Source organism: Vibrio vulnificus NBRC 15645 = ATCC 27562, from assembly GCF_002224265.1.
In the GTDB taxonomy this organism is placed as follows: domain Bacteria; phylum Pseudomonadota; class Gammaproteobacteria; order Enterobacterales; family Vibrionaceae; genus Vibrio; species Vibrio vulnificus.
In genome coordinates, this window is sequence record NZ_CP012882.1 from 1,326,444 (window position 1) to 1,384,114 (window position 57,671).

The following is a 57,671-nucleotide window of genomic DNA, read 5'->3' on the forward strand; positions in this document are numbered from 1 at the left end:
GTAATTATCATTAGCATCCAATATTATGGCGACGATTATTCGCCTACTATGGATTTAAGGTAGTAAAAATGTACAACAGAACGTTCCTTTCAGCCTCAATACTATTCGCTCTCGCTGCACCAGTACAAGCTCAAGATGCTGGTTTATTTGATGAAGTTGTTGTTTCGGCAACGAGGACAGAACAAAGCAAGCAAGACGTATCTTCCTCTATAGAAACGGTTTCCTCTGACGATATCGACGCTCAGTTAGCCAAAAACCTACACGATGCCCTTATTTACACGCCCGGTGTCAATGTAACAACATCGAGTCGATTTGGCATTTCGGGGTTCAATATTCGTGGAATGGAAGGAAGCCGAGTCAAAGTAGTCGTGGATGGTGTATCACAAGTCACTCCTTTCAACCCAGGGGCAAATGTCCAAGCTATCTATCCAAATACTGTTGAATTAGATACGCTTACCTCAATTGAAATCAACAAAGGCGCGTCCTCTACCCTATATGGTTCTGATGCGCTCGGTGGTACTGTTGTACTCCGTACCAAGCAGCCTGCCGATGTATTAGACGAAGGCGATGGTACGCACTTCGGCATCAAATCCAGCTATTTCTCAGCCGATACACAATTTAAAAACACACTTACGTGGGCAATGAGAAAAGGTATATTCGAGACGATTGTGATAGGTACATACGCGGATGGTAATGAGCTGCAAACGTACTCAGATGATGCAGATATCGATGGTCCAATGCGTGGAACAGCAAACCCGGCGGATAAAAAGCTGTCTAACCTTTTGGCGAAAGCCTATCTCAATATTGGTGAGCACAATCGTGTAGGCGTAGTTTATGAACAATATAAACACGAATATGACGAAAATAACCGATACGGCAACTACACGCTGAACTTCGGTCCTACCCCTGGCATTACGTATTCAAATTCACGCAACAATGATGAAGCAACTCGCTATCGAGTAGGTTTAACTCATGATTTCAAAGGCAACGCTGTATTTTTTGATTCATCTAGTGCCGCACTTAATTTCCAGGTGAGTGAATCAATTAACGGTAACTTTGCTCATATCACTGATCATACGGGTAAAGTCGGTTACAGCGGAAATAGAACACGAGAACGAATCGCCAAAGAAGAAACGGTTCAGTTTGATGCTCAATTTGACAAACTCCTAGTGCTCGATGGTTCGACACATGAAATTACGTATGGTTTGAACTTTCAACACACTGACTTTTCGCTAAACAATGTTGACTATTTTCATGACAACAACACATCAAAACCTGCAAACACAACGGTTCCCAACGCGAAAACGGTAAAAAATGGACTGTTTATCCAAAACAATGCATTCTTGCTGGATGACTCTCTTGTGGTTAATGCTGGTGTGAGATACGACTCGTTTGAAACCACACCAGAGTATTCCGCTACTGCGACAACAAAGCGTGACAAAAATAGCAGTGATGCCTTTACTGGAAAGATCGGGGCCGTGTATCACTACAACTCCAACATCAGTAATTTCGCGCAAGTTAGTCAGGGATTTAAAGCCCCAACGGTTGAACAACTTTATTATGAGTACAATACAGGCGCGGACTTTGTACCAAATCCGGACTTAAAAGCGGAACGTAGTACCTCTTATGAAACTGGCTTGAGAGCAAAAAATAGTTGGGCTCGTATTGAGCTTGTTGGTTTTATTAACCAGTACAAAGATTTTATTGATGAACAAGATCTAGAACGTATCGATCCAAACAAAGAGCGTTTCACTATCGTGAACCGAGATCGCGTTGAGATTAGGGGCTTAGAGTTTAGCTCCGATATTTTGCTAGATGAAGCGATTAATGCACCAAAAGGCCTGTACAGTAAGCTGTCCATTGCGTATGCCAAAGGCAAAGATAAAGAGACGGGAAATGCGCTCGATTCCGTTGCGCCATTAACTACGGTGATAGGGCTTGGCTACGATAATCACAATCGAAGCTTTGGTGGTATAGCGAATGTAACGCTTGTGGATCGAAAGGACGATTGGTCTGACGAGGACACTTTCGATAGCGCTGGCTATGGTGTTATGGATATCGCTGCATATTATAAACCAATCGCCGATCTGACATTGCGTGCTGGTATTAACAACGTTTTCGATAAAGAGTATTGGACATACCAAGACGTTCGAGACATTACGTCTACTAACAACAAAGATATGTTCTCACAGCCTGGGCGAAATTGGGCTGTCAGCGTTGACTACAAGTTCTAACCTACAACAAAAACAAAAGCCAGCATTTGCTGGCTTTTTAAGTCTCATTCAAAAATGTACAAAGAGAAAAAGTTGATGAATGATAACTTATTGTTTTGACATTTCTTTTTTTACCATCACAACAGAAGCAACGATAAAAGCAACAATTAGAGCAAGTTCCATAGGATCCTCAAAGAGAAACAAATTTTTTATCACAAATTAAATTCCATCTGATTGTAACAGTTCATCAACAAGATGCGAGTAATTTGCGCAAAAGTTGCGGTATTTCCGATTTAGATCAAAGTTTATTCCGAAGTAACGTTGCTTAAACATGCCTCTCCGACTTCGGCTCCAATCAAAATCGCCTGCCCTTTGCCAGACTTCTTCGCCTTGTACATCGCGGTGTCAGCGCTTTTTAAGATCCTTTCCATATCCTTTTCTTGTGGACCGACCAATTTAACGCCAATGCTACAGCCAACTTGCATCGTTTGATTCAAATACTCTATGGGTTCACGCAAGCTTTCTAAAATACGTTCACTCAGTAAAGTGACGGAATGATTGTCTGCTCGCTTAATCAAAAGAACGAACTCATCGCCCGATAATCGCGCGACTAAATCACCACTACGAACTTCGTTAAGTAACCGTTCTGATACAACCTTTAACACATGATCGCCAGCGTCATGACCAAAGGTATCATTGATGAACTTAAATCCATCTAAGTCCATATAAAATAGAGCAAATTCGCTGTGGGTAAAGTTACACAACTTCAATTCATCTTCGAGCGTACGATGCAATTTGGCACGATTAGCAAGGCCCGTTAACGCATCATGGTGGGCTAAATACTCCAGTCTCTCCATTTCTTTTACGCCGGACAGATCCGAGAGGATAATCACCATGTCAAACACTTCTTGAACACCGACTTTTTTAGAAATTCGGCTCACTTTGGCGAACATTGGTATCAAATTGCCATTGTAGTGTTTTTCCAGAACCTCACCTTGCCACTGGCCATAATGCTCCAGCGATTCTTGGATGGTTGGCATAATGGTTTGGATTTGTTGCCAGTCAAACGCTTTTAATAATGATTTCCCAATGAGAATTTCCTGCGGATAGCCCAGCATTCGTGTCACTGCTGGGTTTGTCATGGTGATGAGTCCGTTATGATCAAGTACCACAAGTCCATCTTCACTGTTTTCAAATACACCAGCAGCGATTCGCTGGCGATTCAATGCGGTTTCAATTTCCGTTACATCTTGAATTGAAAATAGGGTCGCCCCTCTCTTGCTTAATATCCGTGTTGATATTTTCACAAGCAATTTGGAGCCTGTTGGCAGCCTGCATTCAACTAACCGTTCCTCTAATGGATTCTTACTGGTCAACGCATTGGTAACGAACGAAAGCTCTTTGCAAAGCATGAGTTCGGAAAGTTTGTGTTGCGCAATACGTTGTGCGTCTGCTTGAAATAGCGTCCGTGCAGCGGCATTGTGGTGCAATACATCGCCATGTTCATTGACAACCAACAACGCGGTTTGAACGGCTTCAATCACATCCGTTGCAAATGCTTTTTCGTGTTCCAATCGATCGAGCGTGTGATGCAGTTGGCTGTCACGAAGAGCCAGGCGCTGACTCATTGCATTAAAGGCGTTCACCAACTCTCCCATCTCATCGGTGGTATGAGATACTAGCGACCTACCCTTTATTCGTCCCTCAACCAAATCTTGCATTGACTCATTGAGTTTATACACAGGGTCAATCACTACTTTTTGAACAATCAAATAAAGCGTGCTGCCCGAAAGCAGTAATACGGCCAAAAATACCACGCTACTTTCAAGTAGGCGCGTGAGCATTTGTTCAAGCGTTTGAGTGGATGCAGAAATACTGAGAGTCGCTATCGCGTTTTGTTCAACGTCTATTCGTTGGCTATAGGTAATAAAAGTTTCGAAAGGATACGGAAGAGGCAAAACGTGGTTATCAGCGTTAACAGGCATGTCACGCTGATAACGAGAAAGGACGTTACCTTCTAAAGAACGAAGTTCAACAATCAATATGCTCGGATCGATAGAGAACGAATCTAGAATCTCTTGCATCACTTTTTGGTCGTTGAATAATACGGCAGCTTGTAAGTTTTGTGCGGCGCCATATGCAAGAATAGAGATTCTATGATTTTGTAACTGTTGGTCTTTTTCGTAACTCGCCCAAAAGTGAAAACCTTGCGCGATCAGAAAAATCAGCGTGCCGAACAGCAAAATGGGCAACAATAATTTATTTTTGATGGAAAGGCTTTTTAGCGAACACATCTTTCAGCCTCCTTTACATCCGCGATTCGCATGAGCGAAGCATCGAGCGTAAAATGTTTCTCCTGTAATGTCGTTTTGCATATTCCTATCGCGGCACGCCCCTGTGCTATTGTCAGTTCAACCACGCCACCAATCTTCAAAAAGTCTTTCTTGCCGCTTATCGTCACCGTGCTATTGGTCTGCGATTTCAATATCTGAAAACGCGTTTTTTCATCAAAGTAGATAAAATCACACTGTTTTAGGTTGTTGCTTATGAGGAACTGACGAGATGTGTTCTGCTTGTTTTCTAGGACCGTTTCTAATGCGTGTTGCACTTTCTTATCGCCTTTAATACAAAAACGTATCGGCTCGTCTGGTGATCTATCTGGCCAATGAACAAAGTGAGAGGTTTGATAAATTGCAGCTGCTTTGAGTTGTGATTCGGATGGAATTTCAGAAGCAAATACTTTTTGAAAACAGAGCAATAATGCTAGCGTGAGCAAAGCAACGTAAAAATGAAAAAATGAACGAGAAATCAACAAATAATGATACTTAGGATGGCGAGTAAGGTGATTAATCAATAAATTGGCTTTCATAGATATCTATCAACTTTTGCTCTATAGGTTACAAATAGGTGCGAAACGCTTCGACATCCCTCTAATACCACTGTTCAATTGATAAAGGATGAGGTTGATCATTGCCATTAAGCGCGTTTTCAGCCAACTTAAGTAAATTAATAGCAAGGATGGTTCAATTAATAGTGAATAAGCAAAGAGTAACGATAAATTGCGACATGGGCGAAAGCTTTGGAAATTGGAAGATGGGATCCGATGAATTAGTGATGCCTTGGGTTGACATGGCCAATATCGCTTGTGGGTTTCATGCTTCTGATCCGAGTGTGATGTCGAAAACCGTCGCATTGGCAAAACACTATAAGGTCAAAATAGGCGCTCATCCTGGATATCAAGATTTGGTTGGGTTTGGTCGACGCTCTATTCCACATACACCAGCTCAAATCAGCGAGATCGTGCTTTACCAAGTAGGAGCTTTAAAAGCGGTTTGCCAATACCACGATGTACCTCTTCATTACGTAAAACCACACGGGGCGCTTTACAACGATATGATGGAGAGTGAAACCATTTTTCGCGCGATTTGCGAAGCGGTATCGATCTTTGGCATCCCTCTGATGATTCTTGCCACGAGTGACAACCAGCGTTACCTCGATATCGCTGACATTTATGATGTGCCTTTGCTATTTGAAGCATTCGCCGATCGTCAGTATCAAGAGGATGGAAAACTCACGCCTCGAAGCCAAGCTAATGCGGTCTATCATCAACCCGAAGACATTTATAATCAGGCGCTACAAATCGCGACATACGGCAGTGTGAATACCGCCAATGGCACTCGATTGTCTTTGGAGGCCGATACCATTTGCGTGCATGGCGACAATCCAGAATCCATTGCCTTAGTGCAACGAGTTAGCCAAGCGATAGCCAAAATGTAAGGAGAAAATTTGAATAATAAATGGTTCACAATTTCCCCAGTTGCCGAATGTGCATTGATGCTTCATTTTGATGATGCGATTTCCGAGCAGCAAATAGGTTTCTATGCTGGAGCCATTGGCCAACACCTTCAAGTGGCAGTAATGAATGTTGTCCCAGCCTACCATACGATTCTGGTGGAATATTTGCCTTTTCGACTTGATGAAGTCTCCATCATTTTAGCGATAGAAACATTACTCAATGAGATGGCCGACAAGAAGGTTGCCACGTCTTCACAACACCATGTTATTCCCGTCCTTTATAGTGAAGAAACGGCGTTAGATCTGCCTCGGTTTGTCGAAAAAGGCGTTCACTTGGAACACCTAATTTCACTGCATACCGCTTCTTGTTATTCCGTCTCTGCAATTGGTTTTACTCCTGGGTTTGCATTCCTCTCGGATGTGGATGAGCGCATTTCACTTCCGCGCTTAAGCTCTCCACGCCTACAGGTGCCAAAAGGGAGCGTTGCCATTGCAGACAACAAAACCGCCATTTACCCAAGCGCGACGCCTGGTGGTTGGAACATCATTGGTCGAACGCCACTGGAAGTTTATCAACCTAACAACATTCCGATTACCCCTTTTAATATTGGTGACACTGTCGCGTTTAAAGCTATCTCTGAGAAAGAGTTTTTGAATTTAGGAGGGATGCTATGAGCGAAACAGGATTAAGAGTCATTAAAGCTGGCCCACTAAGTTTAATTCAAGACTTTGGCCGTTTTGGCTTAGCGCATTCTGGCGTGACACAAGGTGGACCGGTGGATGATTACGCTTACAGTTGGTCAAATTATTTGCTCGGTAACTCGGTCAATTGTAGCTCCGTCGAAATCACCTTTGGCCAGACTGCGTTTGAAGTGATGAGTGATTGCCATTTGGCAATTTGCGGAGGCGATTTGTCAGCCACGCTGAATGGCCAGCCGCTTAACAATTGGAGCGACTTTATTGCACGTAAAGGGGAAATTCTGACGTTTGGCTTACCCCAAAATGGCCTAAGAAGTTACCTTTCTGTCAAAGGAGGCTTTGATATTGCGCCCCATCTTGGCAGCAGCAGTACGGTCCTTCGCGATCACCTTGGTGGTTTGTCGGCCAATGGCGAAGTGCTCAAAGCGGACGATTACTTAACGTTCAATCCCCATGATCTGCCAACACAAAAATCTCGTGCACTCACCTTTCGTTTTAAACCGGATTACAACCTGCCCCTTAAGCTAAGAGTGATTGAAGGTTTCCAAGTGAATGATTTTGATGATCATGAGCGAGATCGTTTGTATCAAACCCGATTTGAAGTGGACACAAATTCCAACCGAATGGGCTACCGATTGGCTGACGGGAAAATTACGCCGCCCTACAGCGGGATTTTATCTGAAGGTATTACTCTGGGCTCGATTCAAGTTCCGCCCAATGGACATCCAATCATCTTGTTGAATGATCATCAAACCATTGGGGGCTATCCGAAAATTGGCTGTGTAGCTCGTATTGATCTTCCCCGTCTGGCTCAAGCCAAACCGGGCCAAGAAGTCCGTTTTATTAAAGGTGATCGTGAAGGATTACAAGACGTTTGGTGCCAATGGGCCAGATTTTTTGGCTATTAATCTGGCCTATAAGTTACAGGTTTTTATAAAGCGCTTCTCCCGTCGTTTTCGCAAGAGCGACGGGATAACCACGTAATTCAGCCAGTTCAATGGCTTTCTCTTCAATTTCTTGTGGACTCAGTGTCAGTGTCACTGGGTGTTGCCCCTCAATATCAAGTGACGGTGTTACACCAAACCAATGTTGGGCGGTTTTCTGCGCTGCCTGTAACGTTGACGATGCTTTCACTATCTCTATGCACGCATAGTTGTTCGCTGAAAACGAGACATCGGCTGCACGTAAAGTGACGTCATTTCCTGGTATTTGCTGAGCACCAAACAAGGCCTTGCCTGCAGCTTGTGCATCTGAAAATGTAGGTACAAATTGACTCATGTGTTCAATCGCGCCTTGGGTTCGTGAGATGAGAATCTCTTTCTTCCAACCTTGCTGAATTTTTTTCACATATGGCAGTGGCAAACGAGGTTGAGATGAGCCCTCTTCACTGCTGACTAAACCGTCTTTAAACAAAGTGATGTCTTGCGTCATGCCATGCAACTGAAAATAACCGTCGCCGTAAGGTGTCAATTGGGCCATCCCCTGTGGCGTGCCCCTTGGGCCATGAAAAATCACTTCTGGCCATTCTTCGTTGCACTTGGACCATTGGGTGACATAAGCCGCCTTAAATTCCACTAAGCGTTGTGTTTTCACGCCAATATGATCATCCAGCGTCCCGGTTTCAAATCCACAGGCATTCACCAAGTAGTCCACCGTGAGCGGCTGAGAGGTATTGGATAAAGTCAGTCGCCACTGTTTGCCGTTCCATTGACATGTTTGCAACTCGCTATTGCATCGCACCTCGGTTGCAGGAAACTTGTCGAGAGCTAGACTTGCAATGGCTGACAACCTAAAGACACTCCACCCGTACTCTTGCACCATAACCACGGGATACTTGAGGCTGTTTAAGTCTGCGTGTTTTGCAAACGGAATCATCCACTCATCCATCGAACGCGGATTCGTTGGTTGAGTCATTGACGCTAATGTTGTCAATTGTTCACGTGAGTAGAGTTTGTAATAGTCTTCAGGCTTACCGAGTACTTGGTTACGACGATCTTGTTCAACAAGTGCTTTGTATTCGGTGGCGACCGCTGCCAAACGAGGAAGAAGATCGTTTGGCTCGCCGTCATCAGAATGCGGAATCGCAATGACCGTAGGACGAATATTGATGCTATGAGGAAAAAGTCTTACGCTTTCAATGGACTGCCGGAGCAGTTCAATACATTGTTCGGTCGAAATTTCACGATACAAATTACCACCTGCGTGCAAATGGCAGATAGGAGGGCCATTAACCAACGATGGCCCTTTTTCGAGCAACGTGACTTTATAGCCGAGTTCAGAAAAGTGTATTGCCGCTGTAGCACCCGCTACACCACCACCGACGACTGCGATATGGGTATCGCAATTTGGCGTATTTAACTTATTCATTTATAAACTATCACTATGAATTCTGACGTCAGATTCTACCCCTGTTCGAGCGTGAATAAAATCACAAATTCCCTGAGGTTACTGGCGCTTGACGCTTTTTTGTTCGCTTTATTTTTTAGCGAAGAAGACAAAAGATTTTTCGCAAAAAAAGCTTGACGAGATTATGTTGATTCTTAAATAAATTTGATTTGTGAATAACCCCTCTTCGCTAACTCAGATGTCTCAACGATTCGGCAAAGATTGCACTATTTTGGGCATTCACTTATCCCAAAAGTTATCCACTGATTTTGTGGATAACTGGGATAAGTGAAGTGTGCAATTAGGCGTAACTGTTGTTAACAGGCGTCAATAACTGCTTGATTAAACTTAAGACAACCGCGAACAAAGTCAGTAATGCCAGTAGCGGTAGCATTACCCATAATTGCGGATGAATTTGGGTGGAGAGCTCGAAGCCAAAGTGCATAACACCTGCGACAGCTACCTCTGCTCCGAGCGTTGCCACCAAGCTTGCAATGATGGCCATCAAGCCAAACTCAGCCCAGATTGTCTGAGTCACCCGCTTTTTCGAGGCACCTAACGTACGATACAAACGAATTTCTTGTTGGCGCTGCGATAAACTCAACCTGAGTAAAGTAAAGATCAGCATAACGCCGGCAATAACACCCAAAATGGCGAGTATCGAGATAGACCAAACAATTTGCTCGATCAGGCTTTGAATTTTCGTCGCCATAGTCCGAATATCAAGCACGCTGACCGTCGGGTGCTGACGAGAGAGCTGGTTAAGAATCCCACCCTGATTTTCTTCAATTCGATAACTCACTAAGTATGAACCCGGTATGTTTGCCATCACATCATTTGAGAAGATGAAATAGAAGTTTGGCTTCATATCCCGCCATTCGACTTTCCGAATCGTATTGACGGTTGCCTTAATGGGCTGACTGTTGATCACAAACGTCAATACATCGCCGATTTTGATGCCCATCTCACTGGCGACTTCGGATTCTACTGAGACTGCATTTTTGGCTTGCCATTCACCTTGCAACACTTGGTTATAGTTTGGTAGTTGATCAGACCACGTCAGGTTTAGCTCACGGCTGATAGCATCGCTTCGCTCTTGGCGACCTTGTTGCTGCTCTTGTTTGACGTTTACACCGTTAATTTCAGTAAAACGACCACGAATAATGGGATACGCGTCAGAGCGTAACACTTGATTTTCATCCAGTGCGTTTAAGTAGCTCTCCTTTTCATAGTCAGCGATATTGAGAGCAAAGACGTTGGGCGCATCTGCAGGTAATGTACGTTGCCAATCAAGCAACAAATCAGTCCGTACTAGCCAAATGATCGCCAGCAACATCAAAGAAAGTGCAAATGCCCCCAATTGCAAGCCACTCGCCAATGCAGAGCGATTTATCCGGCTTAATGCGAGCTTAATCGGTGTGGCCAAAGGAAAACGCATCAGCCCCCGACTCACCAACAGTCCAAAGGCAGCGAGTACCACAAATAGGATCAAAATTGCCGCTAAAACAACCCATACCATTACGTTGTTGTAGTAATTGACGAACATCGGCACCACAGGAACCAAAACCAGCCACCCACTTTTACCTATATTTTGTTGCGAACCGTCATCGGGTTGCATCACGCTAACAGCCGAAGTTTTCAATAATGATGAAAGCGGGATCCCCAACGACGGTACAGCAATACAAAAAGCCGTTGCTAATGACACCAAGAACGGCTCAACACCAAAGCTAGGCAACGGTTCTGGGAGCAGGTCTTTGAGCGGAATTCTCAATAGCTGTTCGAGCCCCAGCCCGATGAGCAAACCAACCAATGCGGCAAAAAGAAACAGCAGTGAGAGTTGAATGACCAGCCAGCGAATAATCCAACCGCGTTGCGCGCCAATGCTTTTCAACATCGCGATGGTTTGCTTTCGCGTGACAACGTAATTTTGACAGGTCAGCACCAAAGTCGTGGCTGCCATAATGATGACAATCGCAACCGTTAGAGAGAGATATTGACTGGTGCGCTCAAACACTTCGCTGGAGCGATCCGCGTTTTCTTGGTCTCGCCAACGATCGCTCGGGCTGAGCTCTACAGCGGACTTAATCGTGGTTAACAGCGGCTTTTCACCAACCAGATAGACGCGATATTGAACTCGGCTGCCTACTTGAATCGCGCCTGTTTTATCCACGTCTGACTGATGAATATAAACCGCAGGCATCTGCTGAAACGGGTTAAAGCTTAATCCAGGTTCCGACTCTATCACGCCAGTGACCGGAAAATCGGCATCACCAATGGTGACAATGTCACCTACTTTAACCGACAATCTTTCCATAACTCGACCATCAAGCCAAAGTTCTCCTGGTTTGACGTGCTCTTGTTTCACGTCGCCTTGAGATAAAACCAACTCTCCGAGCAGTGGATAACTTTCTTCAACTGCTTTTACCGTGACTAACTGCATTTCGTTGTCACTAAACGCCATGGTCGCGAAACGAGTCATTTTCGAGGCTTGCACATCTTGCGCTGCAATGGCGAGATCGAGCGTTTGCGGTATTGGATTGGCAGAAACGAAAACGGTGTCCGCTGTTAGGGCATCTTTGCCCTGCTTAACAATCACTTGTTCCATGCGAGTAGCCAGCGCGGACAGCGCAAAAACGGACGAGATGATGAGAATCAACGCCACGCTTATTGGCCACAAATTACCGTGCCGAATCTCTTCGAGGCTCCAAAGGGTTAACCGACGATTGAGAGAGTACTTAGTCATATTACCCCTCTCCAACAAGATGGCCTGAATCCATTTTAATGACCTTCTGACAACGACTGGCCAGATTGTCGTCGTGCGTCACAAGCACTAACGTCGTACCATGTTGTTGATTCAGTTCAAATAACAGATCGATGATTTTTTCTGCTGTGTGTTGGTCTAAGTTGCCGGTTGGTTCATCTGCAAACAAGATTTTGGGTTGAGTCATGAATGCACGCGCTAGGGCAACGCGCTGTTGCTCGCCTCCCGACAGCTGGCTGGGGAGATGTTGAATGCGAGAAGCTAGACCTACCGAGGTCAACAGTGCTTTGGCCCGCTCGTGATCTTCTTCCTCACCTTTTAGCAAACACGGCAACGTGACATTTTGCAGTGCCGTTAAGCTAGGAATTAAGAGAAAACTCTGGAACACAAAACCGATATGCTCGCTACGGATTTGCGCTCGTTGCTCATCATCGAGCTGAGATAATGCTTGCCCTAACAGCGACACGTCACCTGAGGTTGCTACATCCAAACCAGCCAGAAGCGTCATGAGCGTAGACTTCCCGGCACCAGAGGTTCCGACAATCGCAACGCTTTCGCCTTCTTCAATGACAAGATTTACATTTTTAAGGATTGTTAACTGCTCATTATTAGTAGAGACTTGTTTACTAACGGATTCCGCTTTAATTACTGGAGATGGCATGGTCAGATTGTTTTCCTTACTTATAATGTTTTTCCTTTCTAACGTCGCACACGCAACCGAGAAAGTGTTAATTCTTGGCGACAGCCTAAGTGCAGGATACAACATGTCTGCAGAGCAGGCTTGGCCTAATTTGTTACCAGAAGCATTGAATACATACGGAAAAAACGTAGAAGTGATCAACGCCAGTATCTCTGGAGACACAACCGGCAATGGACTATCTCGTCTGCCTGAGTTGTTAAAAACGCACTCACCAGACTGGGTGCTTATTGAGTTGGGTGCCAATGATGGCTTGCGAGGTTTCCCGCATAAAGTGATCTCTTCAAACCTTTCGCGAATGATTCAACTCAGTAAAGCCTCAGACGCTAAAGTCGCATTGATGCAAATTCGTGTACCGCCTAACTATGGCAAGCGCTACACCGATGCATTTGTCGAACTCTACCCTACGCTTGCTGAACATCACCAAGTCCCGTTGCTCCCCTTTTTCTTAGAGGAAGTGATCGTGAAACCGGAATGGATGATGCCTGATGGCTTACACCCAATGCCCGAAGCTCAGCCTTGGATCGCTCAATTTGTTGCAAAAACGTTTTACAAACATCTCTGATTTTAATGGTCTAGCTCAAATCATTTTACGTTTCTTTACGTTAGCCTAATGCAATTCTCCCCGAATCAGGAATAGTGCATGCGTATAGAACCGATTATTCAAGGCGTTGTTGCTCGTTCTGCCCATCCTTTTGGTTGTGAAGCAGCAATAAAAAAACAGATAGCATTTGTTAAAAAAGCACCACAGATCTCAAAAGGGCCTAAACGTGTCCTTATTCTCGGTGCGTCTTCTGGTTTTGGCCTTGCCGCTCGGATAGCCCTCGCTTTTGGTGGTGCACAAGCAGACACCATCGGTGTTTCATTTGAACGAGGCCCCTCTGAAAAAGGAACTGGCAGCGCGGGCTGGTACAACAATGTCTTTTTCAAACGTGAAGCTGAAAAAGAAGGTCGCATTGCAATTAATATTGTTGGCGATGCCTTTGCTTCCGAAACTCGTACCCAAGTGATTGAGGCGATAGAAACCTATTTCGAAGGTGAAGTCGATCTCGTGATCTACAGCCTTGCAACAGGCATGCGGCCGATACCAAATCAACCGGGTGAATTTTGGCGAAGTGTGATTAAACCTTTTGGCCAAACAGTGACGGGAGCATCGCTCGATTTAGAGCATGATCGCTGGATTGACACCACGCTCGAATCGGCTACAGAAGAAGAAGCATTGCACACCATTAAAGTCATGGGCGGTGAAGATTGGGAAAGCTGGATTGATACTTTGATCAACGCAGAATCGATTGCAGATGGTTGCCAAACCGTCGCTTTTTCTTATGTCGGACCAGAAACGACCCACCCGATCTATCGCGATGGCACTTTAGGTAGAGCAAAGATTGATCTTCACCAAACCAGTCACTCTCTTAATCTCAAACTCGCCAATTTCAATGGTGGTGCTTACGCCACAGTTTGTAAGGCATTGGTGACGAAAGCCAGCGTATTTATTCCTGCCCTCTCGCCATATCTACTTGCGCTCTACCGCGTGATGAAAGACGAAAAATGTCACGAAGGATGCATTGAGCAAATGCAGCGCTTATTCGCAACGAAACTTTACGGACATGACCACGTCAGTGTTGATGGCGAACGATTGATTCGGATGGATGATTGGGAACTGGCGCCTCATATTCAAAATAAAGTGAACCAGATTCTAGAAGAAATGGATGCCAATAATTTCCAAGTAATCGGTGATTACCAAGGGTTTAAAAACGAGTTTTTACAGCTCAATGGTTTCGGATTTGACGAAGTTGACTATTCACAAGATATTGACTTACAAACAATTTTGAAATTAACGCCTTAGCCACACAGTGTTCCATTATTGAGATTCAATCTTTTATTTACCCGTCCCGAACGATTTCGGGACTTTTTTTTGGGTAACGCCAACTCTAACCCCTATACTAACAAGGATGTTTGCCGTCATTATAATTTTAAAACATGAGCTCAAAGCTCATTCAAACAAGGATGTTTGCTCAATGGCAAAATACAGAACGTTGGATTATGAGATTCCAGAAGCAATGCAAGAAAGTTGGCAGAGAATTGTCAACCTGTTGGCGTATATCGTTGATGTACCAGCCGCATTGATTATGCGTATCCAACCCGAACACATTGAGGTGTTTTCCTCCAGTCAAAGTTCGTTAAACCCTTATCATCATGGAGACAGTGAATCGTTAGGACATGGTCTTTACTGTGAAACCGTGATTGAAGACAACAAAGAACTGCTGGTGCCCAATGCTCTGAACGACAAGGAGTGGGGTCACAATCCCGATATTAAATTGGGTATGATCGCCTACTGCGGTTTGCCCTTGCTGTGGCCAAATGGCGAGGTGTTTGGCACCATTTGTATGCTCGATGACAAAGAAAACAACTTTGGTCAAACATATCGAGAGTTGCTCGCTGGTTTTCAAACTTCGATAGAAGCGCAACTGTCAGTGGTTTACCAACATCAAAAATTACTGCGCCTCAATGAGCAGCTAAAGGAACGCGTCGATAAGCGTACAACCAATCTTGCGCAACTTAGTTTTAGCTTAAACCAAGAAATAGACCGAAGAAAAGCCGCGGAGCAGCAAGCGCACTATCAGAAACATCATGACCATGGTACAGGCTTTCTGAATCGATGCGCGTTAGAGCAGCATTTACAGAGGATGTTAGACGAATGGCGTCTTGGGGATTCCAGTTTGGTGGTGATCCATATCGGATTCACCAATGCCCGTTCAATTCAAACGAAATACGGGTTTGCCTTGTTGGATGATTTGCTGAAAATCTACCGTAACCAAATTGGCGTCATTGACTCTGTGGACTCTATTACTGGCCGCCCAAGCTCGCACGATCTTGTGATCGCGATTCGTGCGGATGACGTTACTGATATCCTCGACAACCTGCTTAACCGGATCATCAATGCGGGACAACGAGGCTTTAAAGTGGGCGAAAGCGAAGCGCATTTACATGCCTTTATTGGTTTAGCGGTGGCGGACTCAACAACCGAAAGTGCCCAACAGCTATTAAGGCATGCCAATCAGGCAATGGTTTTGAGCAAAGATTCCGGCCAGCAGTACGCGTATTTTTCCGCAACTCACGCTGATGCCTTACTTCACCACAATCAAATCGAAAGCTATTTACTGCAAGCGGTAAGAAACGACGATTTAACACTCTATTTTCAGCCGAAAGTTTGCCCTCAAACGCATAAGTGGATCGGCGCAGAGGCATTGTTACGCTGGAGTCACCCTGTTTTGGGAGACATTTCCAATGAAGCATTGATTCATATGGCTGAGCAGAATGGGCTGATCTTTGAAGTAGGTGCATTTGTACTACGCTCTGCTATCGAAAAAGCAAAAGAATGGTCAGCGATCGTGGAACATTTCCGAGTGGCGGTGAATGTGAGTGCGATTCAGCTTAAAAATCCCCTTTTTGCAGAGCAAGTTCAGGAGTTGCTCATCGCCTATCAACTTCCGGCGCAATATCTTGAACTTGAGGTAACAGAAAGCGGTTTGATCAGCGATGAAGTGGTGGCACGTGCTACCTTAGAGCGGTTGCATGAACTAGGAGTGACATTGTCACTTGATGACTTTGGTACTGGCTACGCCTCTTTCAGTTATTTGAAAAAGTATCCGTTCGATGCGATCAAAATTGATAAGAGTTTTGTTCAGCATATTGATAAGTCGGAAGAAGACAAAGAGATCATCCGTTCAATTATCCATGTGGCTAAAAAGCTCGATTTAGAGGTGGTGATGGAAGGCATCGAATCCGACCTACAAGAGGATTTCTTGATCCGCGAAGGATGCGATATTGGCCAAGGATTTCTGTATGGCAAGCCAATGCCCGGCAGTGAATTTGTTCAAGGCTTATACAGTCAGAACTTTTTAGGCACCCCTCGCTTCGCATATCACACATAATTGCATCGCTTTTAGGGATAATTTCGACAAGCAGACGCCACACACCATATAGTTGCTTTACTCTTACGTCGGCGATTTCTATAATCGCCGCTTTTCTGTTTCTAAAAGGCTGTTTGTTATGGACCAGTTGATTGCAAAACTCAAAAAGCTTGAAAAGCAAAATTATCGTGCATACCAGCAAATCAAAGGGCAGTACAATTTTACCGATTTTGATCTGTTTATTGATCATATCCAATCTGACCCCTACGCTTCTGCTTCACGCTTCCGCGCTTTTCGTGCTTGGTCCTTAACTGGGCTTTCTTGGTTAAAAGAGGAGTCTGCGGCGTTCCAACTTGGCGCAAGAGATTTCATCGCTCGTAGCTTTGCCGAATTCGCCAAACAAGAAAACGCCATTGCCATTTCTTTGCATGGACAAACCGTTTTAGATAGCACTTCTGTATTATTTACGGAAGAAGGGATTGAGCTGCGTTTTCGAGTCAATCTACCCGCTGAAGGCCGTGACATTCTGGCAAAGAAAGCGATTAATATCATTACCTTCCACTTACCGAAGTTTATCCGTCGTTCCACGATCGAACGTGAACTTGATAAAGATGCACTATTGACGCACTGTCAGGTTGTTGAAGACCAAGAGGCATTGCGCGAACAACTAGAAGCCAGTGGCCTCGTTTCATTTGTTGCCAATGGTAGCATCTTGCCTCGAGTGGCAGGTAACTGCGATCTTCCAATGAAAGATGCCGTCGAGTTCACGGCGCCAGAATCACTGCAAGTCACGTTACATGCGCCAAATCGTGGCTATGTCACTGGCTTAGGGATTCCGAAAGGGATCACTTTGATTGTCGGTGGTGGCTTTCATGGCAAATCAACCCTGCTGAATGCCATTGAACGTTCGATTTACAATCACATTCCTGGTGATGGCCGTGAGTACATTGTCACCGATGGTTCAGCAATGAAAATTCGTGCTGAGGAAGGCCGCTGCGTTCATCATTTGAATCTTTCCAACTACATTAATCATTTGCCAATGGGCAAAGATACGGCAGACTTCACCACGCAAGACGCATCAGGTTCTACCTCTCAGGCTGCGTGGTTACAAGAATCTGTCGAAGCGGGCGCTTCAACGCTATTGATTGATGAAGATACATCAGCCACGAACTTCATGATTCGCGACGAGCGCATGCAAGCGCTTGTCGCAAAAGGTGATGAGCCAATCACACCGCTGGTGGATCGTATCGGTCAATTACGCGATGAATTGGAGATCTCCACCATCATCGTCATGGGTGGGTCAGGCGATTATCTGGATGTTGCCGATAACGTTATCCAGATGCACGACTATCAGGCATTGGATGTGACCGAGAAAGCAAAAGAGGTGATTCAGTTGCACCCTACTCAACGTCACAACGAATCTGAAGCACCTTTGGTGACATTTCCTCCTCGCGCACTCCATTGTTCTGCGTTGATGAACATTCTAACGGATGGAAAGTTCCGTGTATCGGCGAAAGGTAAAGACAGCCTTCGCTTTGGTAAAGAGTTTACAGACCTTTCTGCACTTGAGCAGTTAGAATCAAGCGATGAAGTCAACGCGATTGGTTGGGTTTGGTATCAGCTTGCCCAACACGCGGGATGGAACTCAAACCCCGCTAAACAGATCAACGAATTATTGGGCGATGCTTGGTTCCAGAATATGCCTCAGCATGGTGATCTCGCCAAACCGCGTCCAATTGATGTGATGGCGGCGTTAAATCGCATGCGAAAGTCACAGTTTCGTAACAACCATTAAACGATAACGTGTGTCCATAAAAAGCGCAGTTTATACTGCGCTTTTTCTTTAGTTATTCTTAACTATCAGTGAGATGGGCCATCTGTGACTTTTACCATTACAACCGATCGATTGATTCTGCGTGATTTCACGCCTCACGATGTTGAAGCGTATTTTCAACAGTGCCAAGACCCAAAATACCAACGTTTTTATTCGGACGAGGATTGCTCGGCAGAGAAATGTGCATTCTTAGTGAACTTATTCTATGAGCAAGCACAGCAATCCCCTCGGCAAGCCTATCATCTTGCTGTCACAGATCGCTTTACCGGCGAGTACATGGGCATTGCAGGGCTAAGGTTGGAAAATGATCAACAAGCCTCAAGTGGTTGCGGTTTAAAACGCACTTTCCATCACAGTGGTTTAGCGCTAGAAGCGATGTCTGCCCTACTCGATTTCGCTTTTAACCAACTGAATGTCCATCGGGTTTACGCGGAAACCATTTCGAAAAATCGCCCAGCGATTAAGTTATGCCGTCAACTTGGTATGACACAGGAAGCGGAATTCATAGAAAACCGCTTCTTTAAAGAGTCTTGGTGGAACACGGTGGTGTTAGCAGTTCGAAGATCGCAGTGGTCCCCCGAATTGTTCAAAGATGGCCAGTAGACGTCATTGGCTCTCATCGACTATTGGATGTCAATGGCGCAGCACGTTCCACGCTTCGCACAGCACGCGAAATTTCTCTGCATTGCCGTTGTCACGATCTGGATGCCAACGCAGTGCGAGCCTTCTCCAACGCTTACGGATATCAATGGCCGTTGCGTGTGGATCGAGTTCAAACAACTGCAACGCTTTTTCTCTGTCTATGGGCTCCCCTTCATGATGCCCAACAAAACGACGATAACGCGTCCAGAACTCGTTCAAAAGACGTTTAACTTCCCCTTCATTCGCTTCGTAATTTTGCCACTGGACGTAGTATTCTCTTAAAGGGTCATCAACGTCTATGGTGTGACCCGCGCAAGCATGACTCGACATCAAAACGATGTTCATCGCCTCGACTTGAAGCCAATGGTCTGGGTAAAGCGTTTCTTGTAACTGATAAAGCGCATTCATAATCAAAAAATTGCGCTTAAAAAGATCTTTGTCGGGAGAAGGATCAAGTTGGTGAATCAATCCCAGCTCACCTAAATGTGAAGCGAGAGTGTGTACCTTCCAGCCACTTGGCTGCTGACGTAATACTTCTAAAATCGGCCATAACAACGGGTTTTCCATGTAGGTTTGGAAAGTGGCCGCCAAATTCGTTTGCTGCATCCTATTCGCCTATCTGAATTTGCTTGCTCCTTTTATTCAAAGTCAGGATAGCCAATTTGTCGAGCAAGATTTCATTTTGACTGCCAGTTCGTGAAGCAGTGTTGAAAAAAAGAGACAGCACATTGGCTGTCTCTCACAGTCTGTGATGTGAAATAAGGCTTAAATCACACCAAGCTCTCTTAAACGCTCCATCAGATAGCTATGTGCGGTGTAACGCTCAGAAAGAACTACGTCAGGTTTAGGATGAAGAAACAATGGCAGCGAAATGCGCGACTGCGTTTGACGTTCACCCGTTGGGTTGATCACGCGATGTGTGGTTGACGGGAAGTAACCACCTGACGCCTCTTGCAGCATGTCGCCGATGTTAATAATTAAGTTGCCAAAGTCACACGGCACATCAATCCAGCTGCCATCTTTCGCTTTCACTTGTAGGCCGGGCTCATTTGCCGCTGGTAATACGGTCAACAAGTTGATGTCTTCATGCGCAGCCGCGCGAATAGCGCCCGGCTCTTCATCACCTGTCATTGGTGGATAGTGCAACACACGCAATAAGGTTTTGTCACTGCCATTGATCATCTCAGACAGAGCAACAGAAAATCTTTCCTGAACCTCTTTCGGTGCGTGGGCTTCAACCCAGCCTAGCAGTTCGGAAGCAAAGGCATTTGCACGCTCATAATATTCCATGATTTCTGCTTTGAGCTGCTCTGGCATTTGCCCCCAAGGATAAACGTGGAAGTATTCCTTGATGTCTTTAACGCTATGCCCTTTCGCCACTTCAGAAACCGACGGTGGGAAGTAACCATCTTGTGTTTCAACATTAAAATGGAAATCGTGTTTTTGCTCCGTTGAGAAAAACTCGTACCAGTTCTTATAAATCGATTCCACCAACTCTTTCGGAATTGGGTGATTTTTCAAAACGCCAAACCCAGTTTCGCGCAGCGATGTGACAAATTGTTCTGCTGCATCATCAGCAAGATAATCGACAGTTTCCAGTTTCATGACTTCACTTTCTTTTTGTTTTTTGAATTAGAGTCCGGATTCTAGTGGCACAAGCAAATGTAAATCAAACTTTAATGAAATGTATTGCCGCAAACGGTTAAATGTTGTGCCAATGCGCAAGCTATCAACACATTTCGTAATCGATATACCCGCTTACTCTCTCAGATTACAGTGCCCAAACCATTAGGGTGAATGGTGCGTTACACAAATTAATTGAACAACGTTCAATAAACTGTCATCATTTCACGCGATTGATGCGAAAACTAAGGGAATAGAATCACGATGAAGAAAGAAAACTTAATGACAAAACAAAATCCTCTGCTGCTCTTGACGCTCGGCTATGCTGTCATCTTCGTTTTCTCTGCGGTATCGCCGACCTCTCACGCCGTGTGGATTGCTGAAATCATTCCAGCCGTTGCCATTCTTGCGACGATCATTTGGCTCAGTCGACGCTTTACCTTTAGTCGTACCGCGTATCTACTGATGTTTGTGTGGCTTTGTCTACACACCATTGGCGCAAAATACACCTTCGCCGAAGTGCCATTTGATTGGTTCAACCAGCTGATTGGCTCGGAAAGAAACAACTATGATCGTTTGGCCCACTTTTCTATCGGTCTTTACGCTTATCCCATTGCAGAGTACTTAGTAAAACAGCATAAACAGTCGTTCACCTTTGCTTCTTTATTTGCCCTGTTTGCGATTATGAGCTTAGCCGCTGCCTATGAAATTATTGAATGGTGGTATGCCGCCCTCGCCGGTGGTGACGAAGGCATCGCTTTTCTCGGCTCTCAAGGTGATATCTGGGACGCACAGAAAGACATGCTGTGTGACACCTTGGGAGCGCTTACCTCATTAATGCTTTTGCGTCTCCAAGGTGTTGGCCGCAATCCAGCTTAAATAGGGCTGAAAGCCCGCAGCAATGTCGAGTTGTACAATTTGCGGCACTTCGTAGTTGTGCAACTCACGTATCGATTCTTCCACCAGCGTATAAAGCGATTTTTTGCTTTTTATCACCAGCAGCGTTTCACTGTCGTGGCAAACCTCTTCTTGCCAAACATAATGGCTAGTCATCGGTATTTCTTGAATACATGCCGCAAGTTGTTTGCTCAATAGCGCCTTAATGATGGCGTGTTTGTTCTCATCATCATTGGTGGTGGTCAACACCACACAAAAGTCATGGTTTGAATCACTCATAATGCTCTCTCAATAACTGGATAAACTGCGTTGTTTTTTCATCAAGCTCCCCTTTTGCGGTATAGATTCCGACATTACCGAGTTGCTGGCGATTGATCACCAACGTTTCGATTTCCTTTGCGGCCATCCATTCGCACATACGATCACTATAGGGCATGATCGCATCGCTGCACTTTAATAGGTCTAAACTTGCGAACAATGAGTCAACATCATAGATTGCTCTGTCTTCTAGCCTGGATGCTGACAGTTCAAACGGCGATGTCATGTGGTCAGCAAGAACTGAACGGTGACGAGCATGATCGGGCGTGACTCGCAGCAGCGGGTAGCCTTTCTGTTGTTCTAGGCGCTTTTCACTCTCTTTCGAGCGAATTTTCAGTAACGGGTGCTCACGGCGCACAAAGTAAGCCTCGTTGTCTTGAAATAATGGGATGAAATGTACCTTACAACGATCGTGGAGGCCTTGGACTTCATGGCCAACAAAAAGATCCAACTCCCCTTGAATCAGATGATGCATAAGCGACAAGTTGTTGCCAAATTCGAGGTGTAACGAGGTATTGGGAATACGTTCTTGGTAGCTTTCTACACTCTGTTTGACAAATAGCTCCCACCAAGCCTCACCAGTACCAACTTTTAATTTACCAAAATGACGTTGCTGCATATCGGTAAAACGGTGCATCAACTGAGCATGTTTTTCTTGCTGCTCTTGGGCATAGGATTTAAACATCCGGCCATATTCTGTCAACTCGACACCTTTGGAGCGGCGATGAAATAGTGAGACACCAATATCACTCTCGAGCTTTTTGATGGCGGCGGTCAGCGTTGGTTGGCTAATATGCAGTTTTTCCGCCGCTTGTTTGATATTCAGTTCATGAGCGACGGTTAAGAAATAACGATAGTTTTTGTTCATGGTTCATCTCTCGCACAGCACACATCATCGGAGCGCACGGCGTTAAACGGTAAAGATCACATTTCTGCTGACTAATTTATCCTCAATTGAACTTAGCACAGCATGCGTTGCTAATGATATAAAAAAAATCTATATCAAACCAAATGTAATCTATTTTTATTGTGAACTCAGAAAGACTACATTGATGCTAACAAAAAGCTTAAAGAGGTTTTAGCGAATGGAAAACAAATGGTGGCACGATGCGGTCGTCTATCAAATCTACCCGCGTAGTTTTTGCGATTCAAACAACGACGGCATCGGCGATTTAAATGGCATTATCGGCAAACTCGATTACCTGAAAACACTTGGTGTGAACGTGCTTTGGCTCTCACCAGTGTATAAGTCGCCTATGGACGACAACGGCTACGACATTTCTGATTATCAAGATATCGCTGCGGAATTTGGCACCATGGCCGATATGCAAAACTTACTTGCTCAAGCAAAAGCGCGTGATATCCGCGTCGTAATGGATCTGGTTGTCAACCATACCTCAGATGAACACCCTTGGTTTGTAGAAGCACGGAAATCAAAAGACAACCCTTATCGTGACTACTATATTTGGCGCGATGCGAAACCTGATGGCAGTGTGCCCGATGACCAAGGCTCGATTTTTGGTGGCAGTGCTTGGCAATGGGATGAAGCCACACAACAGTATTACTTCCACTTGTTTTCTAAGCGACAGCCGGATCTCAATTGGGAGAATCCTAAAGTCCAGCATGAAGTACACAAGATGATGAACTGGTGGATTGACCAAGGTATCGGTGGATTTAGGCTCGACGTGATTGACTTGATTGGCAAAGAGATCGACAAAGGCATTACTGGCAATGGTCCAAGACTGCATCCACTACTGCAGGAAATGAACAGAGCGACGTTTGGCGACAAAGATCTGCTGACCGTTGGTGAGACATGGGGAGCAACCCCAGAAATTGCAAAATTGTATAGCGATCCTGAGCGTAATGAACTCTCTATGGTGTTCCAATTTGAGCACATCACGCTCACTTGGCAACACGGTGACAAATGGAACCCTATTCCACTTGATCTCAAACAATTCAAACACGTACTGACCAAGTGGCAAACCGAGTTATCGAACCAAGGTTGGAACTCCTTGTTTTGGAACAACCATGATTTACCTCGTGTGGTCTCGAAATATGGTGATGACAAACGCTATCGTGTTGAATCAGCGAAAATGCTGGCAACGGCGTTGCATTTCCTCAAAGGCACGCCTTACATCTACCAAGGTGAAGAGATCGGTATGACTAATGTCGCGTTTGAGTCGTTAGATCAATACAAAGACATTGAAACGCTGAACTTCTACAAAGTAAAAACAGAATCAGGGGTGTCACATCAACATATGATGGACGCGATACATGAGAACAGCCGTGACAATGCTCGCACCCCAATGCAGTGGTCCGCATCCCCAAATGGTGGATTTAGTCAGGCAGAACCTTGGATTGAAGTGAATCCGAATTATCCAGAGATCAACGTGGAACAAGCATTGGCAGATTCAGATTCCATTTTCTATCACTACCAAAAGCTGATTGAACTGCGCAAACAGCACCCAGCGATCGTCTATGGCGATTTCACCCCACTGTTTGCAGAGCACGATAGTGTGTTTGCTTATGTCCGCTCACATCAAGATGAGCAACTGCTGGTCATCAACAACTTTAGCGATCAAGAGGTTTCATTGGAGTTGCCGGATAACCTGCAAAACAAAGAAGTTAACTGCCTGATTTATAACTACGATTTGTTGGACATACTCGGTGTGACATTGTCACTAAAGCCGTATCAGTGTTACGCATTTAAACTTAAATAAAGAATCAAAAAGGGAAACCACCTGGTTTCCCTTATTTTTACTCTATTTCAGCTTGGCTTTCCCACCAATAATTTTATAAGCGGGGGTTCCTCTGATGAGGCTATCACGCGCAAACTCACTATCACAGTTGGGGCAATGGCATGCTTTTTCACAGTAATTGTCGACGACACGCTCTTTAAAGCATTTCACTAAAGCGCCCTTTCCTCCTTTTCGATATTTAAACAGTAAGGCGCGACATTTGCTGCAAATAATCTCAACCGTTCGTTCGGGGGCTTTTTTGTTTGGCTTGGCCATCAGTTATCTAATTCCGGTTTCACCCACACTTGGCTGAAGTCAAACCAGCCTAGCGCATTGCATTTTGCGTTTTGCAGCGCACCACTGTGGTCTTTGTTGACCCCTAACCAACAATGGAACATCGGGATAACTTGGCAACTGCGCACTAATTGTCGACCGATTTCACGCGCGGGAAACTCTTCGCAGCCTCCTTCTCGCCACAGGTCTACGAGTTGACTCCAGCGAGCAAAGTCACCATCCGTGCTCATCGACTCAATATTGCTGTAATCCAATAACCAACCCGCCAGTGCGTCATCCCGATTCGTCGCAATGCCCATGGCTTTGATCCAAACATCCACACTCTCAGGTTCTTGCAAAGACGCATCATATTTCACGAACTCCACATCAATGTGGTAGCGCTTGAGAATGGTCTTAATGGTTTTCGCGATCACGGGAAACATCGGGTGCTGAGCTTGATACGCCACTGAAATTCTTGCTAGTTCTGTCGGGGGCTCCATATTGGGTTTCGGGTAAAGATCGATCCAGCCGGGTTTGATGCCAAACGCTTGCAGCAATCCGAGTTCGATCACTTTCTCTTGAGGAACGTAGCTAAACAGCTGATAACCGTTGAGAACGGAAGCTAAAAATTCCGCCCAGCGAGGATCTTTTGCCACACCACAACGTTTATTAAGCAACAGAAAAGTACAACCTGGGTCGAGTTCCACTTCATCAGATAACGAGGAAGCGTCCATGATGGGTTTGCTTAAGCTTGGGTAGACCATCGACGAGTACGCTTCGTCAATCACCCACACTTCCACTTGGTCCAGTAGCGGACGAAAGCCAAAATAGCCGTCAAATGCGCGAAGAATTAGCCTTTTATCGTCGTTCGATTGAACCATATAGGGGCCCGTTCCGACTGGGCGAATGTGGTAATCCTCACTGCGCAGCCTTTCGGGCAGCAGTATTTTGGCTTGAGACTCACTCAGTGCCAAAGGCAGATGAAAATCGTCTTTAAACAGGTGAATATCCACCACCCATGGGCTGGGTGTGGTCACAGATTGAAGATGAGAAAAAAGATTGAGTCTGCGCAGCTCTAGCAAGCTTTCGATCACCATGTCGGTAGTCAGTAGCTCACCATTGTGAAAGCGAACACCTGGTCGCAGGTAAAAACGCCAGTGTTTGGCACTGCGCATTTCCCATGTATGTGCCAGATCAGGTTGCAAAACGTCGTTATCATCGAGCTTGGTTAAGCCACTAAAGATTTGCCGCGCAATGTGAATTTCCGTTCTGCGCATCTGTAAATGCGGATTGAGCATAGAGAGTGGTCGATAATAAGGTAAACGAACCACCTGTTCCCCTTCTCGGTGCTGCAAACCAAGATAGCCTTGGATCACCTGCGTGAGTTTTGCCGCGTCACTGTCTAATACTTCGAGCGCTTGACCAATTTTCCCTTCTTCCAAATAGCGCTTGGCAAGGTTTTCACTCACGTCTGCTTTGCTGCGCTTGAAAATAAGCTGGGAGAGCTTGCCGCGCCCCGCGGCGGGATGCCACTCAATCCAGCCTTCTTCTTCAAGTTTGTTTAGAACGATGCGAGCGTTGCGACGGGTGCAGAACAGAATTTCAGTGATGTCTTCAAGCTGAACATCACTGTTTTTACCGTCGAAGTGTTGGAAAAGCGTTTCAAATTGGACTCTTAGACGCGGGCTACTCATAAAATGGGAAATTTCGTCGTTGAATTCGGTAGCCCTAAGTTTCCTTATTTTTGCTTAACAGTGCAAACGATTTTCACGCATCGATTGCAACGCCTAATTGCTGCGAAATTTCAATGAGTTGAGATTCAGAATCTAACTTGATTGACCATTTGCACTCCGCACCGTTCGCCACCAAAACATTGGCGCCACGACCAATGAGTTGAACAGCATCGACCTGAGTGTTTAAAGTGACACTGTGACTACCTTGCAACCTCACTACGACTTCATGTGGCGTGACGATGATTTTACCGTGGCTAAATTCGATCACCATGTTAAACACCACGCTCTTTGTGCTGTTTTACAGCAATGGTCAAACGGCTGGTGCAGACCAATCTCTCACGTTCATCTGTAATGGTGATTTGCCACACTTGCGTTGATACACCGAGATGGATTGGTGTCGCCGTGCCAATCACATAACCGCTGCGCATCGGGCGAATATGGTTGGCATTAATATCGAGCCCAACACAATAAGAACCGGCAGCCACGCAAAAATTGGCCGCTAAAGAGCCGAGTGTTTCAGCAAGCACCACCGATGCGCCACCATGTAACATCCCGAGTGGTTGATGAGTAAAACTGCAAACCGGCATGGTTGCAGTCAGAGAGTTTTCGGTAAACCCGGTGTATTCGATTTGTAAGTGTTCAATAAGCGTATTTTTTGAGGTTGCGTTTAGGGTCGCTAAATCGATCGGTTTTTTCCAAATGCTCATTCTTTTGCCAGATTTTCGTTACAATTGGCGCTAGTATATACCCAAAATTATCGATATGGAGATTGTTATGTCATCGTGGTTGAAAGCTTCTGCACTCATCGCCGTTGCTGGGCTTACTGCTTGCACTTCTTCCCCTACTGGGCGTAATCAACTGCTGATGTTTTCAGATAGTGAGATGTCCACGCTCGGTGCGAACTCTTTTGAGCAGATGAAAAAAGAGATTCCGATCAGCCAAAACAAAGCGACCAATCAATATGTTCAGTGTGTTGCGAAAGCGATTACCGACACCATTCCCCCTCAGCCCGGTTTCAAAGAGTGGGAAGTGGTGGTATTTGATAGTGACCAAGTGAACGCTTTTGCCCTGCCAGGGGGAAAAATTGGCGTTTATACTGGCTTGTTGAATGTTGCGGTTAACCAAGACCAACTGGCGACGGTCATTGGCCATGAAGTGGCACACGTGCTCGCAGAACACAGCAATGAACGTCTCTCTCAAAGTCAGCTTGCCAATGCCGGATTGCAGTTGGCCAACGTTGCCATCGGTGCGTCTGAGTATAAGCAGTATCAACAAATTACCATGGCGGCTCTGGGGGTTGGTGTGCAATATGGGGTAATTTTACCTTACGGCCGCACCCAAGAATCCGAAGCCGATATTGTCGGCCTAGAATACATGGCAAAAGCAGGATTCGATCCAAAACAGAGTGTGGAACTGTGGAAAAACATGGCGAAAGCCTCAGGCGGAAACCAACCTCCCGAGCTACTTTCAACTCACCCATCCCACAGTACGCGCATCAAAGATTTGCAGGACAGAGCCAGTAAATTGCCCGTTTACCAAGGTAAATCTCCGAGCTGTAAAGCTTAAACATAAAGAGCTCCGTGAAGGAGCTCTTTATTATTGGAAATACGACACTTTTTCTAGAGGCAAGGGATTGGCTAGGAGCCCAGAATCAATAGCGGTAAACGCATCAAATCATCGCCCGTTGCCGCAAAATACCAGATGATCGAAACAAAACCCGCCACAGACATAAGATACCAAGCAAACGCAAAGCACTGACCATAACGCGTCAGAGGAAGAAGATGGCTATGATGTCGGCCACGCCATTCCATCACAATCTCTAACATCCCCATAATGAGCAGAAAACCAAACAGAGTTAAACCTAATGCATAGGAAAGATACACACCCGCAGCCGCGGTGAGTACGCCGCCAACGAGCCCCACCCAACTGTTCATCGAAAACGTGATGCTTTTGAGAATATGCCCACCATCTAATGGGAGAATGGGCAGTAAGTTAAACAAGTTTAATAAGGCGTTAAACACCGCTAGCGCTGCGAAAAAAGCCTCGCCCGTCAGCCAATAGGTCACCACCAGAATTACGCTGAGAATCAGACCAAAGAACGGCCCCATAATGGAAATTACGACATCCTGCCAACGGGTATTGATCTTATCATCGCTGAGCGCCATACCGCCAAAAAACGGAATTAGGTAAAACCCTTTGGTTTGCATGCCAAAGTACTTCATTGCACGAACATGACCATATTCGTGAATCACCAAACAAGCAATCAACGCCAGCGCAAACTGAAATGAAAACAGCCATGAATAAGCAGCCAAACTCATTGAAGCAAGGGCAACTTTGATGATCTTGGCACTTTTAAGTGCTTTCATGCCCAGAGAAATTAAGCCAATCAGGCTAAAACGGCGCTCTTCTTGACGCGGTTGCACGGGCACTTGCTGCTCGATGTCTTTTTCGTTTCGACTCCCCTGCGCCACAAGCTGATCATTGACACCGCATTGGTAGTCCAATTGGAATGGTTGCCACGTTAAATGACCTTTGAGCTGACAGTTTAGCGTCTCTTCGCCCACCATAAGGTGAAACTCATGAACAAACTCCCCTTGTTGTCCGCGCGTAGCATCACGCTGAGAAACCAGAGTGTTGTCCCAAAAAAGCTGCTGCCAACCTGCCATTGAGCCTTCAAGTCTCAACGAGCGCCCAAGAAATTCGATATTTAATAGTTCCAACGTTTACTCGGCTATCCAAATAGACAAAGGCCCCATTATGCCTGTGCACAATGGGGGTTAAAAGCGCCCTGCTTCTGAACAGCGCACAATTTGAACAGATAGCACGCAATTTCCCCATAAAATAATCAAAATGTTTCTGGTCAAACCATTCATTGAAAAAATATCTCCATAATACATCGCCTTACAGATACAGACTTGATCTATGCATCAAATTTACTGTTTAAAAAGCACACTAACTTTGACACTTTCGCTTACATTAAATTAACATCCATGTTACATAATAGAATTAATACTCAACTCAATAAGTCGAGTTGCATAACAAACAACAATTACAAGGACATCTGTCCACAATCACACACCCTAGGAGGGTCAAGGATGAACAAGAAGAACTGCTCTCTGCTGACGATATCGATATTGTTTGCCTGCCATGCCAACGCCGCTGGTTTCCAAGTTGCGGAACATTCAGCGTCTGGTCTTGGTCGAGCGTTTTCCGGTGAAGGGGCTGTTGCTGACAACGCTTCGGTACTGGCGAGAAACCCAGCCGCGATGACACTATTTGAAAACGCACAGTTTTCTGGTGCCCTGTCTATCGTTGATCCAGAGGTCAATGTCTACGACAAAACGAATGGTGAACAATCTGATGACGTTGCGCCTTTGCAACTTGTTCCAGCGGCCTATTACATCAGCCCTATCAATGAGAAGTGGGCATGGGGTATTGGTATGTTTACCAACTACGGTGTGGCAACTGACTACCCAGACGACATTTCGGCTGGCGACATGGCTGGTGATACCGCATTGGTTTCAGTGGGGATCAACCCCAATATCGCCTATCGCGTTAATGAAGCGTTGAGCGTAGGCGCTGGTGTGAATTTTGTTTATGCGCACGCAGAGTTGACTCGTCACAAGGGTTCTCTCGCGCCTCTGTTTGGATCGACCGATAAATCAGAAAACCTGATCGGGATGACTGGCACGACCTTTGGTTACGGCTGGAACGTTGGCGCACTCTACGAACTCAGTGAAAAAACACGCTTTGGTTTGGGTTATCGTTCTAAAGTCGATCTGGATTTCGATGATGGTGAGTTCAGCAGCTACGACTCAGGCATCGCCACAGCCCCTAAAGTCGATGGCCGTCTACAGATCAGCCTACCTTCCATCATTGAAGTCTCGGCATACCATGAATTTAACGAACAATGGGCGATGCACGCCGGTTGGCAACAAACCGAATGGAGCACATTCACCGAGCTAAAGGCAACGTCTCCACAGTGTAACGATGGTACCGCTGGTCAATGTTTCTATAAACCAGAGCATTACGAAAACAACAATCGTTATTCACTTGGTGCAACCTATCAAATGAACGAAAGCTGGACTCTTCGCGCAGGCTTAGCATTTGATGAACAAGCCGGTGAAGCAACCCTCAGCATTCCTGACAGCGACCGTTTCTGGTACAGCGCAGGCTTAACTTACTTGATGAGCGACAACATGACGATCGACGCGGGCTTTGCACTGGTTAAGAGCCGTTCTGGTTCATTCAAAGAAACCAACGCAGCAGATGAAGTGCTTGAATTCGAAGCAGAAGGCACGGCTTACATCAGCGCGATTCAAATGAACTACACCTTTAAGTAATTAGGATTGATGGAGTATAACGATGAAACATACCTTTAAATTATCGCTACTATGTTCAGCAATCCTACTTGCGGGTTGTGGTGACAACACAGAAAGCTCAGGCACGACAGGTTCAGTGACTTTTGAACCAAGCGTTCAAGAATTGTTGGGGCGCGATGCGTCAATTAAATTCGCCTTGAAAGGCACGTCTGCGGCGGTACCGCTACCGTCATTTTTGCTGTTTGATACCAATGATCACACCTTGAATATCCCAATTAGTGCTGGGGCTTCTAAGGGATTGGATAACCCTCAAGTTGCGATGGGAGAATCGGACGGTTGGAGTACCATTATGCCATTCAGCATCACCCTCAACTTTGCTGAAGGTGTGACGTTGGCGAATGATATCGTTATGATAGATGGCTCCCCATATAGCCAAAACCTAAATGCTGGTATTCGTGTGGCTAAGGTTGATGTTGATCTTGCGACTGGAGCAATGACCAATTTTACTGCCCTAACCCCAGGTGTTGATTTTCTTGCGGTCACAACCGATCTGAAGAGCATTAACGTTCTTCCTCTCAAAGGTCTGGATCCTGCATCAAACTATATCTATGCGCTGACCGAGTCGATCAAAGACAGCAACAACAATCCGCTCGGTACATCCAGCTCATACGCCAGCTTGAAGAGTTCGACTGCTCAGCCTGGTGTATTGGCGACGCCGCAAAAAATTATCTGGAATATTGAAAAAACCTTCGAAGATAATGCACAAGTCACCAGCAAAGACGAAATTGTTTACTCTTCTTGGTTTACGACTGCGTCAGCAGGCAATGTAATGCAAGGAACAAAAGCAGCGATAGCAGCCTCAATAGATCCTGCTGTTAAGCCTGCTGGTGTTTGGAAAGGAACCGCGAACCCAAACAACCTCTCAGTTGACGAGCTCAACTCGCTTTACAGCATTGACGCAGACGATGCCGGTGCCGATTTCGGCACAGCAGTCACTAATGATCCACTCTTCAAAGCGGCATTTGGTGACGATCAAGCAAATACGTTAAAAACCAGTTACGATACGCTAACAGCGGCACCAACACTCGATTCCATTCAAGTTTTTCGTGGTACAGTCAAGCTGCCCTACTTCCTGAGTGATCAAGTCGAAGGTAAAGAATGGAAGACGCTTCCTTGGCGCAGCGGTATGCCAAGTGTGTTTAAGATTCTAAAGACCTTGAGTTCTGGCTCAGACGCAGATAAGGCTGCAATCAGCCAGCAGTTAGTCGATTTAGGCTTTACGGATCTGCCAGCTCAGCTCTACTCCGCGCCGCACCAAGCACTGCTTGTGGGGGCGAAACTGACATTGGCCGATGGTACTCAGCTTGACGCCGATCGAATTATGACCAGATACAGTGCAGTACCACAGATCCGTGCAGTCAAAGAAGTGCCTTTCATCATGTTTGTTCCTAAAGGTGCTGGCGCAGATAATGTACCACTACTGCAATATCAGCATGGAATTACCAACCTAAAGGAAAGCGCTTATGCATTAGCACTGAGCCACATCAGTACCGCTATTCAAACGGGTAAAACCCCGTATGCATTAATCGCTATCGATCAGCCATTGCATGGTCAACGTGCTTTGTCTGATGGGACCGTCACGACGCCCAACACACCGACTGTCTTTATGAATCTTGAATACTTGCCAGTGGCAAGAGACAACATTCGTCAAGGCGCAATTGATGGTTTAGGGCTGCGATACGCACTCAATTACGTAAATCCAACAGAAGTTGCTTTCCAGACAGTTAATCAGGCGGATGTCTCTCTGATTGGTCATTCTATCGGTGGCATTACTGGTATCAGTAGCTACGCTGTTGCGAATACCTCAGTCAACCCTACGATTGATCCGATGTTTGCTTACAAAACAGCAACATTAGCCAATCCAGGCGGCGGTATTGCACCATTTTTGTTTGAGTCTGGGTCATTTTCACCCATCATCAAGCACAGCATCACTGCGGCGGCAATTCCAAGTTACTTAGATTACTACGCGAATACATGTCCGACCAAAGACAAACCAGGCACATGTTTCAACAACTTCTATAACGCTGCGGATGCCGAAATGAAAAGTAAAATTGACAGTACATTGACCTCGTTTACTTACGCAGCGCAGACCGTGTTGGACAACGTTGACCCATTCAATATGGCTTCTCAAGTGAGCGGTTCTTTGTTGGGCATTCAATCCAATGGCGATGCAACCATTCCCAATAAAGTGTCGAAAATTCCGACAGCAGGGACAGAGCCATTGTTTAAGAAACTAGGATTAGCAAATACGGCGACTGATGCATCTGGTATTCGTCTTGCTTCCTACTTTGATGAGTCTTCTAACGCAGCCCACTCTACGGTGATTGCACCCGGATCGGCTGACGAAGCTGCAGCTCACGGTCAAATGAGTTCTCAAATCGTTCAGTTTACCCTCACCAAAGGCAACAGTGACGGTTCGCTAGCCGTCGACGCAGCGTTTTTAGATGCCAGCAAGTAAATCATAAATTTCAATGTTCGAATCATGCCCAGTGTTACCTGTAACACTGGGCATTTTATTGGAAGCCATATAACTTGATTGCTCCACACTTAAACCAAATCTTCTTTTTGGGTTGTAATGTTGTAAAATCCCCACTTTAATTGGCGAAGACCCTTTTAATTCTCAGGATAAAGTGGATAATACCGCCTCAAGTTAATACTACTAAGGTGAGTTCTTATGTCTATCGAAGCAACTCTGCTGGATCGTTGCCAGTCTAAATGTGAATTGTGTTCTTCTGAATCTTCGCTTACTGCTTATGCAGTACCGCCTCACGGTCACGTGACCGTTGACACAGCTATCATGGTTTGTGAAAAGTGCCTAGGTGAAATCGATGAACCAAAAGACATTAATCACTGGCGCTGCCTTACTGACAGCATGTGGAGCCAGGTTCCTGCGGTACAAGTGACTGCATGGCGCCAATTGACTCGCCTAAACTCTGAAAGCTGGGCTTTGGACGCTCTTGACATGATGTACATGGAAGAAGAGATCAAGACTTGGGCTATGAAAGGAATGTCTGCGGACGACAAAACCGTTGACTGTAACGGCGCTGAACTGAAAAAAGGCGACGATGTTACGGTTATCAAAGATCTGCCAATCAAAGGCACTAACCAAGTTATCAAACAAGGTACCGTTATCCGTGGCATTAGCCTAAGTGACGATCCTAAATTGGTTTCAGGTAAAGTGAATGGCGGCCAATCGATGTACGTTATTGCGGAATACTGCCGTAAAAAGTAATGTCTCGCTAACGCTAAATGATCTTGGGTGTTCGAATGAACACCCATTTTTTATCCCATGAACATGACGCGTTTAATCAGTCCGTTTTCCACTTCGTAAGCTGCCACCACCTTAATGCTGCGGTTTATTTCCCGACTTGCCAAATCTGAAGATTCCGCCAACTCATGGTCGACCAAATATTGCTCATGCACAATGCGTTTTAACGAGGTCGCGCGTAAATACGTTAATCCACCAAACTTCTCGCCATAACGTTTGATCAAAGTCTCCCTACCCGAATAAAGCAACCCTTTTGAAAAATGGGCAATTTCAACCTCTGGGTGATACGTGGCTGCAAAGGCCTCAATATCGCGGTGGTTGTATGCTTCAAGCTGTCGCTCAACAATATCAATGGTTTGCTGTTCTTGTTCTGTGTACATCGGTTGTCCTTTCTAGCGTTGTCAATATGTTCGCTACTGCCTAAAACCCCAAACACTGTCGACTAACTTAATCATCAGTTCTTTTGATACCCCTGATTCATCCAGCTCAGGCAGATATTCAACAAAGTCCGCCCCAACAAATTTTGGATGAGCCGCTACGGCTCTCACCAGATACAACGCTTCTCGCGCGGACAACCCGCCTCCTTGCGTGTGAGTTCCATGTGTAGAGGCAGTGCCTGTATCACCTTCTCTAGGTCGGCTTTATCAACAACTATGTGACCCTGTAATGAAATCATTCTCCACCCTGTCCTTCCTTCATCCTCTAACAGACTGAATTAGTAGCACATTCTCTAAAAGAGTCGACAAGAACATTCTCTTATCGGATAACAATGAGAGTCAGATCCACCTTGCCCACGTGTTTAAAAGGCGATGCAAAAATATGGCAGATCTGGATGGCGCATTCTTTTTCGCTTCTAACTATTAGCGATTCGCCAGCCACTTGGATTTCGGTCCAAATACGTTGATCAAAGCACCTGTTACGATCAATGAACCACCCAACAACGTCCAAATTGAGGGAACCTCATTAAACAATACGACACCTAACAAGGCGGAAAAAACGATCTGTACGTAAGAATAAGCAGAGGCATTACCCGCTGTTTGAGTTTGCATCGCTTTGGTGAGACCAAACTGGCCAATTTGAGTGAAAATGCCCACCAAAATCAGCACCAAAATTAGGGCGACATCGGGCACGACAAAGTCATCACCAATGAGCATGGCTGACACTGGCAGTGCGACTAAAGGAAAATAGAAAATGATTACAGAGCTGTCTTCTGTACGGCTCAGCTTCCTAACAATCACGTAGGCAATCGAACTGCCAAACGCACCCAATAGCGCAATACCCACACTCAACATCGGCAGTTCACCGACACCCGATGCATCAAAGCTTGGGTAAACCATGGTGAATACCCCTAACAAGCAAAGCACGATACAAGCAAGGGTTGCCGGCTGTACTCGCTCCTTCAAAAACAGTACCGCCAATAGCGCAGTGAAAACAGGGTGTACATACTGAAGAATGGTCGCTTCCGCTAAAGGCAATGCCGTCACTGCATAATAGACACACATCAATGCCAGCGTGCCCACCGCACCACGAGCAAACAACCAGCGTTTGTTGTTCCCCCAAACCGATATTCCTTTTCGTTTAACATCCAGATAGCTGATGATTAGTGAAACCAAAGCACGGGCCGCGACAATTTCAAACAAAGGAATACCGTGCACACTCACGTACTTAACACTGGCAGACATTAGAGCGAAGCCCAAAGCCGATAGAATCATGTAGCGGACGCCAAGGGGAAACGCTGACTTCAAATTTGATAACATAGGAAAACAGATGTGGGAGAAACAGGAATACTCACTCTACCACAGCGAGAAATTTCGAGTAAGAGCGGGATGCGCTAGCATTACGTATGAATGTAATTCTTTTTTGCAAACAAAAAGCCGGCATAAATGCCGGCTTTCAACTTTTGATTAGACTTAGCGGTACATACCGATGTCTTTTTGTAGATGCACTGGTAGCTCATCTGCGTAGTAGTTACTCTGAGTCGAGTTGTCTACAAAAAGAATGTCCAATAGGTGAGCAATCAATCCTTTGAAGTTAACCGAATAGGTTTTCTTATCCATAGAGGTTGGTAAAGCTACAGAATTCATTTGCATTGCTTGTGCCATGATTGCCTCTCTTAAATCTTTCAACGTACTTCGTTTCGATGGATGAATCTTAGTGCTTTTTTTTGTGCTCAAAAAATGACTATTTTTCCACATTCGGATTACATTTTCTAATGAAACAAGGCCATAACAAATTAAAATAGTAAACAATACGCAATGATGCATAATTATGCAAAAACAAGCCACCCTGCCTGCATATTCATCATTTTGGAGCATTCAATCAAGACCACGGGTCACAGTTTGTTTACATAATTTATTTTCATTGGCGGTAGTGACTTTATAAATCCGCATTATTTGTATTAGATATTTTCAGGCTTTTCTCATTCATTGCGATGTCCTTTTTGTTGGCAATAACAGAGGCAACAACGGCCGTTGTCATCACAATAAGTAAGAATGAGAGCGACCAAATGGTCGGAATTTCATACGCCGTGCCCACCAGCAGCATTTTGACCCCAATAAACATCATAATCACAGCCAAAGCTGGTTTTAAATAGATGAACTTGTCGATCATGGCTTGCAGTACAAAATAGAGTGAACGTAAACCCAACAGCGCAAACACGTTAGCAGCCAACACTAAAAACGGCTCACGAGTGACCGCAAAAATTGCGGGAATGGAGTCTAGCGCAAACATTACATCCATGACGGCAATCACTCCGATCACTATCAACATCGGGGTTGCCCACCACTGTCCGTTTTCTCGTGCAAATACCGCGTTGCCATGATAATCGTTTGTGACGTTGAAAAAGCGTCTGATCAGCTTTTCTGGCATTGGACTTAGTTCTTCTTCTTCCTCTTTATCTCGTGCAAGCTGAATCCCTGTCCAAATGAGGAAAGCGGCAAACAAGTAGAGGATCCAATGGTATTGAGCCAGCAACTGTGCGCCTACCGCAATCATCAGGGCACGTAACACTAACGCGCCAATCACCCCCCAGAGCAAAGCGCGAGGTCTAAGTGATTCGGGGACTTTGTATTGGGCAAAGATGATGGCAAACACGAACAGGTTATCCACACTCAACGATTTTTCGAGCAAATAACCAGTAATGAACGCCGTCGTTGCTTCTTGGTGGGTGTACAAGCTGTCTGGCGCGTAGAAATCCCAGAAATGGAAGATGGTGGCCGCAAATAGAAACGCGAGCAAAAACCAGAATAGGCTCCAGCCCACCGCTTTCTTCATTGAAATGGCACCGCCACGCGTTTGCCAAATATCGAGGCAAACCATCGCCATGGTGAGCAGCGCAAAACTGCCATACATGAGATCAGTATTGGACATTAAAGATGACGAGGTGTCGAATAGGGACATAATTTCCTCCAATGCGGAAGAAAACCCAATCGTCCGAGCCCTTCCGCATACATGACAAATCGGCACAGAATCGTTCCTAATTCTGTACTGTGTATGAATGCGTTGGTCTCGTTGAAGTGAACTGGAATGCTTTCTCTGTTTCTGTTGATGACAAAGAAACAAAGAGAGGATAACTCACCTTTATTTGCCGGAAAGGCTTTGGCCTAACGAGATGACGACAAATAAACTTACGCTAACTACTCCCCAAACGTTCGATATTGTAATCCCACAAAACTTCCAAGGCTAATGCCAAGCGCAAGTTTGGGTAATTTTGACATTATCCTGACAAAAGAAAGGAGCGCAAAAGCGCTCCTTGACTCTTTCTTAGGTGGCTCACACCCCATTTAGCGGCACAAGATAAACAAGTGTTGACCAAATTGCGATCCACCCAACCACCACCGCGGTATCCATCCAATCTTTCCACATAAGCGCTCCCCCGCTGTTACGCCAAAGAAGCTGAGCAAAGTTTATACCAAGTTTGATGAACTAGACGTGGCGAGCACGATCTTGTTGATTTAGCACGTTAGGCAAATCCGATAGATACTCGATGAAACAGTCTGCCATGGATAAATTACTCACCCAGCCTTCCCCTTTCATTTGGCGTATCGCTTCGTAGCCTTCTTTTCCTTTCATCGTATAAGCAGATGAACAACCTCGATACCACTGTAGCGGAGAAACAGGCTGCCAACGCCCATCTAGACAAATTTGCAACGCTTCGATGCGGCTACCTGCTGGGTTTTGCGGACAATAGCGATAGCTTAATCCGTAAGTGTACGGGTAACTACCCGAACCGGTTCCTTCTACACCATTATTGGTCGCGTTGTTGATTGCCCCTTCTAATGCAGCGGCAATCGTCTTCCCCTGAACGTCATAACAACCAATAGGAACGGCAAAAGGCAGTAATTTGCCAGCCACATCGGCGACCGAAACATCGCCTGAGTTTAGTGAGTTTCTTACCCCTCCGGCGTTATGAATGGCAAATTGAACCTGACGTTGACGTTTGTTTAACGCATGAACAAATGACGCCGCGACCATTGGCGCCAGTTCACTAGGGCCGACTTCATCTGGAATACGAACGTGGCGAAGTGCGCGATCGGTATGCGCGATAATCGTCTTTTGCAGCTCGCGCACTCGCGGAATGTATTTATTCTGCATAAGATACTGAATATCAGGATCTTTCTTGCACACGACAACATTACATTGGCCATCAATAAAATCGGCGGCCTGAGTATACCAATCCTCATCACTTTGCTGATTCAATCCGGGGTCTAAGAACATTCGTCGACCAATCAACAACTCATTGCGCCCAACAAAGCGCTTTACACTGCCATCGGCAGCAAACTCAATTTCACAATGCCCCATGGTGAGTGCATGAAACCCTGCCTGAACAACATAGGTATCGTTAATTTTTAAACCATAGTCGTCGTCTTTACCCAGACCAATCGCACCAAAGTCACCCTGTAACCTATGACTGTGTCCACCAACAATCAAAGCGATACCCGATACTTTGCTGGCAAGTTCTATGTCACCCTCATAGCCTAAGTGACTGAGTAAAATGATTTTATTAATGCCCAGCGATTGCAACAAGCGCACAGTGGCCGTTGCGGTTTCAACCGCATTCTCAAAAGGCGTGTCAGGATCTGGGTTAGCAATGTCTGCCATTTTATCCAGTGATAAACCAAACAGCGCGACCGGCTCACCGTTGATTTCTTTGATGATATAGGTCGCCGCACGCGTTTCTGTATCAAAGCTTCGAATATTGTCGGCATCACTGATTTTTAGCGTTTTCTCATCACTCTCCGCGCTGAGATTCCAGTTTCCTGCTAACAATGGGAAATCAATCCGACGGACAAACTGCGCCACTGGCTCATTGCCCATATCTAACTCGTGGTTACCCAAAGCCATGGCATCAATACCCATTGAGTTGAGCAGATCGGCATTGGCTTTTCCTTTGAACAGGGAAAAGTAGAGCGTTCCTTGGAAACAATCTCCCGCATGGACAAATAGAAATCCTTTATTTTGTCGTTCTGCTTCTTGCTTGATTTGTTGCGCGCGGGTCGCAACGCGAGCGAAACCACCAGCACTGACGTAAGGCTCGATTTGCGCATCTTGGAGTTGGATTTTGAGTTGTAATGACGTTGGCTCAAAGTAGGAATGAGTGTCATTGATGTGTGCCAGTTTCAGCGTGACTGGCTTATTTGTTTTTATCATAGTCACCTTCTCTTTCTTCATCCCTTTATACTTAGAGCAGAATGATGACAGAATCGTGAATTTTATGAAACTGTTATGCAAAGAAATCATCGGGAGCGCGTAAAGCATCACAGCTAACTTTCTCTATTTGCTCAAAAAATCATCAGTCAAATGAAAAGTGTGACACCATAACAAACAGCCAGCTTAATTTTGTCATATTCTTTCTATAAGCGCCTTTCACTTTACATTCAAATAATTACGGCGCGCATGGAGGAGAGTTATGCTTTTAGAACGAATTGAAATCTCCGGTTTTCGCGGCATACGGCGGTTATCTCTTTCTTTTGATGAGCTCACTACCCTGATTGGTGAAAACACTTGGGGCAAATCGTCACTTTTGGACGCTCTTTCCGTCGCTCTTCCGACAGATGCTGAGTTATACCAATTCAAGATGTCTGATTTTCACGTCGATTATTCCATCTCACATCCTCAAACACAGCATCTACAAATTGTGCTCTGCTTCCGTTCTACCGATAGACATGAGACAAAAGCAGGACGTTACCGACGCCTTAAGCCTATTTGGTGTCAGGACGACAATGGCGATCATAGAATTTTCTACCGCATTAGTGCGACCCGAGAAGGTTACGACATCACGACGCACTATGCATTTTTAAATAACGACGGTTCAACCAAAGCGCTTCATCATTCCGAAAAGATCGCACAAGAGCTCATGTCTCTGCATCCGGTCATTCGCTTGCGAGATTCACGTCGATTCCCCGAAATTACCAATGGTTCAAATGGTAAAAATGCCCGCATTGAAAAACGGATTGATAATACCTGTCGTCGCTTGTTAGCAATACCGGGCCATGTAAACAAAGGCGAGATGCGCAGCAGTTTAAACTCCATGCATTCGTTGGTCGATCACTATTTTTCTTTTAAAAGCCCGACCCGTAATGACCCACGTAAGCCACGCGATGGCCTGTTTTATAACGCGACGTCTGCAGACAAAAATCTTAGTCAATTCATTAAGGAAACCAACAACAAGCAAACACGTTTGCTGTTGATGGGATTGTTAAATGCCTATTTGCAAGCCAAGGGCCCAAGTGATTTACGTCGCTGCGCTCGTCCTATCTTGATCATTGAAGATCCTGAAGGCCGACTCCATCCAACGCACTTGGCTCGCGCATGGAGCTTGTTGCAAATGTTGCCCATGCAAAAAATCCTCACCACCAACAGCGGCGCATTGCTGGGTTCTGTTCCACTCTACTCCATTCGTCGTCTCATCCGGCAGTCCGATAAAACGGTTGCCAAAAGCATCCAACCACAGCGTTTCAGTGTGGATGAGTTGCGTCGAATCGGTTTCCACATTCGTTTCCATCGATCTGGGGCTCTTTTCGCTCGTTGCTGGTTGTTAGTAGAAGGTGAAACGGAAGTTTGGCTGTTCAATGAACTGGCCAACCAATGTGGATACAACTTGGCGGCAGAAGGCGTGCAAATTATCGAGTTTGCCCAATCCGGATTACGCTCACTGATCAAAGTGGCGAAGGCGATGGGAATCGATTGGCATGTGGTGACAGATGGTGATGCAGCAGGCAAGAAATACGCTGCAACGGTGAAAAGCATGCTCGGACACGATCAAGAACGTCATCGACTTACTGAGTTGCCCGATCACGACATAGAACATTTTTTATATAATCATGGCTTTGATAAATTCTTTAAGGATCTCATCAAAATTCCTTATGAACATCCTATTCCTGCCAAAAAGGTCGTGAACAAGGTACTTAAGAAACACGCAAAACCCGATCTGGCCTTGTCGATTGTTTCCCACTGTGAAGAAAACGGCATTGAGTGTATCCCTGTATTACTGCGCTGGACACTAAAGCGTATTGTCACCATGGCCAATGGCAACACCTAATCCATGCTTTGACGGTGCGTTATCAGCGAGCAACACACCAAAGGCACAACAACGGTGATAGAGAGAGTGGCTGAAACAAAAGCGGAAATAAAAAAAGCGCATCAAACGATGCGCTTGTACCAAATATCATAAATTTTGATAGCGAATACAAAGCGGGATTCAAACTCAGCATTCTAGATACAAATAAGATCGGGGGGCTACCTCATGCTTGTCGAGCAAGCTGTGCAGCGGATGATTTCTGGTGTAACCACAAACCAGAGGCCTTCATCAAGTACCCAAACACACCGCCTAATAACAGAGATGGCACAACTAGCTGCCAATTGCCATCTGCTGCAAACGTTGCACAAGAACCGATGAAAGTGCCTGGAATATAGGCCAACCACGTTTGTTTCGCTTGAATACACATCGCAAATGCCACCAAGGCTGTAATGACATAACCTAGAATTTCTAGGCCAGCATACGTGGAGCCATAAATGATGACCATCGCCCAAAAAACACCAGACATATTTGTCAGCAAGCTTTCCGCTAGCCCTTTCAACCCAGAATTAGGTGAAGCGAAGTAGCTGGTACAACCCAGAAAGCCAGCCCATGATAAGAGGCCAAGTGAGATGGCAATCCATCCCCATAATCCAGACAAAATACCAGTGGTTAGTGATATAGCGACTAATGTACTCATTGTTTGCAACCCAAACTTGTTGGAGCGGCCTGTGCCTACTCACAGATCAATCAGGCAATGAATACTAGGCGAAATTTCGTCACACATACACGACGGCGATCACATATATAGTTGCAATAACCAAACTGTTGCACGTAAAACATGACGCAACCGTTAAATCAACAGATTTAGAAAATAACCCAACTTCGCTTTTCACTTATAAAACTGATGGTTTTCCTTTCATCATTCTCAATCCCTCACGCTTAATGCATTCTACTAGCGGGTTTTCAGCCATATCTGCTCGCCATATAAAAGAGAGCGTTCGCTCCATATGGAGGTCCGGAACATTCAGTGCGACCAACCTCCCCGCCTCAATATGGCGTTCTACGTCAAGATAAGGCAAGCAAGTCAAATAGGAACCATTTTCCACCAGGCTTCTGAGTACCGGAACGTGCTCGTATTCACGCCACACATCAAGATCTTCGACCAAGTGGTGAATCGAGCTATCAAAAATTTTGCGCGTACCTGAGCCATGTTCTCGTAATACCCATCGCGCTTGTTCGAGCTGCGCCAAACTCACGGTTTCACGTTTGGCAAAAGGATGATTTGCTGAAGCAACGACGGTTAAATGGTCACGGCACCAGACTTCTTGATGTAGACGGTTGTCATCACAGCGCCCTTCTATAATCCCTAGGTCGTAGCGGTAATCCAGCACGCCTTCAATAACCCCATTGGTACTCTTCACCCCGAGAGAAATACGCATCTCAGGAAAGTCATTATCAATTATGCTGATGAGGTCTGGCACAAGGTGTTCTGCAGGAGTCTGACTCGCCCCTAGACGAATCTCTCCGCTCAGTAAATGTTGCTCGTAGAAGCCCATTTCTATTTGTTGGGCATCTTGGAGTAATCGCTTCGCTTTTGGCCTTAACCACATCCCCCAATGGGTTAAAGCCATTTGTTTTCCTTGTCGCTCAAACAAAGGCCGTCCCAACATCTTCTCTAATTGTGCAAGAGACATACTGGTTGCCGATTGAGTTAAAGCGAGTTTGTCAGCCGCTTGGCTCACACTTCCTGTATCAGCGACCGCATCAAAAACGGCCAACTGTTTTAACGAATAACGCAAGTTTTGTTCCCCTAATTACTACAGCAATACATCAAATTGATGAGCAATGGGTTTCATTTTACGCCTCTCTTTGGGCATATCAAATAATTTGATGAGAAAACTAAAAATTATCAATTTTACCTGTAGATACTCAAACGCTTAATCTGATTGTGCGGTTCGGGAACACCGCACTCACTAACAACGTCAGGGCTTTCAACATAACCAAGAACAATATTAAGGAGTATCAATGAACTCAGATAAAAGGAGTCAACATGTCAGTGGCTACCTCTGAAAACACACAATACTTTTCACCCAAAGAAATGATGGCAGAAGCCGAGAAATTTGCCCTTAGCAAAGCCAATAAAACCAGCGCCATGACGTTAGGATTGGCGATTATGGCTGGCGCTTTTATCGGTCTCGCGTTTCTTTTCTACATCACGGTGACAACGGGTAGTGCCAATGCGGGATGGGGTCTTAGCCGCTTCGCTGGCGGTTTGGCTTTCAGTATGGGCTTAATTCTGATCGTCATCTGCGGGGGGGAGCTGTTTACCAGTTCAGTATTGTCGAGTATTTCGTGGGCAAACAAACAAATCAGCTTTACGAAAATGCTGTCAATCTGGGGCAAGGTTTATATCGGTAACTTTATCGGTGCAATGTTTCTTTTGCTTCTGGTGACAGGTGCTGGTTTGTACCAAATGGACGGTGGTCAATGGGGTTTGAATGCGTTGAACATCGCTCAACACAAACTTCACCACACGACAATTCAAGCATTCTCTTTAGGGGTGCTATGTAACTTGCTGGTTTGTCTTGCTATTTGGTTAACGTTCAGCTCTGCCAACGCAATGACAAAAGCCGTAATGACCATGTTGCCGGTCGCCATGTTTGTCAGCAGCGGTTTTGAGCACTGTGTCGCCAACATGTTTATGGTGCCACTAGGAATCGTGATTGCCAACTTCGCTCCTGACGCTTTTTGGGCGCAAGTCGGCGTGAATGCAAGCCAATATGCGGATCTCAATGTTGGTCACTTTATTACTGCCAACCTTATTCCCGTGACTTTGGGCAATATCGTCGGCGGCGCTGTATTAGTCGGCTTAGCGAACTGGTGTATCTACCGTCGCCCAGAACTAAAAGCAGCAAAAATCAGCACAATTACACAAACAACACATATTACGTCAGTTAAGGAATTTACTATGAAAAACGCAGCAGTAGTTAGAGACATCATGGATGCACAACCAGTGGTACTAGGCGTAGAAATGCCAATCGCAACCGCACTTGATACTCTTTTAGACAATCACATTATCAGTGCGCCAGTGGTTGATATTGAAGGTCGTCTCGTCGGCTTCCTCTCTGCACACGATGTCATGGTTGATCTTTGGTGCCAAGATTACCTCCCAAGCACTGGCCAAAAAGTTGTGGATTTGATGAGCCGTGATGTGGTGGCGATTGATGTCAACGACCGACTAGTCGACGTGGTGGAATTCTTGTGTATCGATAAAGAGCAGCTATACCCAACCTCTAGCATGGGCATCGCTACTCGCATGACGTCACTGTCACTTGAAGAGCGCGCGAAAAGCATGAAAGTGAACAAGCCCCATGTTCTGCCTGTGCTAGAAAATGGCAAGTTCGCAGGTGTTGTGTCTCGTCAAGAAGTACTGAACGCATTGCGTCCAATTTATGGTGAGCGTCTGAATCTCGTTGAAACGCGTCAGTTAGAAACGGCGTAACGAAAACAATAAACAACATGGCTTAAATAAGCAGAAAGCCTCCATTGGAGGCTTTCTTATTGATCTTTCTTATTTCATTCGCAACGTAATCTCATGCGAAGAAACTACTTCTTAATGCCTTCTACGTGCAATTCCATATCAACGTAGCTTGAAGTCCCCATCACTGGGATATTGAAATCAGCAAGCTCTAGGCGAGTCGTACCGATAAAGCCCGCACGTTGACCACCCCAAGGGTCTTGACCCGCGCCAACAAACTCAGCAGCGATAGTAATAGGCTTTGTTACACCGTGCAGCGTCAAATCCCCCATCACATCCAGTTTACCATCACCTTTATCCAGCACTTTGGTGCTAGTAAACGTGGCGGTATTGAATTTGCCTGCATCAATAAAATCGCCACTACGAATGTGCTTATCACGCTCTGCATGGTTAGAATCCAAGCTACGAGTATCAACCACTACGTTTACTTTCGACGCAGCAATGTTGTTTTGATCGTAAGAAAAGTCACCAGAGAAGGTATTAAAACGACCTTTAATAAAGCTATAACCAAGATGGCTCACTTTAAAGTTAATAGACGCGTGCGCCCCTTTGGTATCAATAACGTAATCAGCAGCGTTTGCAGCAAACGGCACTGCCATCATCAACGCTAAACCTGTCGCAATAACTGACTTTCTCATGTTCGAGCTCCTATCATTTTTCTTAATGTATTGTCCTTGTCGACAAAGTGATGTTTTAAAGCGGCAAGTGCATGGAGTGCAGCAAGGCCGATTAATGCCCAAGCAACATAAAAGTGAATCGCTCCCGCTATATCAGACTGATTAGCGAACAACTCACCGGCTGCTGGGACGGTAAACCAATTAAATACTTCTATTCCACGTCCATCAGACGTCGAAATTAAATAACCAGAGATAAACAGCACCATCAGTAATAAATAGATCGTGTGATGCGCTGCTTTTGCGGCGATGACTTCGGCTTTTTTACCTTCGATGGCCGGTGATGGCTTCACCAACTTCCATACCAAACGAAACAAAGTCAAAGCGAGTAGCAAGACTCCGACAGATTTATGCCAGTTCGGTGCAATGCGATACCACTCACTGTAATACGACAAATCCACCATCCACAAACCGACGGCAAACATACCAACGATGACCGCAGCCGATACCCAATGAATCAGCCGAGCAATGGCGTTGTACTGCGTCACATGATTTTCCATCGTTTTATCCAACCTTATAGACAATAGAGAATGAGAATAGGTAGCAGTACGCAATATAACCTTTCCCCTACAAAGTGAGTAAGATTATTTACCAAGTTTTACAAACGAGCTACCTACGGCGGTGGAACAACTTGTTCGAAAAAATTGAAGGAACTTTTCATTATTTGTTCTTCTTTGACCCATCTGCCCTTTTAGCGCCTTGTCTCAAATCAATTCAGTTATTGAAACAATCAGTCAGCATTAAGGAAGGTAAAAATATGATGTTTTGATCAAGAACTTGTAAGCGAATGTTAGTTGCCTGTTTTTAAACATGCTAACCTCAAAAACGTGATGACTGTTTCGATTTCTATAAGGACATATCTTGCTACTCGACCTTGTGATTAAAAGCGTCAACAACTTTCAGGACGATTGTTTAAAACTGTGTGAAAAGCACTATCCCGCCGTACATAACCAAGGTATGAGTGAGCACCACTTAGGATTGGCTTTTGCGCGCCGTATGCAGAACACGTTTAAGCAATTTGCTCATGAAAGCGTGATTGAGCCGCTGGAAAAAGTGGATGTGGGCGAGTTGCCACACCAATACCGGGTAACATCAGAAATCGGCACGGTTTGGGTGTTATCTCACCATATGGTCAGTGCGGGCAAAACATGCCGAGACAATTTACTGGCCGATGTCACTGAATGGCAAAGTGAGTATGGGTTTGCAATACAACCCAATGATTTATTGTTCCTTATCGGTGATCACTGGATCAGCCGTAGTAAAACTAGCCGTGAACTTCTTTATTGGTGGATGGGTGAGCTACCGGACCAAATCAACGAGTACAGTGAACAAGGAATTTCGCTCTACACCAGTGATTCACAGCTGACTCAATCATTGGAAAGCCGTTTCAACATTTCTCCTTGTTACCTAAAGTTTGGCCACCCGCTAAGGCGCTCAGGGAACAAACAGATGGTGCGTAAATATGTTCAATTTTACGCAGTACTCCAGTGGTAAATCGATCTAACTGCGCAAATTACCCCCAAGTTTTAACGCTTATGCAACACAAAATTTGAGCTGCTTCGACAATTATAAGTTTGGCATGCAACTTTACTTGATAAGCAAAACAAGCGCGGGTTAGATATTAACTTTAGAAGTATTAATTAGGGTCAGTTGACCTAGAGGTTCATTGAACCAAAGTATGTGGCTGTGCATCCATTAGAAAGTTAGACAAAGATTTGACTCAGCACAGAACACTGTTTTTCGCATGGTAGGAACAAGGAGCTGTTCTACCACTAATTCGAGCCGTAAGATGAACACGTTAACTGCAGAGAAGCTGAACGAGTATATATTTTCTGAGCAGGGTGGACAGTTTGTTTCACGCTATAAGGAAATGACACTTCGAAGTGTTTTTCAGCCAATTTACAAAAAAGACCTGACTGTTGTGGGCCTTGAAGCACTGGTCCGAATCCAGTGTGATGACGGAAGTATTATCCGTCCCGACCATTTTTTTCATTCCGATGAGATCTCACCAATTGATAAGCTCAACGTTGAACGTTTGAGCCGCATCATGCACATACGCAATTTTGCTCAATCCAGTTATCGAGATAAGAAACTCTTTCTCAATGTGTTACCGCATGCGGTTGAAAGACTGGCATTAGAAGAGCTGAGCTACCATTTTTTGCTAAAAACCATTCGAGAAGTCGATCTTTGCCCAGAGCAAATTGTCATGGAACTGATTGAAATCAAAGTGAACTGTGAGCAAGAGCTTCAATGCGCGACTCGCTCTTTGAGTAAAAACGGCTTTTGGTGGGCCATTGACGACTTTGGCATTGCGGCCTCCACTCAGGAGCGCACACGCAATATACTGCCCAACATCATTAAGCTTGACCGCTCTTTGCTTCAGCGCTACGAAGAAGGCGATACCAACTTGCTGTTATGCGCATTGGCTTTTGCCCGAGAAATGGAATCGCTAACCGTGATTGAAGGGATTGAAACCGAGCAGCAGCTTAGCCTAATGAAATTGTTGAATCTGGATATGTACCAAGGTTACTTTTTGGCGATGCCGCAATCACTTGAAGAAGAACCCGCGTTTTCTTTGGCCTCCTTTGGCTAGGGCTAGTAATAAAACAGGTCGGAATGGTGTGCCCGTTCCGACCTAACTCTTTGTTCTCTAACTTTTGTGCTTTAACTTAAGCGGTGAGCCCGAACGGTAATCAGCGCTTTTTACCACGGCCTTGGTGAATTTTTAACTTTTGCTTAAGCTTACGTTTCTCTGCTGAACGACTGGTACGCTTGCTAGAAGTATCTTCAACGTAGTTCTCTTTTTCACTGGGCTCAAATCCCGCTAACCATTCTTGCGGTAAACGGGTATCCAGAAGATTTTCAATCGCTTGCAGCAAGTATTCTTCATCTCGTGACATAAACGACACTGCGAGACCCGTTTGCCCTGCTCTCCCCGTTCGGCCGATTCGGTGCACGTAATCTTCCGCCTTATAAGGCATATCGAAGTTTACGACTTGCTCTAGCTGCGCAATATCCAAACCGCGCGCGGCGACATCGGTGGCGATTAACGCGCGTACTTTACCCGATTTAAAATCATCCAGTGCTTTCTGACGTGCACCTTGCGATTTATCGCCATTGATGGACGCAGCCTTGATGCCATCGAGCTTTAGTTCATTCACCAAAGCATCGCTGCCTTGTTTAGTTTTGGTAAACACCAACACTTGCTGCCAATTACGAGAGCCAATGAGATACGCCAACAACTCACTTTTGCGTTTTTTGTCGACCGGATACACCATCTGCTTAACGGTGTCGGCGGTGCTGTTGGCCGCGGCAACCTGAACTTCGACAGGCTCTTTCATTAAACGATAAGCCAGTGCTTTAACACGCGTTTCAAACGTAGCGGAAAACAGCAGCGTTTGACGCTCTTCAGGCATTCTTTTCATAATGCGCTGAATGTCGGGCAAAAAGCCCATATCCAACATGCGATCGGCTTCGTCTAACACCAGTATTTGCAACTGGTTCAATGAGGTTTTCTTGGTAAAAAGATGATCCAATAGACGCCCAGGCGTCGCAATGAGGATATCAACACCTTTCGCCAATTGTTCTTGTTGAACACGGATGCTGGTTCCACCGTATACAGTAACGATTGCCAAATCAGTATGTTGCGCATACTGTTTCAAATTATCGAACACTTGCTGCGCCAGCTCTCGAGTTGGCGCTAAGATCAGTGCTCTAGGATGTTTGGGTGCCGTTTCTTCTCGCAACTGTTGTGACAACATTTGGATCAGAGGCAAGCCATAAGCGGCGGTTTTTCCTGTTCCTGTTTGAGCAGCAGCCAGCACATCTCTACCTTGCAAAAGATGCGGAATCGCTTGCTGTTGAATCGGTGTTGGTGTGTTAAATCCTAGCTGAGAAAGATGATCGCTTAACGAAGAGTCAAGTCCAAGCTCAATGAAAGTATTTGTCATTACGGCCCCCAAAAAATGAGCGCGGATTGTAGCAGAGGCAGATAAATATCTCTATCTACAAGCCAAACTCTTTCTGTTGGTTGCAGCTAAATTGTAATGTGTCGGCATAAAGCGTTTCGAAGGCGCTCGAAAACCGCTCATATTCGTCTTGTAATGTGGCATGACATTCAAAGAGTGGCGACAATCTTGGTCGACGCTGTGACATTCTGTGCAGAGCAAACTCGATATTGTCCATCTCACGATATGACTGCAACCACTTTCCTTGCCACATGCGCTGATTCAACAGCAAAAAAGAGGGTGGCAGATCTTTGGTGTCGTGTTTGGCCACTTCTCGTTGCGCATAATGCACAAATGAATCTAAAGAGATATCGCTGTATCGATGCCAATGCATCGCAAGGCAATGATCCCAAAACATGTCTAAAGCGATTAATGCAAAACGTCGCTGTGCTTCTGGGAAACGTTTTTTGCACGCTTGCACGATACCGTGTGTATCAACAAACTTATCGACGGCGCGATGCAGACGAATCCCTTGCACAATTTCCGATGAATATTGTTTGCTTGGGTCACCCTTGGCGAAGTCGCCCAGTAAGTTGCCTAACATGTCACTGTTGGCAACATCCGCTAAATGTAGGTGGGCAAGGTAGTTCATTATTGTGTGTCAGGGGGGGATCAACAGGCATCGCTGTCTGCGTCATTCTCTTCATTTGGGTATTGCGACAAATCGATTCCAATTTCCATCGCGTCCAGCCACTCTAGTGTCTCATCATTTTTCAGTTCAAATTCTGACATGACCACTCCTTAGTATGTGTGGGGAAATAGTGTGTAACAGGTTGCATCGTGCAAACCTTCTTTATACATCCTGTTATATGTGGTTATACCGTACCGATCACAATATTAAAATGTTACATATCATTAATTGCATACAACCTTGAGCTTCCTCTCATAAAATCTTTCCGTATCACTATAACTTTAGCGACGAATTGATCTCAATATGGAGCAGATATGAGAGAAGTTGAATTTAGGACCATCGACCGCTTGTTTATCAAAATGTCGATCAATGACAAAATCTGGGTCATCGTCACCCTGTTTACCCTCGCCCTATCCTGTGTTTCAGGTGCCCGTTATGTTAACCAACTAGAACAGATAGAGGTGCAGGCTAAAATCGCCGCGCAAAGCCGCTTACAAGGGATCGTCAGCCATCCCAACAGTGAAGCCATTTTGGCCACCAGTGGTGTATCTAAAGCCGCAAGTGCAACTGATGCAAAATACAAAGATGGCATGACTACCGTGTCATTAAAAGGAGCCGATGGCCAGTTTTATCAGCTCACTGCGAATACGAAACAATCTGATGACAAGGCTAGATCCTCCGCCCTAACCACCTTTTTGCTAAGCTATTTGTGGCTCGCTCCTTTCGGTTTGTTTTGTTATTGGGTCGCAACTTTCCTTGGTGGCGCACTGTGGGTTCTCTACACCACTACACAGAAAATTGGTGAGGGCGATTTAACCTCTCGTCTTGGCTTCCATCCGGGTCGTGATGAATTTGGTACCATTGGCTGTGCGCTAGACAAAGCCATGGACACTCTGACCGATCTAGTAAAAAGCGTCAAAGAGAATGCAAATACGATGGGCGAAACCAGTGCTTCATTTGAAAAAGAGATGAAGCTCAGCGAAACGCAAATCCAAAATCAGTATTCCTCATTAGACTCAGTGGCTACCGCTATGGAGCAAATGACCGCTTCAGCCAAAGAAGTCTCTTCGATTTCTCAGCAAGCGACGCATCAAACAGAACGCGATACCCATCATATTGAAGGTAGTCATAAACGCGTTGTGTCCGCGATTGCAGAGATTGATAAGCTTTCTAGCTACATTGAGCGAGCATCGACATCAGTATCCACGTTGAATGACAACACGACGCAAATCAATGATGTAATCACCACCATCAATGCCATCTCTGAACAAACAAACCTGCTGGCACTTAACGCCGCGATTGAAGCGGCACGAGCGGGCGAACAAGGGCGTGGCTTCGCTGTAGTGGCCGACGAAGTTCGAACCTTGGCCAGCCGCACTCAGGCGGCCACTGTTGAAATTCAAGCCATGATAGAGAAGCTGCAAACAGAGAGTCAAAACATCGCTTCGATTACCGCCCAAACGGTCAGCCAAGCGAAAACCAGCAGTGATTTGATTGCAGAAATTGGTACGGACGTCAAATCGATTGCTGACTCAGCGAAAGTACTGATGGACATGAGTATTCAAATCTCCACCTCTGCTGAAGAGCAAAGTGCGGTCGCTAACGACATTGCCTCAGAGCTCAGTGATATTCGCAGCCAATCAAATACGATACGCAACGTTGCGCAGCAGTCGTCATCAGGAGTGGCGAATCTTACCAAGGCCACTGTCTCACTGTCACAAATCCTTAAACAATATCGTACACAATGACAAAAGCTCCTTCGGGAGCTTTTTTAATATCCGTGAGTTGCTTTATTCGTTTTGGGTCATATTTGTTTACGCCTTCTTTCTTATTGGGAATAAGCATTCAATTTCATTTTCGGCTCAAGAAACAAATTGCAATGAAAATATCTAACTTCTCATACAATACTGGGATATCACTCTCAAGAACTTGTTTATTAGAGTGAAAAAATGCCCTGTTATTAAACATTTCGCTATTCTAATAGGGCCTATTTTGCTGCTGGTGATTAAAAAATGAATACTTATAAATATATCGACGTAAACGAAAATACCGTATGCCCACTTTGTCAACACGACGAGTACTTCATCTCTGGAGACGGGGAAAAGTTCACATGTGCGTCATGCGGTTTCCATACAAAGAACTTCAGCGCCATTCGTTGTCTCCAAATGGCACCTATCTATCAAAATCGACCTGCTTACGTACATTCCATCAGTAACAGTTGTCACTAATTTGATTCTTGGCGAATAATCTCAATCAGTTCTTCCAAATGCCCGATCTGTCTGACTCGGGCATCTGTTGTTTGGTTAATGTCATAACCGTTAAATAACTGAAACGTCCTCATACCTGCATTAATACCGGCTTCCACCCCTTTTGGCGTATCGTCGACATAGATACACTCATCCGCTGCAAACCCCATGTGGAACGCACTGTACATCAAAAGATCAGGATCGGGTTTCCACGCATTCGCTTCAAACGCCGAATACATTTTCCCTTCAAACCGTTCTAACAAACCCGTCAGCCTTAAAGAGAGCGCAATCTTGTCTTTCGGGCCATTCGACGCGACGCAATATTCAATTTTTTCCCGTTCGAGAAAATCGAGCAAGTTTTCTGCCCCAGGCATCACTTGCAACTTCTCGTTAAACAAATGGTTTAACTCATTACGATAAGCAGGCTCTAGTAAATCCAACGATATATCGAGCTCAGCCAATGCCATTGCATCGGAAAGTACGTCAGCCAGTTTCCCACCTCGAAACTGAGCAAGGCATTGTTCTAAGGAAATATGAGAGCCGAATTTTTCAAAGACATTCACGAGAGCATGGCAGCACAGTTTTTCACTGTCGACCAAGGTTCCGTCGCAGTCGAAAATGACGCATTTTATTTTTGTTTTTATCATTCGCATTCCCCAGTTTATAGAAATCAGCGTGAACGAAGGGCGTTCACTTAAATCCCCTTTACTATATGAAGCAAAGTGCTCAGAAAACCGGAGTTCTCCGACAAAAATCATAATCTATGCCGGAGAATGATCATAAATGCGCAGAGTGTAGCGAATTTAGCTCGCCTGCTTGAATTCATTAAGATTATCTGGATAACAGTTTCGAATCTCGACAAATTGGTCGATGTTGTTGAGTAGCAAATCCGTTAAGTACGGATCAAACTGCTTACCTTTCTGCTGTTCAAAGAAGTCGATCACTCGATGAATGTCCCAAGCCGCTTTATAGCAACGCTCACTAAGTAATGCGTCAAACACATCGGCAATGGCTGTAACCCTTGAGAAAACATGAATTTCATCTTCTTTTAGCCGATATGGGTAGCCGTGGCCATCCCAGTGCTCATGATGCTGTAACGCGACCAATGCGGCCAATTTCATGATCTTGGCTTTGTTGTTATTAAGGAGGCGATGACCCACTTCACAATGGGTCTGGATCACTTCTCGCTCTTCTAGGCTAAGTTTACCGGGCTTGTCCAGTATGGCTTCAGGAATAGCAATTTTGCCGACATCGTGCATCGGACTAATGATTTCTAGCATCTCCAACTCACGGTGGCTCAATCCGCATAAACGCCCTAACCCAACGGATAATTGCGCGACACGTTTAACATGGTTACCCGTTTCTCCAGAACGTGTTTCAATGGCTTCACCTAGCACATGAATCATCTCTTTTTGCACCGCTAATGTTCTTCTCTGCAGAGCAACAATTTTGCGATTTTTCAAGTTAATCAATTTTTTCTGCTGAATCGTCATGTACTGCATGGCGATCACCATAGACAACGACAAAATAATTACACCCGCAACCAGCAATACCTGCCGATGCTTCACCAAATAAGAAATGGGCTCATTCAATAACGTTGCGTTAGACGGTAACTTATCTAAATCGATGTCGTATTTGTCTAGTGCGTTGAAATCAAAGACAAGTGAGGATGGCCTTTCATCCATCATCGCCTCTGGCAAGGTATAGCCCATTTGCTCTGCCAGCATCAACATGCCCTGATAGCCAAATTTCTCTGAACTATTAACGTAGCCGCCGACAATGCCAGGCTGCCCAAGATAGAGATCCCACAGAACAAAAACCGGTGCTCGGCTACTTTCGCCTACTGCGTTCGAGATTTTTTTGTAGGAATGAAATACGCCAGAACTCAGCTCTGTGTTGTAGTGCGTGAGTAACACCGCATCATCCGGATCAATCTGAGCTAAAAATTGGCAGGCTTCGCTGAGCGATTTATCTGAGATGTCGACAAGTTCAATGTTTGCGTGCTGACGCATCGAATGATTCAGGTCGGCGCGAATCAGATCGGAGGTAATACTTTTGTCCGCAAGATAATAGAGCTTTTGAATGTTGGGGCGAAGGGCTTCAATCAGAGCGAGGTTTTCATCTAGCAAGTCTTTTTCATAAATGACTTGGAAGTTGTGTTTACTCGATTGGCTTTGCCACTGTGTATCATTGATCGCGACGGCAACGACGGGATACTGTGTGAGCTGCTGTGAAAAGTACGTCTGTGCAAAGCGCAGTGCGTTATCATCGGTGACCAGCACTCCATCCCAATGATAACCGCGATATTTCGCGATCATATACTCGGCGGTCTTTTGTAAGTAGTCCGCCGAAGAGATTCGTTTGGTGTCGAGATACTCAACAGATAGACGGACATCGCCGTCAATACTGTCAATGGCTTTCTCAATGCCTCTCTGCATCTCTTGAGTCCATTGATAAGAAGCATCGTAGGAATGGAGAATGAGCACTTGGCGCGTTTGCCATTGTGTCGAAGCGAATGCGGAATTCATCAGCAGCACAACAACGGACATCAAAATAAGCCTAAGCGTTCTCATATGCATCCCAAGTAATAAATGGTGGGGATATGATAGTGGCTGATTAGGAACTTATTACGACATTGATCAAATTTCGATGAGAATTTTCTCTACGGCTGACATTTCTTGTGTGACTTTTTCAAGCAAACAGCTCAAATAACCCGCAACTCGTTCTTTATCGAAAGCTTGTTTGTACACGACATCGGAAACCAAAAGTTCTGACTCCAAACGCGTCACCATCGCTGCGCCTACGGGCTCACCGTGAGAGAAACTCACATAAAGATCGTGTTCTGGCGACAGAATGATTTGCGTAAGAAACTCAACAATTAACGACTGTTCACTTTCGTCAGACCAACGCTTACTTTGCAGCAGTGCAAACATAATGGTCAGACGGTGGAAATCGACCAAGTAGTGTTCCATCTCCTCACATTCGGTCACCGCGATAGAAAATGGCTCTGTGGTGCGCTGCTCAGCAGAAGCGCGGTAGAGTTGCAATCCGTCAATACTTTCTTTGGTGGGAAACTCACAATCAACTTGATCGGATAACCACTTGTTCTTTTTATTCGTTATTGGCGGAGCTTGATTCGACATGATTAATTCCAAATATCACAAATTTTGGGTGTACAGATGGTAGATTTCGGAGGTGCTGAACACCCGGCAAGTAAGCCTAACGAAATCAACAGCACAACACATGTTCTCTTCATACTGATAACCTCTTCGTTTTCCTACTTTCCTGCAAGGCTCATACCATACCATGCGGTTAAGATTGGTTCTAATCAATTTGCGATTCAAACGTTTGCATGGCGCAAGTTTGACCGAACTAGTTAGAGACAGCTGAGGGTCAAAACTGGTAAGGTAAGCTCATTCAGTTGACAAGGTCAAAAAGGATAAGACGATGAAATTAAAACTACTTACCGCTGTTTTCGCGACAACAGCCCTGCTTTCAGGGTGTGGTGGCAACGAGGTCGGTGACGTAGGCTTGGGTTGGTTTACCCTAAAGGACATTAAAATCACCTCGCTACAAGATGAAGTGGTCACCGGCGTAACGTGTCACATCGCTTCGATTGAGGCAAACTTAAGCCTATCCGATCCGAGTGACAGCTCTATCTCTTGCCGCCAGACTGGCAGTATTACACCGGAAATGATCGCTAAGATCGACAAAAGCTCGTCCGGCGAAGTGGTGTTCAAGCAGTCAAAAAGTATCTTTTTTAAAACAATGAAGGTTCGTCGTATTTACGATCAAAAGAACCAGACCCTACTCTACCTTTCGTACACAACCAAAGAAACCGAAGGTAGCTTCAAACATAGCTTATCAACGGTCCCGCTTTGGGGGACTGACGCCTACGTTGATCCGAGCAAAACAGAAGCACTAACTCAATAATATCTGCACAAAAACCACTTGGCCGAACAAAAACTGTTCGGCCAATTTTTCGCGTAACAAAAAGAGCCTTGTTTCAAAAAATTTGTGATATGATGCGCCTCTTTTTTCTCAATCTATCACTAGTATGAAGTTTCCTGGTCAGCGAAAATCTAAACACTATTTCCCTACAAACACTCGAGATCCACTCGTTACTGAACTTAAAGTGGCACCTAAGCTCTACCGCCCAACCATCGTTGGTGTTGGTCAGACAATCGTAGATATCGAAGCGCGTGTAGATGACGCATTTTTGGCGAAATATGAGTTAAGTAAAGGACACTCGCTAGTTCTTGAAGAAAGTAAAGCTGACGCCCTCTACGAAGAGTTAGTAGAACGTGGCCTAATTACTCACCAATACCCTGGTGATACCATTGGCAATACCCTTCATAACTACTCAGTCTTAGCAGACAGTAAGTCTGTTCTACTGGGTGTCATGTCGAAAAACATTCAAGTTGGTTCGTACGCCTATCGCTATTTGTGTCGTACATCTTCTCGCATGAACCTCAACCACCTACAAACGGTGGATGGCCCTATTGGTCGTTGCTACACCCTTATCTCTGAAGATGGTGAGCGCACCTTTGCGATCAACGAAGGTCACATGAACAAGCTCGCTCCAGAGAGCATTCCAGAAGAAGTGTTTGAAAAAGCAGCTGCGCTCGTGGTTTCGTCGTACCTAATGCGAGGTAAGCCGGAAGATCCAATGCCACAAGCGGTACAACGTGCTATTGAATACGCGAAAAAGTATTCCGTACCCGTCGTACTGACTCTCGGAACGAAATACGTGATCGAAGGCAACCCTGAATGGTGGCAGGAATACATCCGTGAAAACATCACGGTTGTGGCGATGAATGAAGAAGAAGGCCAAGCTCTGACCGGTGAATCTGATCCACTGAAAGCGGCCGATAAAGCACTCGA

At 45.3% G+C, this 57,671-nt stretch carries 51 protein-coding genes and 1 pseudogene (1 of these 52 only partly in view); 23 read left to right on the forward strand and 29 right to left on the reverse strand.

The features are described 5' to 3' along the window. Nucleotides 1–68: 68 nt before the first annotated feature. Complete coding sequence (locus AOT11_RS21445) at nt 69–2,234, forward strand: TonB-dependent hemoglobin/transferrin/lactoferrin family receptor (protein ID WP_017422838.1); 2,166 nt, start codon at nt 69–71, stop codon at nt 2,232–2,234. A gap of 284 nt (nt 2,235–2,518) precedes the next feature. Here AOT11_RS21445 and AOT11_RS21450 read toward each other — a convergent pair whose 3' ends face one another. Next, entirely contained in the window at nt 2,519–4,507 is a 1,989-nt protein-coding gene (locus AOT11_RS21450) for a diguanylate cyclase (protein ID WP_017422840.1), read from the reverse strand. Further along, the gene (locus AOT11_RS21455; protein ID WP_017422841.1) at nt 4,495–5,082 is read right to left on the reverse strand and encodes a YfiR family protein; all 588 of its coding nucleotides are present in this window, start codon (nt 5,080–5,082) and stop codon (nt 4,495–4,497) included. Before AOT11_RS21455 ends, AOT11_RS21450 begins: the two co-directional genes overlap by 13 nt. Before the next feature lie 149 nt (nt 5,083–5,231). Here AOT11_RS21455 and AOT11_RS21460 point away from each other — a divergent pair, with 149 nt between their 5' ends. Genes AOT11_RS21460 through AOT11_RS21470 form a run of 3 tightly spaced genes read left to right on the forward strand, consistent with a single transcriptional unit; the run spans nt 5,232 to nt 7,615 of the window. Further along, nucleotides 5,232–5,990: a 5-oxoprolinase subunit PxpA gene (locus tag AOT11_RS21460; RefSeq protein WP_049798016.1), complete on the forward strand. Its 759-nt coding sequence runs from the start codon at nt 5,232–5,234 to the stop codon at nt 5,988–5,990. Between the two features lie 9 nt (nt 5,991–5,999). Further along, nucleotides 6,000–6,683 (forward strand): 5-oxoprolinase subunit B family protein, encoded by a 684-nt coding sequence (locus tag AOT11_RS21465; RefSeq protein WP_017422843.1) that lies wholly within the window; start codon nt 6,000–6,002, stop codon nt 6,681–6,683. Then, nucleotides 6,680–7,615: a 5-oxoprolinase subunit C family protein gene (locus tag AOT11_RS21470; protein ID WP_017422844.1), complete on the forward strand. Its 936-nt coding sequence runs from the start codon at nt 6,680–6,682 to the stop codon at nt 7,613–7,615. Before AOT11_RS21465 ends, AOT11_RS21470 begins: the two co-directional genes overlap by 4 nt. 13 nt (nt 7,616–7,628) lie before the next feature. Here AOT11_RS21470 and AOT11_RS21475 read toward each other — a convergent pair whose 3' ends face one another. From AOT11_RS21475 to AOT11_RS21485, 3 genes are all read right to left on the reverse strand, one after another. Next, the gene (locus AOT11_RS21475) at nt 7,629–9,074 is read right to left on the reverse strand and encodes an FAD-dependent oxidoreductase (protein ID WP_017422845.1); all 1,446 of its coding nucleotides are present in this window, start codon (nt 9,072–9,074) and stop codon (nt 7,629–7,631) included. A 319-nt stretch (nt 9,075–9,393) separates the two neighbouring features. After that, nucleotides 9,394–11,835 (reverse strand): ABC transporter permease, encoded by a 2,442-nt coding sequence (locus AOT11_RS21480; RefSeq protein ID WP_049798017.1) that lies wholly within the window; start codon nt 11,833–11,835, stop codon nt 9,394–9,396. Nucleotide 11,836: 1 nt separating this feature from the next. Next, on the reverse strand, nt 11,837–12,514 hold the full coding sequence (locus tag AOT11_RS21485; protein ID WP_020480158.1) for an ABC transporter ATP-binding protein: 678 nt from the start codon (nt 12,512–12,514) through the stop codon (nt 11,837–11,839). Here AOT11_RS21485 and tesA point away from each other — a divergent pair. The 5 genes from tesA to AOT11_RS21510 all read left to right on the forward strand — a co-directional run bounded on the left by tesA (nt 12,513) and on the right by AOT11_RS21510 (nt 18,901). Further along, nucleotides 12,513–13,115: a multifunctional acyl-CoA thioesterase I/protease I/lysophospholipase L1 gene (gene tesA, locus AOT11_RS21490; RefSeq protein ID WP_020480159.1), complete on the forward strand. Its 603-nt coding sequence runs from the start codon at nt 12,513–12,515 to the stop codon at nt 13,113–13,115. The genes AOT11_RS21485 and tesA overlap by 2 nt on opposite strands. Nucleotides 13,116–13,193: 78 nt before the next feature. Further along, nucleotides 13,194–14,396 (forward strand): enoyl-ACP reductase FabV, encoded by a 1,203-nt coding sequence (gene fabV, locus AOT11_RS21495; protein ID WP_017422849.1) that lies wholly within the window; start codon nt 13,194–13,196, stop codon nt 14,394–14,396. A 172-nt stretch (nt 14,397–14,568) separates the two neighbouring features. Then, the gene (locus AOT11_RS21500) at nt 14,569–16,485 is read left to right on the forward strand and encodes a bifunctional diguanylate cyclase/phosphodiesterase (RefSeq protein ID WP_026050843.1); all 1,917 of its coding nucleotides are present in this window, start codon (nt 14,569–14,571) and stop codon (nt 16,483–16,485) included. A gap of 118 nt (nt 16,486–16,603) precedes the next feature. Further along, nucleotides 16,604–18,259: an ABC-ATPase domain-containing protein gene (locus AOT11_RS21505; RefSeq protein ID WP_026050844.1), complete on the forward strand. Its 1,656-nt coding sequence runs from the start codon at nt 16,604–16,606 to the stop codon at nt 18,257–18,259. 84 nt (nt 18,260–18,343) lie between these two features. After that, on the forward strand, nt 18,344–18,901 hold the full coding sequence (locus AOT11_RS21510) for a GNAT family N-acetyltransferase (RefSeq protein ID WP_017422852.1): 558 nt from the start codon (nt 18,344–18,346) through the stop codon (nt 18,899–18,901). 30 nt (nt 18,902–18,931) lie between these two features. Here the strand turns inward: AOT11_RS21510 and AOT11_RS21515 are convergent, their stop codons facing one another. Further along, the gene (locus AOT11_RS21515) at nt 18,932–19,546 is read right to left on the reverse strand and encodes a DNA-J related domain-containing protein (protein WP_017422853.1); all 615 of its coding nucleotides are present in this window, start codon (nt 19,544–19,546) and stop codon (nt 18,932–18,934) included. 159 nt (nt 19,547–19,705) lie between these two features. Further along, entirely contained in the window at nt 19,706–20,545 is an 840-nt protein-coding gene (locus tag AOT11_RS21520) for an isopenicillin N synthase family dioxygenase (protein WP_017422854.1), read from the reverse strand. 282 nt (nt 20,546–20,827) lie between these two features. On the opposite strand from AOT11_RS21520, the gene AOT11_RS21525 reads away from it, so the two are divergent. Beyond that, nucleotides 20,828–21,442 (forward strand): DUF2238 domain-containing protein, encoded by a 615-nt coding sequence (locus AOT11_RS21525; protein WP_011152093.1) that lies wholly within the window; start codon nt 20,828–20,830, stop codon nt 21,440–21,442. Here the strand turns inward: AOT11_RS21525 and cutA are convergent. Together cutA and AOT11_RS21535 are read right to left on the reverse strand one after the other, a co-directional pair. Further along, nucleotides 21,398–21,739 carry a divalent-cation tolerance protein CutA gene (gene cutA, locus AOT11_RS21530; protein WP_011152092.1) on the reverse strand — a complete coding sequence of 114 codons (342 nt, stop codon included), beginning with the start codon at nt 21,737–21,739 and terminating at the stop codon, nt 21,398–21,400. The genes AOT11_RS21525 and cutA overlap by 45 nt on opposite strands. Then, a complete protein-coding gene (locus AOT11_RS21535) occupies nt 21,732–22,646 on the reverse strand; it encodes a LysR family transcriptional regulator (RefSeq protein WP_017422855.1) in 915 nt (304 codons plus the stop codon). Before AOT11_RS21535 ends, cutA begins: the two co-directional genes overlap by 8 nt. A gap of 217 nt (nt 22,647–22,863) precedes the next feature. On the opposite strand from AOT11_RS21535, the gene AOT11_RS21540 reads away from it, so the two are divergent. After that, entirely contained in the window at nt 22,864–24,498 is a 1,635-nt protein-coding gene (locus tag AOT11_RS21540; protein WP_017422856.1) for a glycoside hydrolase family 13 protein, read from the forward strand. A gap of 42 nt (nt 24,499–24,540) precedes the next feature. Here the strand turns inward: AOT11_RS21540 and AOT11_RS21545 are convergent, their stop codons facing one another. The 4 genes from AOT11_RS21545 to AOT11_RS21560 form a co-directional block, all read right to left on the reverse strand. Beyond that, on the reverse strand, nt 24,541–24,792 hold the full coding sequence (locus tag AOT11_RS21545; protein WP_017422857.1) for a hypothetical protein: 252 nt from the start codon (nt 24,790–24,792) through the stop codon (nt 24,541–24,543). Next, entirely contained in the window at nt 24,792–26,483 is a 1,692-nt protein-coding gene (locus AOT11_RS21550; RefSeq protein ID WP_017422858.1) for an SgrR family transcriptional regulator, read from the reverse strand. The genes AOT11_RS21545 and AOT11_RS21550 overlap by 1 nt, the downstream gene beginning before the upstream one ends. Before the next feature lie 73 nt (nt 26,484–26,556). Continuing rightward, entirely contained in the window at nt 26,557–26,793 is a 237-nt protein-coding gene (locus AOT11_RS21555; RefSeq protein WP_026050846.1) for a DUF3389 domain-containing protein, read from the reverse strand. 1 nt (nt 26,794) lies between these two features. Continuing rightward, on the reverse strand, nt 26,795–27,229 hold the full coding sequence (locus AOT11_RS21560; RefSeq protein ID WP_011081222.1) for a hotdog fold thioesterase: 435 nt from the start codon (nt 27,227–27,229) through the stop codon (nt 26,795–26,797). Between the two features lie 67 nt (nt 27,230–27,296). On the opposite strand from AOT11_RS21560, the gene AOT11_RS21565 reads away from it, so the two are divergent. Next, entirely contained in the window at nt 27,297–28,088 is a 792-nt protein-coding gene (locus AOT11_RS21565) for a M48 family metallopeptidase (RefSeq protein ID WP_026050847.1), read from the forward strand. Nucleotides 28,089–28,159: 71 nt separating this feature from the next. Here the strand turns inward: AOT11_RS21565 and AOT11_RS21570 are convergent, their stop codons facing one another. Further along, nucleotides 28,160–29,242 (reverse strand): site-2 protease family protein, encoded by a 1,083-nt coding sequence (locus AOT11_RS21570; RefSeq protein WP_017422861.1) that lies wholly within the window; start codon nt 29,240–29,242, stop codon nt 28,160–28,162. A gap of 375 nt (nt 29,243–29,617) precedes the next feature. On the opposite strand from AOT11_RS21570, the gene AOT11_RS21575 reads away from it, so the two are divergent. The 3 genes from AOT11_RS21575 to AOT11_RS21585 all read left to right on the forward strand — a co-directional run bounded on the left by AOT11_RS21575 (nt 29,618) and on the right by AOT11_RS21585 (nt 34,136). Continuing rightward, entirely contained in the window at nt 29,618–30,865 is a 1,248-nt protein-coding gene (locus AOT11_RS21575; RefSeq protein ID WP_011081219.1) for a porin, read from the forward strand. Nucleotides 30,866–30,887: 22 nt separating this feature from the next. After that, nucleotides 30,888–33,362, forward strand: a complete 2,475-nt coding sequence (locus AOT11_RS21580; protein WP_017422862.1) for a VolA/Pla-1 family phospholipase — start codon at nt 30,888–30,890, stop codon at nt 33,360–33,362. Between the two features lie 216 nt (nt 33,363–33,578). Continuing rightward, nucleotides 33,579–34,136 (forward strand): PhnA domain-containing protein, encoded by a 558-nt coding sequence (locus tag AOT11_RS21585; protein WP_017422863.1) that lies wholly within the window; start codon nt 33,579–33,581, stop codon nt 34,134–34,136. Between the two features lie 50 nt (nt 34,137–34,186). On the opposite strand, the gene AOT11_RS21590 is transcribed toward AOT11_RS21585, so the two are convergent. From AOT11_RS21590 to AOT11_RS21615, 6 genes and pseudogenes are all read right to left on the reverse strand, one after another. Continuing rightward, a complete protein-coding gene (locus tag AOT11_RS21590; RefSeq protein ID WP_017422864.1) occupies nt 34,187–34,552 on the reverse strand; it encodes a nuclear transport factor 2 family protein in 366 nt (121 codons plus the stop codon). A gap of 33 nt (nt 34,553–34,585) precedes the next feature. Further along, nucleotides 34,586–34,753 (reverse strand): annotated as a pseudogene (locus tag AOT11_RS21595) (arginase family protein); the annotation flags it as partial. 279 nt (nt 34,754–35,032) lie between these two features. Beyond that, nucleotides 35,033–35,929 carry a DMT family transporter gene (locus AOT11_RS21600; protein ID WP_017422867.1) on the reverse strand — a complete coding sequence of 299 codons (897 nt, stop codon included), beginning with the start codon at nt 35,927–35,929 and terminating at the stop codon, nt 35,033–35,035. 153 nt (nt 35,930–36,082) lie between these two features. Beyond that, nucleotides 36,083–36,274: a hypothetical protein gene (locus AOT11_RS21605; RefSeq protein ID WP_011081213.1), complete on the reverse strand. Its 192-nt coding sequence runs from the start codon at nt 36,272–36,274 to the stop codon at nt 36,083–36,085. 274 nt (nt 36,275–36,548) lie between these two features. Next, complete coding sequence (locus tag AOT11_RS21610) at nt 36,549–37,571, reverse strand: TerC/Alx family metal homeostasis membrane protein (protein WP_026050848.1); 1,023 nt, start codon at nt 37,569–37,571, stop codon at nt 36,549–36,551. Nucleotides 37,572–38,096: 525 nt separating this feature from the next. Then, a complete protein-coding gene (locus AOT11_RS21615) occupies nt 38,097–39,842 on the reverse strand; it encodes a bifunctional metallophosphatase/5'-nucleotidase (protein ID WP_172840619.1) in 1,746 nt (581 codons plus the stop codon). Between the two features lie 238 nt (nt 39,843–40,080). Between AOT11_RS21615 and AOT11_RS21620 the strand changes: the two genes are divergently transcribed. Next, nucleotides 40,081–41,712: an ATP-dependent endonuclease gene (locus AOT11_RS21620; RefSeq protein WP_017422871.1), complete on the forward strand. Its 1,632-nt coding sequence runs from the start codon at nt 40,081–40,083 to the stop codon at nt 41,710–41,712. A 202-nt stretch (nt 41,713–41,914) separates the two neighbouring features. Here the strand turns inward: AOT11_RS21620 and AOT11_RS21625 are convergent, their stop codons facing one another. Together AOT11_RS21625 and AOT11_RS21630 are read right to left on the reverse strand one after the other, a co-directional pair. Then, nucleotides 41,915–42,388 carry a DUF1097 domain-containing protein gene (locus AOT11_RS21625; protein WP_026050850.1) on the reverse strand — a complete coding sequence of 158 codons (474 nt, stop codon included), beginning with the start codon at nt 42,386–42,388 and terminating at the stop codon, nt 41,915–41,917. Between the two features lie 196 nt (nt 42,389–42,584). Continuing rightward, entirely contained in the window at nt 42,585–43,490 is a 906-nt protein-coding gene (locus AOT11_RS21630) for a LysR substrate-binding domain-containing protein (RefSeq protein WP_011081208.1), read from the reverse strand. A gap of 251 nt (nt 43,491–43,741) precedes the next feature. Here AOT11_RS21630 and focA point away from each other — a divergent pair, with 251 nt between their 5' ends. Next, nucleotides 43,742–45,193 carry a formate transporter FocA gene (gene focA, locus AOT11_RS21635; protein WP_017422873.1) on the forward strand — a complete coding sequence of 484 codons (1,452 nt, stop codon included), beginning with the start codon at nt 43,742–43,744 and terminating at the stop codon, nt 45,191–45,193. A 104-nt stretch (nt 45,194–45,297) separates the two neighbouring features. On the opposite strand, the gene AOT11_RS21640 is transcribed toward focA, so the two are convergent. Together AOT11_RS21640 and AOT11_RS21645 are read right to left on the reverse strand one after the other, a co-directional pair. Beyond that, on the reverse strand, nt 45,298–45,867 hold the full coding sequence (locus AOT11_RS21640) for a YceI family protein (RefSeq protein WP_017422874.1): 570 nt from the start codon (nt 45,865–45,867) through the stop codon (nt 45,298–45,300). Continuing rightward, nucleotides 45,864–46,403: a cytochrome b gene (locus AOT11_RS21645; RefSeq protein ID WP_017422875.1), complete on the reverse strand. Its 540-nt coding sequence runs from the start codon at nt 46,401–46,403 to the stop codon at nt 45,864–45,866. The genes AOT11_RS21640 and AOT11_RS21645 overlap by 4 nt, the downstream gene beginning before the upstream one ends. A gap of 361 nt (nt 46,404–46,764) precedes the next feature. On the opposite strand from AOT11_RS21645, the gene AOT11_RS21650 reads away from it, so the two are divergent. Both AOT11_RS21650 and AOT11_RS21655 read left to right on the forward strand, forming a co-directional pair. Next, complete coding sequence (locus tag AOT11_RS21650) at nt 46,765–47,397, forward strand: hypothetical protein (RefSeq protein ID WP_017422876.1); 633 nt, start codon at nt 46,765–46,767, stop codon at nt 47,395–47,397. Nucleotides 47,398–47,692: 295 nt separating this feature from the next. Next, complete coding sequence (locus tag AOT11_RS21655; RefSeq protein ID WP_011081203.1) at nt 47,693–48,496, forward strand: EAL domain-containing protein; 804 nt, start codon at nt 47,693–47,695, stop codon at nt 48,494–48,496. A gap of 100 nt (nt 48,497–48,596) precedes the next feature. Here the strand turns inward: AOT11_RS21655 and AOT11_RS21660 are convergent, their stop codons facing one another. Continuing rightward, nucleotides 48,597–49,853 (reverse strand): DEAD/DEAH box helicase, encoded by a 1,257-nt coding sequence (locus AOT11_RS21660; RefSeq protein WP_017422877.1) that lies wholly within the window; start codon nt 49,851–49,853, stop codon nt 48,597–48,599. Between the two features lie 55 nt (nt 49,854–49,908). Then, entirely contained in the window at nt 49,909–50,502 is a 594-nt protein-coding gene (locus AOT11_RS21665; RefSeq protein WP_017422878.1) for an acyl carrier protein phosphodiesterase, read from the reverse strand. Between the two features lie 353 nt (nt 50,503–50,855). On the opposite strand from AOT11_RS21665, the gene AOT11_RS21670 reads away from it, so the two are divergent. Continuing rightward, on the forward strand, nt 50,856–52,289 hold the full coding sequence (locus AOT11_RS21670) for a methyl-accepting chemotaxis protein (RefSeq protein WP_017422880.1): 1,434 nt from the start codon (nt 50,856–50,858) through the stop codon (nt 52,287–52,289). A gap of 264 nt (nt 52,290–52,553) precedes the next feature. Then, complete coding sequence (locus AOT11_RS23965; protein ID WP_072599220.1) at nt 52,554–52,769, forward strand: hypothetical protein; 216 nt, start codon at nt 52,554–52,556, stop codon at nt 52,767–52,769. Here the strand turns inward: AOT11_RS23965 and AOT11_RS21680 are convergent. From AOT11_RS21680 to AOT11_RS21690, 3 genes are all read right to left on the reverse strand, one after another. Then, nucleotides 52,766–53,434 (reverse strand): HAD-IA family hydrolase, encoded by a 669-nt coding sequence (locus AOT11_RS21680; RefSeq protein ID WP_026050852.1) that lies wholly within the window; start codon nt 53,432–53,434, stop codon nt 52,766–52,768. The two genes, AOT11_RS23965 and AOT11_RS21680, sit on opposite strands and share 4 nt — an antisense overlap. Nucleotides 53,435–53,590: 156 nt before the next feature. Beyond that, nucleotides 53,591–55,366: an HD domain-containing phosphohydrolase gene (locus tag AOT11_RS21685; protein WP_017422883.1), complete on the reverse strand. Its 1,776-nt coding sequence runs from the start codon at nt 55,364–55,366 to the stop codon at nt 53,591–53,593. 60 nt (nt 55,367–55,426) lie between these two features. After that, the gene (locus AOT11_RS21690) at nt 55,427–55,930 is read right to left on the reverse strand and encodes a hypothetical protein (protein WP_017422884.1); all 504 of its coding nucleotides are present in this window, start codon (nt 55,928–55,930) and stop codon (nt 55,427–55,429) included. Nucleotides 55,931–56,234: 304 nt separating this feature from the next. Between AOT11_RS21690 and AOT11_RS21695 the strand changes: the two genes are divergently transcribed. Both AOT11_RS21695 and AOT11_RS21700 read left to right on the forward strand, forming a co-directional pair. Next, complete coding sequence (locus AOT11_RS21695) at nt 56,235–56,720, forward strand: CreA family protein (protein WP_011081196.1); 486 nt, start codon at nt 56,235–56,237, stop codon at nt 56,718–56,720. A gap of 124 nt (nt 56,721–56,844) precedes the next feature. Continuing rightward, nucleotides 56,845–57,671: the 5' portion of an inosine/guanosine kinase gene (locus tag AOT11_RS21700; RefSeq protein WP_017422885.1), read on the forward strand. 478 nt of this gene lie beyond the right edge of the window; only the first 827 of its 1,305 coding nucleotides appear in the window; its start codon is at nt 56,845–56,847; its stop codon lies beyond the right edge, outside the window.

Bases quoted from the DNA above. Each gene is read 5' to 3' on its own strand.
- AOT11_RS21445 (WP_017422838.1), top strand. From the start codon at position 69: ATGTACAACAGAACGTTCCTTTCAGCCTCAATACTATTCGCTCTCGCT.
- AOT11_RS21450 (WP_017422840.1), bottom strand. From the start codon at position 4,507: ATGTGTTCGCTAAAAAGCCTTTCCATCAAAAATAAATTATTGTTGCCC.
- AOT11_RS21455 (WP_017422841.1), bottom strand. From the start codon at position 5,082: ATGAAAGCCAATTTATTGATTAATCACCTTACTCGCCATCCTAAGTAT.
- AOT11_RS21460 (WP_049798016.1), top strand. From the start codon at position 5,232: ATGGTTCAATTAATAGTGAATAAGCAAAGAGTAACGATAAATTGCGAC.
- AOT11_RS21470 (WP_017422844.1), top strand. From the start codon at position 6,680: ATGAGCGAAACAGGATTAAGAGTCATTAAAGCTGGCCCACTAAGTTTA.
- AOT11_RS21475 (WP_017422845.1), bottom strand. From the start codon at position 9,074: ATGAATAAGTTAAATACGCCAAATTGCGATACCCATATCGCAGTCGTC.
- AOT11_RS21480 (WP_049798017.1), bottom strand. From the start codon at position 11,835: ATGACTAAGTACTCTCTCAATCGTCGGTTAACCCTTTGGAGCCTCGAA.
- tesA (WP_020480159.1), top strand. From the start codon at position 12,513: ATGGTCAGATTGTTTTCCTTACTTATAATGTTTTTCCTTTCTAACGTC.
- AOT11_RS21485 (WP_020480158.1), bottom strand. From the start codon at position 12,514: ATGCCATCTCCAGTAATTAAAGCGGAATCCGTTAGTAAACAAGTCTCT.
- fabV (WP_017422849.1), top strand. From the start codon at position 13,194: ATGCGTATAGAACCGATTATTCAAGGCGTTGTTGCTCGTTCTGCCCAT.
- AOT11_RS21500 (WP_026050843.1), top strand. From the start codon at position 14,569: ATGGCAAAATACAGAACGTTGGATTATGAGATTCCAGAAGCAATGCAA.
- AOT11_RS21505 (WP_026050844.1), top strand. From the start codon at position 16,604: ATGGACCAGTTGATTGCAAAACTCAAAAAGCTTGAAAAGCAAAATTAT.
- AOT11_RS21515 (WP_017422853.1), bottom strand. From the start codon at position 19,546: ATGCAGCAAACGAATTTGGCGGCCACTTTCCAAACCTACATGGAAAAC.
- AOT11_RS21520 (WP_017422854.1), bottom strand. From the start codon at position 20,545: ATGAAACTGGAAACTGTCGATTATCTTGCTGATGATGCAGCAGAACAA.
- AOT11_RS21525 (WP_011152093.1), top strand. From the start codon at position 20,828: ATGAAGAAAGAAAACTTAATGACAAAACAAAATCCTCTGCTGCTCTTG.
- cutA (WP_011152092.1), bottom strand. From the start codon at position 21,739: ATGAGTGATTCAAACCATGACTTTTGTGTGGTGTTGACCACCACCAAT.
- AOT11_RS21535 (WP_017422855.1), bottom strand. From the start codon at position 22,646: ATGAACAAAAACTATCGTTATTTCTTAACCGTCGCTCATGAACTGAAT.
- AOT11_RS21540 (WP_017422856.1), top strand. From the start codon at position 22,864: ATGGAAAACAAATGGTGGCACGATGCGGTCGTCTATCAAATCTACCCG.
- AOT11_RS21545 (WP_017422857.1), bottom strand. From the start codon at position 24,792: ATGGCCAAGCCAAACAAAAAAGCCCCCGAACGAACGGTTGAGATTATT.
- AOT11_RS21550 (WP_017422858.1), bottom strand. From the start codon at position 26,483: ATGAGTAGCCCGCGTCTAAGAGTCCAATTTGAAACGCTTTTCCAACAC.
- AOT11_RS21555 (WP_026050846.1), bottom strand. From the start codon at position 26,793: ATGGTGATCGAATTTAGCCACGGTAAAATCATCGTCACGCCACATGAA.
- AOT11_RS21560 (WP_011081222.1), bottom strand. From the start codon at position 27,229: ATGAGCATTTGGAAAAAACCGATCGATTTAGCGACCCTAAACGCAACC.
- AOT11_RS21565 (WP_026050847.1), top strand. From the start codon at position 27,297: ATGTCATCGTGGTTGAAAGCTTCTGCACTCATCGCCGTTGCTGGGCTT.
- AOT11_RS21575 (WP_011081219.1), top strand. From the start codon at position 29,618: ATGAACAAGAAGAACTGCTCTCTGCTGACGATATCGATATTGTTTGCC.
- AOT11_RS21580 (WP_017422862.1), top strand. From the start codon at position 30,888: ATGAAACATACCTTTAAATTATCGCTACTATGTTCAGCAATCCTACTT.
- AOT11_RS21585 (WP_017422863.1), top strand. From the start codon at position 33,579: ATGTCTATCGAAGCAACTCTGCTGGATCGTTGCCAGTCTAAATGTGAA.
- AOT11_RS21590 (WP_017422864.1), bottom strand. From the start codon at position 34,552: ATGTACACAGAACAAGAACAGCAAACCATTGATATTGTTGAGCGACAG.
- AOT11_RS21600 (WP_017422867.1), bottom strand. From the start codon at position 35,929: ATGTTATCAAATTTGAAGTCAGCGTTTCCCCTTGGCGTCCGCTACATG.
- AOT11_RS21605 (WP_011081213.1), bottom strand. From the start codon at position 36,274: ATGGCACAAGCAATGCAAATGAATTCTGTAGCTTTACCAACCTCTATG.
- AOT11_RS21610 (WP_026050848.1), bottom strand. From the start codon at position 37,571: ATGTCCCTATTCGACACCTCGTCATCTTTAATGTCCAATACTGATCTC.
- AOT11_RS21615 (WP_172840619.1), bottom strand. From the start codon at position 39,842: ATGAAGAAAGAGAAGGTGACTATGATAAAAACAAATAAGCCAGTCACG.
- AOT11_RS21620 (WP_017422871.1), top strand. From the start codon at position 40,081: ATGCTTTTAGAACGAATTGAAATCTCCGGTTTTCGCGGCATACGGCGG.
- AOT11_RS21625 (WP_026050850.1), bottom strand. From the start codon at position 42,388: ATGAGTACATTAGTCGCTATATCACTAACCACTGGTATTTTGTCTGGA.
- focA (WP_017422873.1), top strand. From the start codon at position 43,742: ATGTCAGTGGCTACCTCTGAAAACACACAATACTTTTCACCCAAAGAA.
- AOT11_RS21640 (WP_017422874.1), bottom strand. From the start codon at position 45,867: ATGAGAAAGTCAGTTATTGCGACAGGTTTAGCGTTGATGATGGCAGTG.
- AOT11_RS21645 (WP_017422875.1), bottom strand. From the start codon at position 46,403: ATGGAAAATCATGTGACGCAGTACAACGCCATTGCTCGGCTGATTCAT.
- AOT11_RS21655 (WP_011081203.1), top strand. From the start codon at position 47,693: ATGAACACGTTAACTGCAGAGAAGCTGAACGAGTATATATTTTCTGAG.
- AOT11_RS21660 (WP_017422877.1), bottom strand. From the start codon at position 49,853: ATGACAAATACTTTCATTGAGCTTGGACTTGACTCTTCGTTAAGCGAT.
- AOT11_RS21665 (WP_017422878.1), bottom strand. From the start codon at position 50,502: ATGAACTACCTTGCCCACCTACATTTAGCGGATGTTGCCAACAGTGAC.
- AOT11_RS21670 (WP_017422880.1), top strand. From the start codon at position 50,856: ATGAGAGAAGTTGAATTTAGGACCATCGACCGCTTGTTTATCAAAATG.
- AOT11_RS23965 (WP_072599220.1), top strand. From the start codon at position 52,554: ATGAATACTTATAAATATATCGACGTAAACGAAAATACCGTATGCCCA.
- AOT11_RS21680 (WP_026050852.1), bottom strand. From the start codon at position 53,434: ATGATAAAAACAAAAATAAAATGCGTCATTTTCGACTGCGACGGAACC.
- AOT11_RS21685 (WP_017422883.1), bottom strand. From the start codon at position 55,366: ATGCATATGAGAACGCTTAGGCTTATTTTGATGTCCGTTGTTGTGCTG.
- AOT11_RS21690 (WP_017422884.1), bottom strand. From the start codon at position 55,930: ATGTCGAATCAAGCTCCGCCAATAACGAATAAAAAGAACAAGTGGTTA.
- AOT11_RS21695 (WP_011081196.1), top strand. From the start codon at position 56,235: ATGAAATTAAAACTACTTACCGCTGTTTTCGCGACAACAGCCCTGCTT.